General features: G+C 35.7%; 42 protein-coding genes and 2 pseudogenes. 9 read left to right on the top strand and 35 right to left on the bottom strand.

The window, feature by feature from the left end; all coding sequences use genetic code 11:
• Positions 1-155: 155 nt before the first annotated feature.
• The 3 genes and pseudogenes from AC6CHR_RS23555 to AC6CHR_RS23545 all read right to left on the bottom strand — a co-directional run.
• Positions 156-929 (bottom strand): APH(3') family aminoglycoside O-phosphotransferase, encoded by a 774-nt coding sequence (locus AC6CHR_RS23555; protein WP_498251571.1) that lies wholly within the window; start codon positions 927-929, stop codon positions 156-158.
• 732 nt (positions 930-1,661) lie between these two features.
• Positions 1,662-4,604 (bottom strand): phosphatase PAP2 family protein, encoded by a 2,943-nt coding sequence (locus AC6CHR_RS23550; protein WP_498251570.1) that lies wholly within the window; start codon positions 4,602-4,604, stop codon positions 1,662-1,664.
• Between the two features lie 467 nt (positions 4,605-5,071).
• Positions 5,072-5,267 (bottom strand): annotated as a pseudogene (locus tag AC6CHR_RS23545) (SF0329 family protein); the annotation flags it as partial.
• Between the two features lie 82 nt (positions 5,268-5,349).
• Here AC6CHR_RS23545 and AC6CHR_RS23540 point away from each other — a divergent pair.
• The gene (locus AC6CHR_RS23540; protein WP_498251569.1) at positions 5,350-7,098 is read left to right on the top strand and encodes a methyl-accepting chemotaxis protein; all 1,749 of its coding nucleotides are present in this window, start codon (positions 5,350-5,352) and stop codon (positions 7,096-7,098) included.
• Positions 7,099-7,664: 566 nt separating this feature from the next.
• Here AC6CHR_RS23540 and tkt read toward each other — a convergent pair.
• The 7 genes from tkt to AC6CHR_RS23505 form a co-directional block, all read right to left on the bottom strand.
• Positions 7,665-9,671, bottom strand: coding sequence for a transketolase (gene tkt / locus AC6CHR_RS23535; protein ID WP_498251574.1), 2,007 nt, complete (start codon positions 9,669-9,671; stop codon positions 7,665-7,667).
• A 10-nt stretch (positions 9,672-9,681) separates the two neighbouring features.
• Positions 9,682-10,392 (bottom strand): D-allulose 6-phosphate 3-epimerase, encoded by a 711-nt coding sequence (alsE, locus tag AC6CHR_RS23530; RefSeq protein ID WP_498251567.1) that lies wholly within the window; start codon positions 10,390-10,392, stop codon positions 9,682-9,684.
• Positions 10,393-10,530: 138 nt separating this feature from the next.
• Positions 10,531-11,622 carry a PTS fructose transporter subunit IIC gene (locus AC6CHR_RS23525; protein WP_498251566.1) on the bottom strand — a complete coding sequence of 364 codons (1,092 nt, stop codon included), beginning with the start codon at positions 11,620-11,622 and terminating at the stop codon, positions 10,531-10,533.
• Positions 11,623-11,651: 29 nt separating this feature from the next.
• A complete protein-coding gene (locus AC6CHR_RS23520) occupies positions 11,652-12,104 on the bottom strand; it encodes a PTS sugar transporter subunit IIA (RefSeq protein WP_498251565.1) in 453 nt (150 codons plus the stop codon).
• A gap of 29 nt (positions 12,105-12,133) precedes the next feature.
• The gene (locus AC6CHR_RS23515) at positions 12,134-12,451 is read right to left on the bottom strand and encodes a PTS fructose transporter subunit IIB (RefSeq protein WP_498251564.1); all 318 of its coding nucleotides are present in this window, start codon (positions 12,449-12,451) and stop codon (positions 12,134-12,136) included.
• Complete coding sequence (locus tag AC6CHR_RS23510; protein WP_498251563.1) at positions 12,448-12,900, bottom strand: PTS sugar transporter subunit IIA; 453 nt, start codon at positions 12,898-12,900, stop codon at positions 12,448-12,450. The genes AC6CHR_RS23515 and AC6CHR_RS23510 overlap by 4 nt, the downstream gene beginning before the upstream one ends.
• Positions 12,890-14,380, bottom strand: coding sequence for a BglG family transcription antiterminator (locus tag AC6CHR_RS23505; RefSeq protein ID WP_498251562.1), 1,491 nt, complete (start codon positions 14,378-14,380; stop codon positions 12,890-12,892). The genes AC6CHR_RS23510 and AC6CHR_RS23505 overlap by 11 nt, the downstream gene beginning before the upstream one ends.
• A 144-nt stretch (positions 14,381-14,524) precedes the next feature.
• Here AC6CHR_RS23505 and AC6CHR_RS23500 point away from each other — a divergent pair, with 144 nt between their 5' ends.
• A complete protein-coding gene (locus AC6CHR_RS23500) occupies positions 14,525-14,734 on the top strand; it encodes a DUF1413 domain-containing protein (protein ID WP_498251573.1) in 210 nt (69 codons plus the stop codon).
• A 732-nt stretch (positions 14,735-15,466) separates the two neighbouring features.
• Here the strand turns inward: AC6CHR_RS23500 and AC6CHR_RS23495 are convergent.
• Positions 15,467-16,036 (bottom strand): SF0329 family protein, encoded by a 570-nt coding sequence (locus AC6CHR_RS23495; protein WP_498251561.1) that lies wholly within the window; start codon positions 16,034-16,036, stop codon positions 15,467-15,469.
• A 94-nt stretch (positions 16,037-16,130) separates the two neighbouring features.
• Here AC6CHR_RS23495 and AC6CHR_RS23490 point away from each other — a divergent pair.
• Positions 16,131-16,319: pseudogene (locus tag AC6CHR_RS23490) on the top strand (tyrosine-type recombinase/integrase); the annotation flags it as partial.
• Positions 16,320-16,707: 388 nt separating this feature from the next.
• Here the strand turns inward: AC6CHR_RS23490 and AC6CHR_RS23485 are convergent.
• The 5 genes from AC6CHR_RS23485 to AC6CHR_RS23465 all read right to left on the bottom strand — a co-directional run bounded on the left by AC6CHR_RS23485 (position 16,708) and on the right by AC6CHR_RS23465 (position 23,135).
• Positions 16,708-16,956 (bottom strand): hypothetical protein, encoded by a 249-nt coding sequence (locus AC6CHR_RS23485; RefSeq protein ID WP_498251560.1) that lies wholly within the window; start codon positions 16,954-16,956, stop codon positions 16,708-16,710.
• Between the two features lies 1 nt (position 16,957).
• Complete coding sequence (locus AC6CHR_RS23480) at positions 16,958-17,971, bottom strand: TIR domain-containing protein (RefSeq protein WP_498251558.1); 1,014 nt, start codon at positions 17,969-17,971, stop codon at positions 16,958-16,960.
• A 194-nt stretch (positions 17,972-18,165) separates the two neighbouring features.
• Complete coding sequence (hsdR, locus tag AC6CHR_RS23475; RefSeq protein ID WP_498251557.1) at positions 18,166-20,487, bottom strand: EcoAI/FtnUII family type I restriction enzme subunit R; 2,322 nt, start codon at positions 20,485-20,487, stop codon at positions 18,166-18,168.
• Between the two features lie 12 nt (positions 20,488-20,499).
• Complete coding sequence (locus AC6CHR_RS23470) at positions 20,500-21,684, bottom strand: restriction endonuclease subunit S (RefSeq protein ID WP_498251556.1); 1,185 nt, start codon at positions 21,682-21,684, stop codon at positions 20,500-20,502.
• A complete protein-coding gene (locus AC6CHR_RS23465) occupies positions 21,681-23,135 on the bottom strand; it encodes a class I SAM-dependent DNA methyltransferase (protein WP_498251555.1) in 1,455 nt (484 codons plus the stop codon). Before AC6CHR_RS23465 ends, AC6CHR_RS23470 begins: the two co-directional genes overlap by 4 nt.
• Positions 23,136-23,330: 195 nt before the next feature.
• Between AC6CHR_RS23465 and AC6CHR_RS23460 the strand changes: the two genes are divergently transcribed.
• The gene (locus tag AC6CHR_RS23460) at positions 23,331-24,374 is read left to right on the top strand and encodes an SRA domain-containing endonuclease (protein WP_498251554.1); all 1,044 of its coding nucleotides are present in this window, start codon (positions 23,331-23,333) and stop codon (positions 24,372-24,374) included.
• Here the strand turns inward: AC6CHR_RS23460 and AC6CHR_RS23455 are convergent.
• From AC6CHR_RS23455 to AC6CHR_RS23420, 8 genes are all read right to left on the bottom strand, one after another.
• Positions 24,371-24,607, bottom strand: coding sequence for a hypothetical protein (locus tag AC6CHR_RS23455; RefSeq protein ID WP_498251553.1), 237 nt, complete (start codon positions 24,605-24,607; stop codon positions 24,371-24,373). The genes AC6CHR_RS23460 and AC6CHR_RS23455 overlap by 4 nt on opposite strands.
• On the bottom strand, positions 24,594-24,881 hold the full coding sequence (locus AC6CHR_RS23450; RefSeq protein WP_498251552.1) for a hypothetical protein: 288 nt from the start codon (positions 24,879-24,881) through the stop codon (positions 24,594-24,596). Before AC6CHR_RS23450 ends, AC6CHR_RS23455 begins: the two co-directional genes overlap by 14 nt.
• The gene (locus AC6CHR_RS23445; protein ID WP_498251551.1) at positions 24,878-25,099 is read right to left on the bottom strand and encodes a hypothetical protein; all 222 of its coding nucleotides are present in this window, start codon (positions 25,097-25,099) and stop codon (positions 24,878-24,880) included. The genes AC6CHR_RS23450 and AC6CHR_RS23445 overlap by 4 nt, the downstream gene beginning before the upstream one ends.
• Positions 25,100-25,152: 53 nt before the next feature.
• On the bottom strand, positions 25,153-25,587 hold the full coding sequence (locus AC6CHR_RS23440; protein WP_498251550.1) for a hypothetical protein: 435 nt from the start codon (positions 25,585-25,587) through the stop codon (positions 25,153-25,155).
• Positions 25,587-27,362 (bottom strand): YfjI family protein, encoded by a 1,776-nt coding sequence (locus AC6CHR_RS23435; RefSeq protein WP_498251549.1) that lies wholly within the window; start codon positions 27,360-27,362, stop codon positions 25,587-25,589. The genes AC6CHR_RS23440 and AC6CHR_RS23435 overlap by 1 nt, the downstream gene beginning before the upstream one ends.
• Positions 27,352-28,203, bottom strand: a complete 852-nt coding sequence (locus AC6CHR_RS23430; protein ID WP_498251548.1) for a bifunctional DNA primase/polymerase — start codon at positions 28,201-28,203, stop codon at positions 27,352-27,354. Before AC6CHR_RS23430 ends, AC6CHR_RS23435 begins: the two co-directional genes overlap by 11 nt.
• Positions 28,204-28,271: 68 nt before the next feature.
• Positions 28,272-28,469, bottom strand: a complete 198-nt coding sequence (locus AC6CHR_RS23425; protein WP_498251547.1) for a helix-turn-helix domain-containing protein — start codon at positions 28,467-28,469, stop codon at positions 28,272-28,274.
• A gap of 41 nt (positions 28,470-28,510) precedes the next feature.
• Positions 28,511-28,702, bottom strand: coding sequence for a hypothetical protein (locus AC6CHR_RS23420; protein ID WP_498251546.1), 192 nt, complete (start codon positions 28,700-28,702; stop codon positions 28,511-28,513).
• A 131-nt stretch (positions 28,703-28,833) separates the two neighbouring features.
• Between AC6CHR_RS23420 and AC6CHR_RS23415 the strand changes: the two genes are divergently transcribed.
• Together AC6CHR_RS23415 and AC6CHR_RS23410 are read left to right on the top strand one after the other, a co-directional pair.
• Positions 28,834-29,811, top strand: a complete 978-nt coding sequence (locus tag AC6CHR_RS23415) for a hypothetical protein (RefSeq protein ID WP_498251545.1) — start codon at positions 28,834-28,836, stop codon at positions 29,809-29,811.
• Between the two features lie 21 nt (positions 29,812-29,832).
• The gene (locus AC6CHR_RS23410) at positions 29,833-31,044 is read left to right on the top strand and encodes a tyrosine-type recombinase/integrase (protein ID WP_498251544.1); all 1,212 of its coding nucleotides are present in this window, start codon (positions 29,833-29,835) and stop codon (positions 31,042-31,044) included.
• Positions 31,045-31,151: 107 nt separating this feature from the next.
• Here the strand turns inward: AC6CHR_RS23410 and groL are convergent, their stop codons facing one another.
• Positions 31,152-32,792, bottom strand: a complete 1,641-nt coding sequence (groL, locus tag AC6CHR_RS23405) for a chaperonin GroEL (protein WP_498251542.1) — start codon at positions 32,790-32,792, stop codon at positions 31,152-31,154.
• A 58-nt stretch (positions 32,793-32,850) separates the two neighbouring features.
• Positions 32,851-33,135 (bottom strand): co-chaperone GroES, encoded by a 285-nt coding sequence (groES, locus tag AC6CHR_RS23400; protein ID WP_498251541.1) that lies wholly within the window; start codon positions 33,133-33,135, stop codon positions 32,851-32,853.
• 299 nt (positions 33,136-33,434) lie between these two features.
• Here groES and AC6CHR_RS23395 point away from each other — a divergent pair, with 299 nt between their 5' ends.
• Complete coding sequence (locus AC6CHR_RS23395) at positions 33,435-34,163, top strand: CPBP family intramembrane glutamic endopeptidase (RefSeq protein ID WP_498251540.1); 729 nt, start codon at positions 33,435-33,437, stop codon at positions 34,161-34,163.
• A 2-nt stretch (positions 34,164-34,165) separates the two neighbouring features.
• A complete protein-coding gene (locus tag AC6CHR_RS23390; RefSeq protein ID WP_498251539.1) occupies positions 34,166-34,369 on the top strand; it encodes a YdiK family protein in 204 nt (67 codons plus the stop codon).
• 15 nt (positions 34,370-34,384) lie between these two features.
• Here AC6CHR_RS23390 and tatC read toward each other — a convergent pair whose 3' ends face one another.
• From tatC to moaC, 4 genes are all read right to left on the bottom strand, one after another.
• Positions 34,385-35,134 (bottom strand): twin-arginine translocase subunit TatC, encoded by a 750-nt coding sequence (tatC, locus tag AC6CHR_RS23385; RefSeq protein WP_498251538.1) that lies wholly within the window; start codon positions 35,132-35,134, stop codon positions 34,385-34,387.
• A gap of 17 nt (positions 35,135-35,151) precedes the next feature.
• A complete protein-coding gene (locus AC6CHR_RS23380; protein WP_498251536.1) occupies positions 35,152-35,346 on the bottom strand; it encodes a twin-arginine translocase TatA/TatE family subunit in 195 nt (64 codons plus the stop codon).
• A 17-nt stretch (positions 35,347-35,363) separates the two neighbouring features.
• Positions 35,364-36,014, bottom strand: coding sequence for a redox-sensing transcriptional repressor Rex (locus AC6CHR_RS23375; RefSeq protein WP_498251535.1), 651 nt, complete (start codon positions 36,012-36,014; stop codon positions 35,364-35,366).
• A 153-nt stretch (positions 36,015-36,167) separates the two neighbouring features.
• Complete coding sequence (gene moaC, locus AC6CHR_RS23370) at positions 36,168-36,656, bottom strand: cyclic pyranopterin monophosphate synthase MoaC (protein ID WP_498251534.1); 489 nt, start codon at positions 36,654-36,656, stop codon at positions 36,168-36,170.
• Positions 36,657-36,892: 236 nt separating this feature from the next.
• On the opposite strand from moaC, the gene AC6CHR_RS23365 reads away from it, so the two are divergent.
• The gene (locus tag AC6CHR_RS23365; RefSeq protein WP_498251533.1) at positions 36,893-38,833 is read left to right on the top strand and encodes an ABC-F family ATP-binding cassette domain-containing protein; all 1,941 of its coding nucleotides are present in this window, start codon (positions 36,893-36,895) and stop codon (positions 38,831-38,833) included.
• A 469-nt stretch (positions 38,834-39,302) separates the two neighbouring features.
• Here the strand turns inward: AC6CHR_RS23365 and tsaD are convergent, their stop codons facing one another.
• From tsaD to thiL, 5 genes are read right to left on the bottom strand one after another with little or no spacing between them, the layout of a single operon-like run.
• Positions 39,303-40,316 carry a tRNA (adenosine(37)-N6)-threonylcarbamoyltransferase complex transferase subunit TsaD gene (tsaD, locus tag AC6CHR_RS23360; protein WP_498251532.1) on the bottom strand — a complete coding sequence of 338 codons (1,014 nt, stop codon included), beginning with the start codon at positions 40,314-40,316 and terminating at the stop codon, positions 39,303-39,305.
• Positions 40,313-40,762: a ribosomal protein S18-alanine N-acetyltransferase gene (gene rimI / locus AC6CHR_RS23355; protein WP_498251531.1), complete on the bottom strand. Its 450-nt coding sequence runs from the start codon at positions 40,760-40,762 to the stop codon at positions 40,313-40,315. Before rimI ends, tsaD begins: the two co-directional genes overlap by 4 nt.
• Positions 40,763-40,775: 13 nt before the next feature.
• Positions 40,776-41,465, bottom strand: coding sequence for a tRNA (adenosine(37)-N6)-threonylcarbamoyltransferase complex dimerization subunit type 1 TsaB (gene tsaB, locus AC6CHR_RS23350; RefSeq protein WP_498251530.1), 690 nt, complete (start codon positions 41,463-41,465; stop codon positions 40,776-40,778).
• Positions 41,446-41,937: a tRNA (adenosine(37)-N6)-threonylcarbamoyltransferase complex ATPase subunit type 1 TsaE gene (tsaE, locus tag AC6CHR_RS23345; RefSeq protein ID WP_498251528.1), complete on the bottom strand. Its 492-nt coding sequence runs from the start codon at positions 41,935-41,937 to the stop codon at positions 41,446-41,448. Before tsaE ends, tsaB begins: the two co-directional genes overlap by 20 nt.
• Positions 41,934-42,914, bottom strand: coding sequence for a thiamine-phosphate kinase (thiL, locus tag AC6CHR_RS23340; RefSeq protein WP_498251526.1), 981 nt, complete (start codon positions 42,912-42,914; stop codon positions 41,934-41,936). The genes tsaE and thiL overlap by 4 nt, the downstream gene beginning before the upstream one ends.
• Between the last annotated feature and the right edge of the window lie 747 nt (positions 42,915-43,661).

The raw sequence follows: 43,661 nt of genomic DNA, 5'->3' as shown, positions 1-43,661 counted from the left end.
AACCACAGATCCCATTTTCAATACTGATAACAGGCTTAGTTAATTAGCTGGAGTTAGTATCGTTCCATGGACATAGTTTAGTTAACCCTCTATGAGTGGTTAGGCAAATAGTTTAACACCATCTGCTTAAATGGTACCTCAATCATTTAAATAAATTAAAAAAACTCATCCATAAGTTGATAGTAAAAGATTTTTGATTCGACAAATTCTTTAACGCCATACTCTTTAAGAAAAAAAGGAATATATTCCTTTCCAAAATTATAGTAAATACTTCTAATTACTAAAGCTAAATCTTGATATCTGTCGGAAACTCCTGCTCTCCCCCAATCAATAAAACCACTTACTTTCCCTCCATCAATAATAATATTGGGTAAGCAATAGTCACCATGAGTAAAGACCAGATCTTCATTTATTGGTTTTTTTGAAATGAGTTCATCAAAGAGTTCCCTTGATTTAAAACCTTTTCTTACTTCATCAAAATTTTCTTCATCAACATGACCATTTTTAACCCTTATTCTTGCCTCTTCAATTTTAATATCCAAATTTTGATTAAAAGGGCAACTTTCGATACTTAAACTATGTATTGTTTTTAGCCCTAATGCTAATTGCTCAATTAATAAAGATAAATTTGCTTTATTTGATTTATCGGATGCATTAATACCTTTTATTTCTGTAATTAATAGGTATTCATTTACTTCATCCGTGTCATGATAAAGTACCTCTGGTACAGATAGCTTCCCCTGTAACCACTCTAATTTTTCTTTCTCTTGATACAGATTTTCAATAGAATTATTTGGTTGTATTTTAAGATATTGATTATTAGTAGAACCTTTCAACAAGAAAGTCATAGCATCTGACTGACCGATTGTAATTTGTTCCCATGTATATCCCTTAGTAAATCTTGCTAAGCTTTGTGGAACTTCATTCATTCATTCATTGTCACCACTTTCAAAGACTTACTCTTTATATAATTAATTATTTCTACAGTAATTTTACAATCCCTTCTTCAACTGATCTATCATTAAAATTAGTCATATTCCAAGATCTCTCCCTTTACTTGAACAACGTTTCTAAAAAAGAAAGTTCGTACCATTTAATTAACATAATCAGATGTTATCGGCATAAAAAAAGAATCTTCAATCGAAGATCCTTTTAGGTGCTTATTAGTAAAAATAACAACTTGTTGTGTCTCAACCTGTAATACAAAACGACAATAGCCCACTCACAGATACTCAATTCCAATATTTTACAAATTACTATCTGTAACATCTTTGACGGGGTGTTACTGTTTTTCACTGGATTGCTTTAGCAAAATGTTAGCAAATTCAAGCAGATAGAATGATGTAGTGGTGTTTACCTTATATTACAAAACGATATGGTTCTCCGTAACGCTCTAAAGATAGCTAAATAGTCTTTTTATCACTACAGCCAATGAATATACTATTTAGCACGGGTTAAAGGTTAAGTTAAAGGATGAACCGGCAAAAAAGACTGTTGTTCCGCATAAGGAAAAGTATCGTCAAACAAAAAAAAAATAGATTGATCTGTGATTTCGTATGATAATTATTAACATGGATACAAAACAAAGAAAGAAACCAAATCATTTGAGATTTGGTTTTCTAATCCGTTTGATATTTTCATATATTTATCTACCTAAACAATTATGCTTTTCTTTTTCTCATGAAGAGGAAGAACATGCCACTTAAGAAGAGTAAAAACCCTGCTAATAAGTACTGATAGATCGTAGTGGCAGTTTCCGGTAGTTTTTGTCCGTCGTCCGTTACAGGCTGTTGCTCTATTTCTTCCTGTTCAAAAACGGTATAGGTGCTGAAGTGATCGGTTTGTGCTGTCACGTTTCCATCTTGCCACTCTCCGCCGATTGCTTCCCATTCTTCGAGTTCTGGATTCAAATAGAATAGTTGCACCTGATTTTTATCATTTACTCTGTTGCTATCAACAGAAAAAGTCAGTGTCACTTTTTCATCGAAGGTATTTAATTCTTTTTCGCCTTGTTTGATTTCAAAATCATAGACCACACTCAATGCTTGATCTATATCAGCTAAACGCTCTAACTGAATTGATGCAGCCTCGGATGCATTAGTGAAATTGGAGGCAGCTAGTTGCAAGCTGACATTTTTCAACTGAATGATGATCGTTATACGATGCTCCTTCAGCCATTTTATTTGGTCAGAAGTAAATGCTAGGTTAACAGAATCATTATGATCACGTAAATCTATTCTTAATTCACCATGATCAGCTAGCTGATGGAGCGAATCTGTTTCGATCGTTGCCTCGCCATTGGTAACGTCAGGTGTTAAGGTAACACTGGTTTGTTTCTTTGGAGCTTTTGAATCCTCGGGATCTTCTGGATCGACAGGGTCTTTTGAATCTTCAGGATCTGGTGAAACTGGATCAGAAGTATCGATTGCTTCGATATTTGCAACGACACTATTATTGTTATAAGTGACAGTTACCTCGTAATTATCTGCAGTTATATTATCGAATTTACCTTTCACCTTGTCAGCAGTCATTAAAGTAATATTCGCAGCCTTGTCTATTTCATAATGAGAAAGATCCAAATTCAGATCCCCACCATCAAGGTATAATAGACCATCTACATTTAGTTGAGGTTTGTCATTATCCACTGCAATATCTAGGCTTCCAGCTTCCATTGTTAAGTTACCGTTTAAATTCAGAGGTTCATCTACATTAACTAAAACTGTACCATTTTCTACAAAAAGATCGCCTTCACCAAAAGCAGTCGCAGAAGTAGCTTCTAATGTGCCTCCTTGCAGCAATGTGCCTCCTGAATAACTATTACTTCCTGTCAATGTAAGTGTACCTGTCCCCTGCTTGGTAAGCATACCACTGCCAGTTATATCATTTCTCCACCAATCATGGGCATTAAATCTTCCTTTTGAAGCATCCATATTTACTGTTACATTGCTTAAAAACGCACCATATCCATCAGATGCTGTTACCAAATCAAGTCTCCCCCAACCATTTGATTCGTCTATTACAGGGTAGCCTGATTCAATTTCTGTGGTATACAATACTTCTCTACGTTGTTTATCAGTAAAATAAGGTTGACGAGTTTCCAATAAAACTTCAGCCCCTTTTGGTACTACAGGGTCTAAACCTTTTATGCCAGTTTGAGGTAATCCGTATGTAAGTTTTTCCCGATAGAATGCTTTATTTACTTCATGATCTTCCCATTTTTGTTCATCGTATGCACTTTCAAACGTATAATCCTCTGTTACCATATGTGCATATTCGTACAAGCTCATTTCTTTTGATGCAGCTAATTTACCGAATACTTCTCCAGCATTTTTATAAGCCTTATCCAATACCTCTTGGTTTTCTGTAAGGTTGTATGCGTAGGCAGTCATTGCAGTTGATTGTATTCTTGCTCCTATAACATCAAGTGGCGAGTGCATGCCAGTCACTATTCTATTTTCTCCCATTTGTGCTGCTCTAGTTAAAAATTCAGAAAATCTTTCGGGTGTTGCGTATGCAAATCCGAATGTTGACAAATAAGCTGCACTTGTATGCCCGCTTGGAAAAGCTCCGTCTTTACCTCTCCCGTCTTCCGCTTTTCTTTTTACATATTCTAATGCAGGAATTACTTCCACATTCGTTTCATATTGTTGGTAATGTCTTTCTCCCGTTTCTTTTTTACCACCTGAAGGTAATTCTTCTACTGTACTTTCACCACTGCCGATTGTTTCCCAAAGAGGTAAACCGTTCTTATCAACAACTTCTTTCACTTCTCCATTTGAATTCATTCTGTACGGTCTTGGAGAAGAGAAAAAATACTTAGAAGGGTTTGAAGAAGAAGGATTCCTAAATCTAATTAATTGAACTAAATCCATCGCATCTGAAAGTTCAGATCCATTCCATTGTCCCATTCCTTGACTTTGGTCTTCAACAGTCGTTTCTTCCAATACTTTATTCATGTCCTCTGTTGATCTGACAACACTTGTGATCGGGTTAACGATATCGACGTAGGCATTAGCTAAAGGCCCATAAGCTTCCATCATACTATATATCTTATCTCTTTGATCATCATAATAGGCCGCTAACGCCTCTTCATCCGTTCTGTTTTTAATAACGTCTTCTACATACTTAATATTAGCTGTCCAAGTCTCTGAATCTCTGATTTCTTCGTTAGCATATGTTTTCTTATCCGCTACTAACTTTGTCTCATCATTTTTATATCCATCAAAATAAACGGTAGGTCCGTCACCATAATTAGCAACCTCACCATTTGCACCTGGTTTAGTTAACGCTGTTCCGTCTCTCCAATCTGGTTGATTCATAGACCATACTTGATCAAAACCATCTAAAATACTTATAAAAGGATTAGTCGTAGCTATATTCTTTAAGTGTGAATCATTAGCATTTCCGCCATTATCCACTGCTGGTAAAGGTTGCTCAACTTCAAGAGGATTTGTATTTATTTCTCCAGTAGTCCCTTGTGGCTTTGAAGGTTTTGAATGCTCCTGACCAGAATATTGACTAGCGGCCAGAACAGGAAGCTCAAAAGAAGCCATAGTTAGAACTGCAAGTAGTAGTATTATCGATATTTTTTTCATGAATTTCATACCTTTTTTATTTCTCCTTTTCTGTTGCATATTTTCAACACACAAATTCCACTTTAAGGGATGTTTGTTAAATGAATGAGGGGAAATTGTTAAAATTTCGTAAATTTCACGTAGAGGGGAAGAGACTTATTAAAAAAATTAGCAGGTTTAGTATTAGTAGAGAAAATGCTATTGGCCTGCACCAGGTTTTGTTGCAATTGTGATAAGGTACCGTGGATATATCCCTCTTCTTACTGATCAAAGTTATATTTTTCCTCAAATCTGGATAATTCACGTTCTTTATGAAGAGAATCCTTATAGGCTTCATAGATCATAGCTATTCTGTTATTACCGGACTACGATTTTTGTTATTCTGAAAATGAAAAAACTACTATAGTTTAGGTTGACCAGCTCATGGATAAAACTAAAATCTACACGACGATACATTTTTCGTAATAAGTGATGTTCAGGTGATGAGTTATTTATTATCATAACGTACTAAGCCGTAGTTCATAAAAATACTGCACAATTGGGTGCTTTAACTTCATCTTCTCAAAATTCGTTTTTTCCAAACCATCTGTCCACCAGAGCTAGAATATTCAAAAGGATATCATTGCTCTCTATGCTTTCCTCTATAGAACTGAATAGGAACTTATTAGCTACAACGATAAAATTCGATTTACTTTCTACTGGAAAATTATTATGAATACATTAATATTCGTCGAATATTGTCGATAATATATATATTCAGACTGGGGGAAAACAAATGAAGAAGATGAAATTTCAATTGAAGGGCATATCCGGTAAGTTAATGCTTCTGATCACAATGATTATAATTGTTACTGTGGTAATTATTGGTTCAACAAGTTATATTTTCGCTAAAGATAATCTCATCGAATCAGGTAAAAGAGAATTACTTAGTATTGTACAAGGGGCTTATTCTTCAATAGAATTAATAAATCAAAGAGTTGAAAGTGGTGAATTGACACTAGAAGAAGGTTTACAACAAGCGAGAATTATCCTTAACGGACCAGTGGATCAAAATGGGAAGTACGATTATCAACAATCCCGTTTTACTTACAAAGATAATGGATATATCTTAGCTTATGACGCAGATTTAGTGTTGCAAATTCATCCTTCTAAATTAGGTGGGGCTCCATCTGATGAACAAAATCGAAACAATCGAGAACAGATAATAGCAGGAGGAAAGTCCAATAATGTTAAAGATAGATATGTCATTTATTCTGACAAACAGCCGGACGGGTCTTTTAAAGATAAATTAGCTTATACGCAATACTTCGAGCCTTGGGATTTAACGATAGGAATTACTGTTTTTCAAGAGGAATTCTATGAAGAATTGAATAACTTACAATATATTATTTTTTCAGCAACAGTTGCACTTATTCTGATTAGCTCACTTGTCTTTTACATAGCTACTCGACGTAAAATAAATATATTAAAAGAAGTAGCTAACGCATCAAAGGAAATTGCTGATGGCCATATACAAGTAACTAATCTACCCGAATCAAGTGATGAAGTTGGCCAATTGGCTGTCGCATTTAATAAAATGTCGCGACAATTACGAGACCTGATTGAAAATGTAAAGAATACTAGTGAACATCTATTGGATTCGGCGAATAATTTATCTGCCATTTCCGAAGAAACCTCTGCTAGTAGTGAAGAGGTTGGAGTAGCAGTATCTGAAATTGCTACAGGTACGCAAGCACAGGCCAATGATTTGGAAGAGATCAACCAAAGAGTCGAACTATTAACTAGCTCTATAGAAACCTTGGAAGATCATAGCAAGATTATGGCTAACTTTACGATGCAGACAGAAGTCATATCAAATGAGGGAATTGCGATTGTTCATCAATTACAGCGATCAAATGCTGATTCTATAGCGTCTTCCCAAGAAGTTAGTAATGAAATTAAAAATTTAAACACTAAAACAAAACAAATTACAAAAGTGATGGAAACAATTGAATCGATCGCTGAAGAAACGAATTTATTAGCTCTAAATGCTAGTATCGAAGCAGCAAGAGCAGGTGAATATGGTAAAGGTTTCTCTGTTGTTGCCAATGAAATAAGAAAATTAGCCGAACAATCAAAAAATGCCACACACCAAGTACACGGAGTGGTGTCCACTATTATTTCAGAAACTACTAAAACCGTCGAAACGGTAGAGGGAACGATGAAGACAGCTGAAAGGCTTAATAATGATGTAGCTTTAACACAAAGCAAATTCAATCAGATGTCTATTTCCGTTAAGCAAATAGCAGAAGCGTTACTAGCTGTTAATAAGGAAATGGAAACCATGACAACATATAATAAGCTGATGAGTGAAGGAGTCGAAAGTGCGTCCAGCGTATCTGAACAGACAGCTGCTTCTGTACAAGAAATTACTTCTTCCATCGAAGAGCAAGTTAAAGCAATTGCTAATGTTGCGAATTCAGCAGAACAATTAACAGAATTGAATACTGAATTAGATAATCTTTTGAAAAGATACACCTTATAAATATTTTAGAAACGAGGCTCTGGGACATAAGTATTAAGCTAATGATAAACCCGAATTATTAGGTGATATTTCAATTAATCTTTCGCCTAATAGTTCGGGTCTTTATTTGCTGTCTTCAATAGATTTTTTGCTTTTGCATACTATTTTTAAGGACTAGTGGAATGGAGCGGAAGACACTCGACTCCTACGGGAAGTAGAGGAAAGGCTGAGACCCCGCAGGCGAAGCCGAGGAGGCTCAGCTTCCTCCCCGTGGAAAGCGAGTGTCTGCAGCGCAATGGAACGAACTTGTTTTTCCAGCTTAACTGATTAATAGAAAACAGTATTATATATTGGATATTTTAGTATAATTTAGATTTATTCGTCTTTATGGATGATTTCTTTAATTATGTCCCAGCCTCGTTTTTATTTGTTATTATATCCTCTCTTTTTAAAAGGACATTCCGACGTTTCGTTTAATAAGAGAAACTCAATGAGTTGTTCAAATATACTTATTGTCTTTTCATAAAGGAAAGTCAATGGAAACCAAACAAGATGTCTTGTGAAAGTAATTTCGCTAGAACCTTAAATTACTTAACGATTTTTTTAAATGTCTCTACAATATTTTCTACTGTAAATCCATATTCTTGCAGTAATTTGTTTGCTGGAGCAGATGCGCCAAAGTGATCAATGGTAATCATTTTTCCAGTACGTCCGACATATTCTCTCCAGCCAAATGTAGAGCCTAATTCAATCGCAACACGTGCTGTTACATGACTAGGAATCACGCTTTCCTTATATTCTACTGTTTGTTGTTCGAAAAGATCCCAGCTTGGCATACTGACTACAGAAACATATATGCCTTCATTTTCCAGCACTTGCTGTGCTTCAAGAGCAAGTGTTACTTCTGAACCCGTCGCAAGTAAAAGACCCGCGACTTCTCCTTTTGCTTGTGATACGACATAAGCACCCTTCTTTACACCTTCATACACTTGTTCTTGATCAGCCTTAAGAGTTGGAAGATCTTGACGAGTTAATACTAAAGCAGTAGGGTGATCTTTACTTTCAAGTGCTAAACGCCATGCCGCAGCTGTTTCCTTCGCCTCTGCTGGTCTAACGACGGAAACACCAGGCATTGCACGTAATGCCGCTAAGTGCTCGATTGGCTGGTGAGTTGGTCCATCTTCCCCAACAGCAATACTGTCATGTGTAAATACATAAGTGACCGGTAACTTCATTAGCGAGGCCAGACGAATCGCTGGGCGTAAGTAATCAGAGAAAACAAAGAAGGTTGATCCAAATACTTTCACACCACCGTGAAGAGCCATCCCGTTTAATGCTGCCCCCATCGCAAATTCACGAACACCAAACCAAATATTACGTGCTGCATAACCATCTAACGCAAAGTTCTTTTCCGATGAAATCAATGTTTTGTTAGACCCTGCCAGGTCAGCAGAACCGCCGATCATTTGAGGAATCGCATTTGCTGCTGCATTTAATACTTTTCCTGAAGATGCTCTCGTTGCTATTTTTGAACCTGATTCAAAAACAGGAAGTGCTTCTTGCCAATTTACAGGAAGTTCACCTTTTACAGCACACTCAAATTGCGCTGCAAGTTCAGGATAGTCTGCTTTGTATTCTTCAAATAGTTCATTCCAAGCTTGTTCTGTGGCTTTTCCCTTTTCTACGATACTAGCAAAATGCTTCTCTACTTCTACCGGTACAGAGAATGGTTCTTCCGCTTCCCATTGATAGGCTGCCTTTGTTAGTTTAACTTCCTCTTCTCCAAGAGGTGCACCATGACTCGCTGCAGAACCTGACTTATTAGGAGAACCGAAGCCAATTGTTGTTTTAACTTCAATTAAAGTAGGGTGTTCTGTATCTGCCTTTGCTTCTTGGATCGCTCTTTGTATAGTTTCAACATCATTGCCGTCTTCTACACGCAGGACTTGCCATCCGTATGCTTTGAATCGATCTGCTACACTTTCAGAGAAAGATAGATTTAGGTCCCCATCTAGTGAAATGTCATTTGAATCATATAATACAACTAAACGACCTAACTTTAAGTGACCTGCTAGTGAAGCTGCCTCAGCAGATACGCCTTCCATTAAATCACCATCACCACAAAGGCTGTATGTATAATGGTTTATCACCTTGAAATTTTCTTTGTTGTAAGTCTCAGCAAGGTGACGTTCTGCCATAGCCATACCAACAGCCATCCCAATACCTTGACCAAGTGGTCCTGTTGTTGCATCTACACCTGCTGTATGTCCGAATTCAGGATGTCCAGGTGTTTTACTTCCCCATTGACGGAAATTTTTTAAATCATCAATCGTTAAGCCATATCCGAATAAATGAAGCATACTATATAAAAGGGCTGAACCGTGACCAGCCGACAAGATAAATCGGTCACGGTTAATCCATTCTGAATTTGCAGGATTTACTTTCATTTCCTTCGCCCACAATATATAAGCAATTGGTGCAGCCCCCATCGTAATTCCTGGGTGACCAGAGTTTGCTTTTTCTATTGCGTCAATGGATAATGTTCTAATCGTATTGATAGCTAATTGGTCAATAGTTTGATTCGTTTGTAACATTATCAATCTATTACGCTCCTTTATTATTTTCTTTAAAGACTACCTTCCCAGTAATGTCCTCATAATCTTTACACATGATTTCCCATGATTTTTCGATATCTTCATCTAATCCAAATAAACCGCTACGACCTATGATATAAATATCAGGACCGGCTGCATCAATTCTTTTAAATGTTTTCCGACTAGATGATCCATCCATTTCAATAACATATTGATATCCTTTTTCGTCTCGTAATTCTCTTAATGCTACAATTTTATCAAGGGTGCTTTCGATAAAACGTTGCCCAGCGAACCCTGGATCAACTGTCATAATTGTAATTTTATCTACTAATTCAATATAAGGGAAAATTGTTTCAATAGGCGTTTCTGGATTTAATACTACCCCTGCTTTTAATCCAGCATCATGTATTTGATCAATTAATCGAAAAGCCAAACCATCAAGTACTTCTGCATGCATGCAAATCCATTCGCACTTTATATCAACTAATTGTTGGACCCAGAAACTTGGATTCGTTACCATAAGATGGACGGACATAGGTAAATCACTTATTTTTCGTACTTCTTCGATAAACCATGGGGATAATGTAATATTGGGAACATAATGCCCATCCATAATATCAATATGATAAGAATCTACATGATTGTTTAAAAAAGTGATTTGTTCTTTAAACTTATCTAAGTCCATTGTCATCAATGATGGTGAAAATTCTACTTTTTTCATACTCTGTTTACCCTCCACAAAACTGCTATTTTCTTTAGAAATAATGGTAGGGTTTAGCGTCACCACACCCATTAGCCCTAAAGTATTGCTACGTTTACATTAACTACCTCTTAACATTTAATTGTACTTACATTTTTCTTAAATAATTTGAATATCATCTATATCAATATCATCTTCTTCAATTTCTACTTGCTCGTCTTCCTTCACATTTTTCTTAATCAGAGCCAAGGCTATACCTGTTACAAGAACATTCACTAATATGGCTACAGCTCCTGTCCATGGTTGCGACATCGTTGGTAACATAAATACGCCACCAAATGGTACAGTTGCATCTGCTCCTAACACCAAAGATACTGCTCCACCAGCCGCTCCACCAATTGCTACTGCCGTTACACAACGAACAATATCATTCATAACAATAGGAATGACACCTTCAACAATATTAACAACACCCATTGGAACTGCCGATTTCAAAGTCTCAACTTCTGTTCGTGTATAGATATTTTTCCCAAAGATTTTTGCTATAAAGTAAGCTAATCCAAATCCAATTGGTGTTGCTGTATTTACTAATTGTAAGGCTGTAATAGGTCCATTAACTCCTTCAGCCTGCATTGTCAATACAAAGGCAAAGACAGTCTTGTTAATGGGACCGCCGAAATCAACTCCACTCAATAAACCTATAATTCCACCAAATACTAACAATGAAGAAGACCCTAAACCGTTTAATGCATTTGTTAATAACGATGTAAGAGCAGAGATCGGGATACCAATAATGTAAACCATGATTAACCCACCAATAATAGAGGTGAAAAATGGAATAATTAAAGTTGGCATTAATCCTTTAGCCCATCTAGGAACTTTAAAATGTTTTAAAACAGCTACAGCAAGATAACCCGATAAATAACCTCCTAAAATCCCACCAATAAATCCTGCACCAATTGCATTAGCAGTTAAACCTATAATAAAACCTGGAGCAATCCCCGGTTTTCCTGCAATTGAATAAGAAATCCCGGTAGCAATAACGACAGGTAGTAAACCTAAACCTGCCCCACCCATAGTTGCTAAAGCATCCCAAATGGAAAACTCACCTTGTACTAATGTACCTTGACTAGTACCTCCAAAAGCCATACCAATTGCGATTAAAAAACCCGCTCCACAAACAATTGGAATCAAATATGAAATTGCCGTCAATAAATGACCTTTAAGATTTAGTTTTTTTATTCCACTCATTTTTACCCCTCCTCTTACTACAAGTCTTTTTAATTACATAAAGCATCTTTCACATCTTCAGCATCTTTCGACTGTAGCATTTTCTCAACGACTTCATCGTTCCCTAATTTCCTTGCAAATAGTGATAATAATTTTAGATGTTGTTGTGCTCCATCATTGTCCTTTCCAACAGCAAAAAGAATGATTCCTTTTACACCTTTCCCGTCGAGTGTCTCCCAAGGGATTTCTTCCTGCGTAATCCCAATCGCTACTCCTATTTTTTTTACAGAATGACTATTACCATGAGGAATCGCAATGTAATTTCCGATTCCAGTTTGTCCCACTGCTTCCCTAGCATAAATATCTTTTAAAAACTCATTAATATCTGTAATGTATTCATTTTGTAGCAACACCTCTGCTAATTCTTGGATGGCTTCTTCCTTACTTTTAACATTTATGTTGGTTTTGATTGAATTTATATCGACAATATCTTTTACTTCCATCATTTTCCCCTCCTATTCAATGACTTTCATTATTTCTTTTGACTAACAACCTCTGCCGCTTTTTCAATTAATTTATTTGGTGATTTAACAGCTATTTCTGTCGTAACTTGGATGATTCTCTTCCCTTCAAAACGTTCTCTTCCTGCGATTTTAACATCTGCAGCTAGGATAACGATGTCTGCTTCGGCTATCTGTTTTTGAGTCAATTCATTCTCTGTTCCAATCGTTCCTTGTGTTTCAATATGAATTTCATGGCCTGCTTTCTTTCCGGCGTTCTCTAATTTCTCCTGTGCGATATATGTGTGTGCGATCCCAACTGTGCATGCTGCAACTCCTACAATTTTCATGAATATTCCTCCTGTTTTTTTGAAATTTCTTTAATGAAATTTTCTTTTTCATGACTATTCAATAATCGGTTTATATACTCTTCATCTGCTAAAGCTCGGGTGAATAAGGATATTCCCTTCTTTATTTCAACGCTTTCATTTTCCTTTAATAAAATAACAATCAATAAACAGATATCCTTTGTCTGGAAATCCCATGATCGGATTGGATTTGTTAAACGGATAAATAGTATTTGACTCTTCTTTATTTGATTGCTTTCGATATGCGGCAACATCACATGTTCAGCGATTAATGTGCTGCCTACTTTTTCTCTTTCATTTAATTGATTGATGACTTCCTCTTTTTGCGAAAGATTATCCTGACATACGATTTCAGAAATAAAAGAGTGTACTTCTTCTTTTGTATTTAACTCACAATTAAAATAAACTTGATAGATTGAATTAATCTCCATGATAAATTTCCTCTATCTTTCCCTGAAGTCTCTTCTGGTCATCAATTGTAAACATCGCACTCACTAATAAATAAGGAATAAGTACTTCTTCCTTAATATGAACAGTACTCAGGATCAATTCAGCATCTGAGTATTTCTCTTTTAACAATTGGGTATTTCGTGATGCTACTACATCAACAATTTCTAACTCAGGAAATTTCTTTGAAACTTTTGCTTTTAAAAGTTCTGAAGTTCCAATTCCTGTCGTACACATAATTAGTGTTTTTATTGGGCGTTGATGTTTGCCCGTTTCAAGAGCTTTTGCAAAATAGAGGGTGATAAACCCATTCTCATCATCATTTATGGCTGGTAAGTTAACTTTTTCACTTACCAATTCGGATACGTTTGTTACGCCCAAAAATACTTCTTCATACGTTACCTTAATCTGACTTAACAAGCTGTTTTTAATTCGAATTTTATGATGCAATCGATTAAGCATCGGTTTAATATGGTTGGCTAAATCAGTAAAAATAGACTGACTGTCTATATCAATTCCTAAGCTAGTACTCATTCCTTCAATATATGCTTTAGTCACTTGGATAACTTCTGTTGAAAAAGCGGAAGTTTTAGCAAGAGATCCCTGCATTCTTGATGACACTAAATACTGATATAGAAAATAAATCTCACTATCTGGCAAAGAACTGTTCAAATATTTTTCAATATTATTGACAATTACTCTTGCAACCGGATACAAAATATCTCTTTTCATATTTTCCATTTCTTCATTAGAAATCTTATCAGTAAACAGTCTAGTAGGAACTTTTCTTGAGCGACTTAGTAGTATATATAAATGCGAGAAAATATTTACATTATATGGATAGGGAATCGTTATATCTAAATCTTCTTCGATCTTTCTTAATTGATCGGATATTAGCAAAACATCGTATTGATTAAAATTAAGTTCTTGATTCTTTTTTAAATCATCAATATCAATCGTATTAAAGATTTCAATAATATCTTTAATGGCCTTCCGAATATTAACTTCTTCCCCTATTATGACTAGTGTTCTGTTTTTTCGCTCTAGAACTAAATTGTACTTTTTAAGCTCTTCGCTCATTATTTGTTCGTCATTAAAAGTAACGGAGTCTCCTACATTATAATGACTAAATAAGTGGTAAACATTTATAGGTTTAGGCGAAGACAACAATAATTCTTCCATAATTCGTTTACGTCTCTCGTTAGGAGAAAATTGTATTTCTTTGTATTTATAATTGCTTTTTTTATAGTTAATAAATTTTTCGTAATCTAGTTTATACCCTCTCCCTCTTTCAGATATAATTAAAGGGCCGCCTTCGTACTCGTTGTTAATTTTATTTATTAAACGATATACTGTTTTTTGAGAAACATTTAGTACTTCTAGCAGATCCTTTGAAGTAACATAACCCTGATTTTTCGAAAGAAACAGTAACAGATCTTGTTCATGGTTACTTTTTGAACTCATCGCCTTGCCTCCCTGATATAATTTTAACCTATAATATGATAAACGTTTCGCTGGAAAATGGCCGTTGCAACGGTCACTTTTTTTAGCCATTCTATAAGGTTTAAGGTTTTCGCCTCTATTTAAACGTTAGTAGGGCCAACGGAAATTGTCCTTGTCTCCCTTCCAAATGGCCATCAATTTAAAACCCGAGAACGTTACTCAAAACAAAAATGGGCTAATTTCAGTAAACGTTCTCGCTTATCTCTTGGACTTAAATTTTTCACTGAAGTAGCAAATATCCAATCTCCTTTATCTAAAAAATACGTATTTTCTCACAAAGATTCCGACAACGCTGCTGTTTATAAACGTCTATAATATCAACAAAACCATCGAAATAAACAAATCAAAAGGAGGATAGTTGAAATGTCATTATAGGATAAACTGGAGCAAGCTATACAAAAGAGTACTATACTTTCTATTTTTACAACACTGGATTACTCATTATAAGATTAAGAATGATTAAAACAACTTAGACTACCAGTATAGTTACATTGAAAGCTTTCTTTCATCGTCTACCGTAAACGGTTCTTCAACAAAATGGGATAAGAGACTAAAAACAATTAGGAACAATTCCTGTAAGCTACAAAATTTATAAATCCACAAAACCACCGTTTTATAGACAAATTAAATAGCCTGCTCAAAATATCGTTTGAGCAGGCTTAGTTTGTTGTAATGTGTCTATTTAGTTGTTATCGGGCAAATTATACAAAACGTATAATTAAAGACATGAAGAAGGATATTTTGCTCCAGTAACTTAATATCAGGTTAACTTGTTACTGTACTATTTTCTCTTTAATGCAAATGCTTTAAAACGTTGCTCATTAACAAATTCATTATAAGGGTTTCATATACATTTTTTCTTATACTTGTAAACGTTCTATTGCCTCATCAAGAATAGTAATTTGTATCCGTTGTAGCTTGTGCCTTATCAAGTTATTCAATTGCTTCTCGACATTGCCTGCTTTACATGCTCATGAATAAAACTAAAATCTACACGGCGGTACATTTTTCGTAATAAATGATGTTCAGGTCAAGAGTTATTTATTATCATAACGTACTAAGCCGTAGTTCATAAAAATACTGCACAATTGGATGCTTTAACTTCATCTTCTCTGTCATGTTTAAAATTCGTTTTTTCCCAACCCGTCTGTCCACCAGAGCTAGAATATTCAAAAGGATATCATTGCTCTCTATGCTTTCCTCTATAGAAGTGGATAGGAACTTATTAGCTACAACGATAAAATTCGATTTACTTAATGATGATTGCGCTGACAAAAGTTCCTTTGCATATTCTGATAATTTTCTACCTCTTGCAATTACTTGTAGACGATCCTCCGGAACTATCCCTTTGGTTTCTTTTCTTACAGTTTCAATTTCTTCATTGTTGATTGGAATTTGGATATCTGAATCATTCTTAATTTCCAACTCCGTCTGATACCATCTGATTAAGGTAGTTATATCACTCATATTGAGTACATTCTTTTTATCTACCGCAATATAACAAAGTCCTGATTTATCAGGTAAATAACGGTAGCTGGTTGCAAGGTATTCGACCCTTCCATATAATGCAGGACAAAGAAAACTCTCCAGATTTTGCTTCAATTTACTCCAGGCCATGTCATTCTCCTTAATTTTTATATTATAAATATTTATTGAGGCAGTCGTTCTATTATCCATAATACAATAACCCACACATCGATCATACTAAATCCCACACTCTTTAAGACATACACATACATCGCTTTTTTTTGCAGAGGCTGGTGTCCCACTGGAATAAATCATGGACAGACTTGGCCTTTCAGATGATCAAATAACGAAAAATATTTATCTCCACGTAACGAAAGAAATGAAAAAAGAAGCTTCCCAAAAGTTCGCTGAACTCATGAGAAGCCTCGATTAAAATCCTCTATGTTAGAAAAATGTTAGCATTTCACTCTCACCTTACTACAAAAACCAGTCATATCAGGGGTTGGAACGGCTTATTACATCATGCCGCCCATAAGTCCACTGTTTTGTAACATGTTTAATGTGAGTTAACGTAAGTTAATTAACCCGCGTCATTAAAGGCTTTCTTATGGACAATAATGTAACATCTTTAACGTAAATTAATGGATTAATACAGGGTTATGTTACCCTTTTGTTACTCCACTTTTAAATAATTGATACATTTAAATATATAACCTTTACCTCTATCATTATCAAAAAAGGAGCATCTGTGCTACTTATTAATAAATTAAATCAAAAACCGTCTAGTTATTTAGCTAGACGGTTTAATTACTTATCTTCAACTATTTTGCAAATGTTGGTTTTTGGTTTTTCACTGATCCACTAGCAACTTTTTTATACTCTGAATCAATTACTACAGCCGGACCGATAGCGACTTTTATATATTCAGAATTGCTACCATCTACTGTAGGACCGACAAACACATTATCTCTGTTGGGTACCTTCGATGAAGTAGGATGATATTTAAGCCTTGTTCGGACATTTGCAGATTTAAAACTAGAACCAGTCCATCTAATACCATTTCTACTCATTTCATATCCCTCCAACAAATTGATTTATAGTGCCCAGCAATTCCTGGTTAACTTCAACAATTTCTTTCAAGTCTTCTTGTTCCATAATAGGCCTACCCATTATATGCACTGATACAACATGGTGTTTTCCTAAAGGGTAACATAATACATATTCCATAGCAACATGTTTACGTTGGAAAAACTGCCACTGACCAGTAAAATGGGCCTCTACCACAGAGATTTTACTTTCCTGTCCTGAGGAATAACCTTCAAACTTATAGAAGTTTCCTTTACCTACATTACCACTTACCTGACCGATTCCTTCATCCCCTTCTTTTTTCCAAATGGCTGAACCAGTTATACGAAATCCATCAGGAGCTAAAAAGGAATTTCTAACAGCTTCACTTAAGGCTTCATATTTTTCAGTTTGGTCAACCGTAGTATTTTTATTGTATTCATAAAAGAACGAAAGGATGCTCTGTTTTATGTCAAGTTGAAACTCAACGTCTCTTATGTCATCTGAAGGACTTCTAAAAGGACCTTCTTTTTCTATTGCTTTAGATATTTCACCACAGGCAAGATCCACAGCGCCTTGATAATTCCCACGTACTGCCTGTTGGTACCTTAAGATTGTTAGACCCTGTAAATCAGAAAGTATGTGAAAATCTTTTATCGTTTGATTTTCGATTAAGTCATCCCTCTCCTGGACTTCCTCAGGAACAATTGCAAATACACGCTTTCTTCGGAGTTTGCCCCAAAACAGACCCATTTCGAAAATAGTGTTATCTCTTGTGATGAAAATATATTTACCACGATGTAATGCAACATCATCTGCTGCGAAAACAAAAACTCCAAAGTCACTTAGGTCCAACTTTTCTTCTAATGCATCCATCGTGTATTCATTGGCATTAAATGCAGTATACCAAGGAGTGACTTGGGCAACTCGGTATAGACTTTGGTAGACAGCACGAGAATAATCTATTGCTTCTCTTGAAGATCCTATAAATAATTCAGGTTTAAAACTTTCAGTAGACATGTATTTTCCCCTTCAAATAAATACTTTTACTAAATTATAACAAATATTTTCAATTATTTGGACATTTGTCTATTATTCAATAATAATTTGTTGTCACTAAGGATCTTTGACACACTAAAAAACCCGCCATTTTTGGCGAGCTTTTATTTTTGTTTAGATGTTTCTATTCTCCATTTTAGAATAGAATAGGAACATTAAGATGCCTCTTGTTGATACAAGGCTTTTTGAAAAGACGTAAACGTTTCTTGGATCCTACTTACGTCACCAAGGACTTCCAACGCATCTGAAATCGAATGATATTTCAATTCAAGTAATCGTGGTAATTTTTCTTGATCAAGCTCTTCAAAACCAGTCTCTACGTACTTGGATAGCACAAATTTAAGAAATTCTTTTTCTTTATCATCTAAATCCTTAAAAATATTGGACTTGGCTTTTTCTACTCGATCTTCTCTTGAAATCGGCTTAATAGCATACGAAACAAATTCAAGTACATCAATCAAATCGCTATTGTCTGCATTTATTAAACTTTGCAATGCAGATAACTCATCTTTTCCATACCCTGCATCGGCGAGTTTCTCTAATAATGCTTTTCGAGTTTTAGGATTTGACCATATTTCACGTAATTCTTCTTCATTTTTAAAAAAGTCAGGAAGGGTTCCATATAAATTTTCTAAAAATTCTTCAGCCGAAATAGGCTTTCCATCCGCACTCCAAAAACTAGTAGCAACCGTATGTTGGATTTCTCGGTCTTTTCCATCTCTTAGTTTTATCTTTATTTTTTTCTTAGGTTCCCCTGGGTCTTCTGGATCACCCGGATCTCCTGGATCACCAGGGTCTCCTGGATTATCTGGACCTCTTGGGCCCCTTGGCTCTTTCTGCTCTGGTTCTACTGGATCACCATCCCATTCTGGATCATTGAAATTTAGATAAGCATCAACAAAGTCATAAATTGTAAAGAATTCCTTACCTTCATACAGTCTTGTTCCCCTACCAATAATCTGTTTAAATTCAATCATTTGTTTGACGGGCCGCATAAGCACTATATTACGAACATTACGGGCATCAACCCCAGTAGATAGCTTTTTAGAGGTTGTGAGAACTGTTGGAATTGTTTTCTCATTATCTTGAAAGTCACGTAAATAAAGCTCCCCTAGAGCTGAGTCATCCGCAGTTACACGAACACAATATAAAGGATCTTTACTGTTACTATATTGATTAATAAGGTCCCGAATAAGTGCTGCATGAGGTTGGGTAGCACAAAATACAATTGTTTTTTCCCTTTGATTAATTTCTGAAAGGAAAATTTTTACTCGTTTAGCTTCGCGTTCTTTTATTTCAATAATTCTATTGAAATCATTTTCAGTATATAGTTTTCCTTCTTCTATTTCTCCCTCAAGTACATTATCATCTGATGTATACATATAATCATCTATAGTGGTTTTAATTCTTTTCACCTTAAAAGGAGTTAGAAATCCATCATTTATGCCTTCTTTTAGAGAGTAAACATATACTGGTTCACCAAAGTATTTATACGTGTCTGCATTATGAGTTCTCTTAGGAGTTGCAGTTAATCCCAATTGAACAGCAGGATGGAAGTATTCTAAAATATCCCGCCAACTACTCTCATCATTAGCTCCGCCACGATGACACTCATCAATAATAATAAGATCAAAGTAATCGGGAGGGTAATCACCAAAATAAGGTTTATTATCCTTACCACTCATAAAAGTCTGAAAGATTGTAAAGAAAATGTTTCCGTTTGTAGGAACTCTTCCCTTTTTCCCAATTTCTTTAGGGTTTATTCGCACCAGAGCATCCTCTGGAAAAGCAGAAAAAGCATTAAACGCTTGGTCGGCTAAAATATTTCTATCAGCTAAAAACAAGATGCGTGGCCTACGTGCCCCGTCACGTTTAATATTCCAACGTGTCTGAAAAAGCTTCCATGCAATTTGAAATGCAATAAAGGTTTTTCCTGTACCAGTAGCTAGAGTAAGTAGAATTCTTGGTTCTTCTTTTGCGATGGCTGAGACTGTCTTATTAATAGCAATTTCTTGATAATATCTAGGGCTTTTTGTTCCTCCTACATCTTCAAAGGGAACACTATTGAACTTATCTCTCCATTCGTTTTGATCAGAAAAGATTCTATTCCATAACTCGATAGGAGTAGGAAAAGAAGTCACTAACCCTTCATTTCCGCTTTTCATACACATCTCATAAATCTGTTTACCATTAGTTGAATATGTATAATCTAACTTTAGCTTTAAGGCGTAATCTTTAGCTTGAGCTACTCCTTCTCCTACTTCTAGTTCATCACTCTTCGCCTCTATAACCGCTAATTTAAGTCCATTATAAACAAGGATATAATCAGCAATTACTGGCTTTGCACGACCACCGGCTTGAATTTTCCCAGCAGTAATATGAAACTCTCGTAATACTTTTGAACCTTCAACTACTCCCCAGCCACTCTCTCTTAACTTCGGGTCAATTAGTTCCGCTCTTGTTTCAGCCTCATTCATATTTAAACCTCCTTAGAGTTCACCATTAAATGCTTTCTGTGTAATTGATTTCTTCAATTTATCTAAGTTAGTCAGTTTTTGTTGATATATTTCTTCTAGTCTTTTTGTTTCTGCTGAAAGTGTTTCTAATCTATCTATAATACTCTTCTGTTCTTGAAGAGGAGGAAGATTTACCTGCAATTTTTTCGAATCGGGAACTCGCATGTGCTGAACGGTCGAACCCGAAGCCAATGATTGTATCTGCTGTTGCAAATCATTAGATCGAAATGCATATAACAGATATTTATTATCCAATATTGAACTATTTACTCTATAGGAAACCAGACGCTGGCCCAAGAATACATGGTCATCTGTTTGAATCATACCAACTTGCCCTAATGGAGCCTCACGTGTCAAAATAACATCCCCCCGCTTTGGAATCTGACGACGAGTCCAGAGTTTAAAAGTATCTTCAGTTACAAATTTCACAGAATCTATATTCACTTGACCATTTTTTACGTTTGTAGTCCTAATCATTTTGAAAGGAGTCGGTCCTTCTACTGATGGAGCAGTCTTATTAATACAATCTATAATAGATTCACATACTTCCTCAATATTAACCCTTCTCCAATCCTCACCTTGATTCGTAAAAGCACCTTCCAAATGCGCCTCGAAAAGCTCGCGAGAGTTCAGAATATTTTTTTCCGTATTATCTATTACTTTATAAATTGATCCTATAACATCACTCAAAATCGCAACAATACGCCGTTGTTCATCTAGAGGAGGAACAACAATAGGGTATGATTCTAGTGCCTTTTTATTAACTCCAGTTTGCCCAGCAGCTCTTTGCGAGAGGTTAATAATATAATCTTGTATCTTAGAATACTTAAGAAATAAATACAAATACTCCTTAAAGATTACATTCTCATCTGGAATAGCCTTCATTAGAGCTACATTATAAGCACCTTTTAAGCCTCTTAATATTTGGAATACCGGTGGCCCGTATCGCCCTATCATAATATCATTTACATCACAAAATCTTTTTGCTTTGCTTTTCGGGATATAAACAATATTATCATCTGATTTATAGTCCCTAATTTGAATAAGCCTAATATAATCTTTATGTTTAACTTTTGAAAAAAGTGCTTTAGGTGGTTGTGATCCTCCCTGAAATTCACATACTTCTCCCAGCATCTTTACTTCCCAATTTTTTTTCATACTAGACCACTAATCCCACTTAGAATTTTTGCACTTTCACTATCAAGCTCCTTTATCTCATTGAGTATTTGCAGGGGCTCACGGTACGATATTTGATTTTCTTTATTAGGATTTTTCACTTGAAGACTATAGGTTGTAGTATCTACGTCAGTCACATTCAAACTCCAAGAATTCCCAGAATCAACTTTATTTTTTTGAAATTTAATAAACTCAGCCAAGTCACTTTCGGTCAATGGGTTAGTCTTACCTAGGTTTCGGTCGAGATTTAGTTCATAAAACCATATATTTTTTGTTGCTTTTCCTTTTTCAAAAAAGAGAACAACAGTTTTCACACCAGCTCCAGTAAAAGTCCCTCTAGGTAAATCCAACACTGTATGCAGATCGCAACTTTCTAATAACATTTTACGTAAGGCTATGGATGCATTATCTGAATTAGAAAGGAAAGTATTTTTAATAACTATACCAGCTCGTCCACCTGCTTTAAGACTTTTTATAAAATGTTGTAGGAATAAGAATGCTGTTTCTCCGGTCTTTATTGAAAAGTTTTGTTGAATTTCGGTTCGTTCTTTGCCCCCGAATGGAGGATTAGCAAGTATGATGTCAAATCGGTCCTTCTCCTGAATATCGGCTATATTCTCAGTTAAAGTATTTGTATGAATAATATTAGGTGCCTCAATCCCGTGTAAAATCATATTCATAATTCCAATAATATAAGCTAGCGACTTCTTTTCCTTCCCATAAAAAGTATTTTTTTGTAAGGTTTCCATTTCTGAAGTGCTTAAATTCTTACTCTCTTTTAAATATTCAAAAGCTTCAACTAAAAACCCCGCAGATCCTGCAGCTCCATCGTAAATTTTATCCCCTATCTTTGGATCTACAACCTTGACAATAGATTTAATAAGAGGACGAGGAGTATAATATTCACCCCCATTACGACCAGCATTACCCATGTTTTTAATCTTATCTTCATATAAGTGTGACATCTCATGTTTCTCTGCCTGTGAACGAAATCTTAATTCATCTACATAATTAATAACTTCTCTAAGATTGTATCCACTTTGGATTTTATTGTTAAGTTCAGAAAATATCTCACCTATTTTATACTCAATTGTATCTGCATTTGTAGCATCTAATTTAAATTTCTGGAGATAAGGGAATAACTCATCATTTACAAAGTCTCTAAGGTCGTCACCTGTCAATGCTTTATGATGATCTAATTTACCATTCTCATCTTTAGGACTTGCCCAGACTTCCCATTTATATTTCGGAATAATGATGTCCTTGTATGGCTTCCCTGATAACTCAGCCATTGTTTTTCTGTCTTTCTCAAGATCATCTAGGTATTTAAGAAAGAGGATCCAAGAAGTTTGCTCTATGTAATCTAATTCGCTCCCACAACCCGCATCTTTCCAAAGTACATCGTCTATATTTTTAAAAGTAAGTTCAAACACTATTTTTCATCCTCCAGCCTTTTGTTCCATTTCTATTAAAAATTATTTAACTATCTTAATAGCTCGTCCATTTCCACTAAGTAATTATACAACACTTGTAAGTAGTTCCTCAACTCAACATGAGACGGAATGTGAGAATTTATTGACACGGAACGTGAGACTGAATATAATCATATTTAGAAGGAGGTTACTTTTATGGAAGAAAAAACATATCTAACAACTGCGGAGCTTATTGAAGAGCTAAAGCTTTCCAGAGCAACAATTTATAGGATGGTTCGTGAGGGAATGCCTTATATTCAATTTGGAAGAGACAAACAATTCAAAATAGACGAGGTGAAGGCGTGGGTAGAAACTCGGCAGCGTGGGATAGGTAATTTAAAACCAGGGACAGTAATGGATAATGATACTTTAGCAATGACTTTCAAATGTTCAACACAAGGAGGAATGAGAAGGTCCAATACCACTCACACTCTTGTGGTGGTTTCAGACCACTCTAATCTAAAAAATGTTTACGAAGATAAATGGGTAAATGATATTCTGTATTACACAGGCATGGGCTTAACTGGAGATCAGGTTTTAGAAGGGAATCAGAACAAGACACTCCATGATTCAAACGAAAATGGGATTAAAGTTTATTTATTTGAAGTGTATACGCCTGGAGAATATACATTTATTGGACAAGTCGCCTTAGCGGAAGAACCATTTCAATCCGATGAGGAAGATCAGGAGGGGAACTTAAGAAAGGTATGGAAGTTCCCGCTAAAAATAGTTGGAGCATCCTATACAGTCCCTGAAGAGGTATTAGCAAAAACATATAATAATAAGGAAAAGCAGGCAAATAAACTTGACCGTGATGAATTAAAAAGGCGTGCTAAATTAGCGTCTAATAGCACTAGAGATCTTAAAAAACGAGCAGAAAAAGCTAATACCGAAAAACAAAATAGCATCCGAACAATAACAGCGACCGCATTTGACCGCAATCCTTATATATCTGAGTATGTAAAGAGGTTAGCTAATGGGATATGCCAGTTATGCGAAAAAGAAGCTCCTTTTAAAGATAAGAACGGTAAGCCATTTCTTGAAACCCATCACGTAGACTGGTTAGCTAATGGTGGGGCAGATACTATTGAAAATTGTGTTGCTCTTTGTCCTAACTGCCACAGAAAAATGCACTATCTTAACCTTAAGGAAGATGTGATTAAATTAATTGAAATCGGCAAACAAAATGCAAACTCTTAAAAGCCCTCCTTAGAGAAGGGCCTTTTTTCTTTTTGGTATTTTTCCACTTCACGGTCACTTTGTCTATTGTTACGTGAAAAATATTTACCTCTTCTTAGTCCAATTTTAAAAATATTTAAATCTTGTAATAATAATTGGCTGGCAAATTTTTTATTTAAATTCATCAACCACTCCAACTCATCAATTGTTAGAAATACAGTTGCCTTTTCAATTTTCACTTTAATATATTTCATGTTTATTCTCCACCTTATGTTCCTCAATAAGCCTGTTTTTACATTCCATATATACTATGGCCTCTTGTTTAAATGGATCTTCCCACTGCTCCCAATTATTCACTGAAAGCCCGGCCTTGCATTGTAATCTAAAAAGCATTCTAATACAATTTCTGTATTCTTCACTATTTCTTACTAACCAGCTATATACATATTTCAATTCTTCCTCTACTATATTGGTAGCTGCAGAAGGAAGTGCTCTCTCTGATTTAATAATCCTTTGGCGTATCCTCATTTGTTTTCAATCCCTAGATGTTTTTCTATATCTCTCATCCGCTCCTCTAATTCACCTGCCTCCATTGCCTTAATTATACTGTTAGATAAAGTAGCAATTACCCTAGCTCTATCAATGCTAGCTGTCTCAAGTTGCATAAGCTCATTAATTACCCTAGATAGCAGGCGCCTAACATCTTGTGGTCGTTTTAATCGAATATTACCTTTAGGCATACTCATTTTTTCTCACACCCTATAAATGTTGTTATAAGAGTAAATTAGGCTATATTTTATTAAACAAAATATGAATGTTTTGAAGTAGTTTTAGTCTTCCTTTCTATTTGTTTTAAATACTTATTAACCTTTGCTAAAACATAACCAAACGTGACACCACTACTTATTATTTTAGTACTACTTTTATCTGACTTATAAGGTGTATATGTTTCCCTCCAGGCCTCCCATCTCCCACCAATGCATTCAATAAACACAAAGCTAAATTTATTAATTGTAACTGTATAAACCTCTCCTGGAATACCTATTGTTAGCCCATTCTGTTTAGCTTGCACATCCCTACGTAAAATTTCTAATATTTCTGGCTTAAACTCTCTAATGTTATCTTTAAGAGCATCCGGTAAATACTCTCCTTGACTAATAAAAATCTTGTCCGCATCTGTACTTAAATCAAAGCCCGCGAGCTCTACTAATTTGATAATTGATAGGGCATCCATTATATTATTAAGTCCTTACCATGCTTTACTTTCTTTGAATCTTTTCCTACATTACCTACATTGACCTTAATAGCTTTTTTATCATGGTTAGGTAACGTTCCCCTGTCATTGCTACTTTTTTCTACTAATCCTACATTTTCTTCCGTGTTCAACTTATTTTTGTAGGAGCTGTAGTCTATTGTTTGTTGGGGCTCGCTACTTTCAATTTCGTTTTCCCGCTGCGTTTCTACATCATTGTAGGTCGTGTAGCCATATTTACTAGGATATAAGAAATATGGATTTACCTCGTAAACAACCTTTCTTCCAATGTATTTCTTATAAACAAATCCCCGATCTTCTAATTCATTAAATAAAGCTTTCAATCGATCAGCTTTGAATCGTTTACTCGTTAATACTTGAATATCTCTATACGCTACTTCCATTTTGTTTTGGCGCTTAATTACTTCAAGTAAATACTTTGGATCTTTAGCGTCTTCATCACATCCCATGCATCCATAAGCCGCTTTAGCATGTTCTATAAAATAGCTCGTAAGCTGTCTAGCTTTGGTAAACGTAATTTCGTTTATTTTATTTGGTATACATCCATTGACAAAGGATTGCGCATTTTCGGCTATATGTAGGAGTCCAGTAATACGAATAATCTGTCCCGCTAACTTGCTGCCCCACTCTTTCATTTCAGCCAATGTGCCGCCTTCAAGGAACATTTTTTCTATCTCTCCCCTTAAAGCTATCTCCTCTTTTTTAGCATTGTCACTTAGCATTAGCGGTATGTTTTCCTTATCCTTTATCTCCATCAATTTCTTGATTGTCTCAATATATTGATTCTTCACTTCTGGCTCAATAGGCTTCGGTGTAATTTTCCGGTAGCCTACTAAGGATTGCGGAAAAGAATATAAAATCCTGGGCATTAATCCTCTTTCCTGGAATATTCTTGGGACATCTCGTACTACATCAGGTTGGATAAAGAGTCCGATAGTTAGAGCAGGTTCGTTCAATACCTTTGCAGCTCTCCCTATTCGATCAACAGCACAATAGTCACCACTGAACCCTTTTAAAAATATTTCAATGTTCGCTTTACCGTCTGAGGCATAGCGACCTGCCATGATACTGAAAGTTCCGCCCCCTTCTGCTGATAGAAGAGCCATTTTTTCTTTGTTCTCTGCCATTAAGTCGGCAAGTTTTTCAGGTGTCACATCCTCACATATATAACGCGGCAAGCATATTATCTCTTCTTGTTCGATTTCATTACTCAACGCCATAATTTCGTCCAGAGTCGTTGCATCTCCACTTCTTGAATAATCCTTTTCAAGTTGTTCCACTCGCTTTTGCTTGGCTTTCATCCTTACTTTCTGCTGGGATACCTCCATTGCTAAATGTTCCCTTTCCTCTTTTTCGAAAGTAGTGATAGGTTCCACTAAAGCTTTAAAGACGGAACTTTTCCTATTCCCGGGAGGAAGTGCTAGGATAGAATATGTGTTTAAAGATTCCTTCCATTCTGCTGTTAATAGAACATGAAATTTCTTAGCAAGTGAAGTCGATAATATAGAAATAGCAGCTATCGCTGGAGCATCTATGGGGGTTTGGGTAGATTCCGCGACACCTTCTACATACTTTCTTAACCAGTCGGGAAACACATCTACAGGAAATGGAGGAAGAGAATGTTCCTCATAAAGAATGGGGGCACACCATTCAACACTTTTCACCCCCTTGCGCTCCAGTTTATTTGCCTCTTTGGCTTTCTCGTACCCTGCCAATAAATCTGGATTAATTCCCAATTACACCACCTCCTTTCAACCGTTTTAACTCTCTTCTTAATATGCTGTTAAAGATGGACTCTATCGCTTCAATAGATTCAGGTGGATTATTTCTCTGATTCCAAATAAGCATTAATTCATATGCCACTGGGGCTGCAATACCGTGTCGAAGTAAATAGCCTGCAAGGGATGCAGCGTTAACGTTTCTCTCACCTTCCCCTACCCCTTTCAGAATCTTCACCCAATGAGAATCAGATCTCTTTTTCAAGTCCCCCTCTCCAGGTTCCACTAACATCTGAAGTAACCAAGGCGGTATAGATCTTAAAGGTACTTCAAGCGGGCGACTTGATAATTCCCATTCATATTTTTTCCTACTCATATGAATAGACGGAGGAACAACTATATAGCCACCATCTCCTCTAATATCGATTCCCGGTAATATGTTGGTCCGATTTTTAATGTAACAAGTAGACTTGAATAGTATATGGCGGCCACCTCCTCCTGTAATTGCTTCTATTGTCTCAGGTAAGAAATTATTTTCTTCTATTAATTTTGTTATTGACTCTTCTCCACCATGACGTGGATCAATATCTAGTGCTATAAAACCACTCATCTCACCTGTTGCTACTCCAATATTAGCCTCAGGCCATTTCTCCCACCATTCAAATATCAATTTTAGGTTGACTGTTGCTACCTTTAATCCTCTACTAACTCTAGGATGCTTTCCAACGCTTGTACATTTTGGATTTTGACAAGAACAACCTTTATCCAATGGTGTATGAATTGGGAATACAGCCCACTTAAGTTTGCTAGCATAAGCTATAGCAGCTCTTCCATTTTGTGATAATGTGGAAATATTCACTTCATTGAAATCTCCTTTCTGTTTATGAGAATATTTGTTATCGATAACGCTGTTTCGAACTTTTTCTTTTAGTTATTTTTTTTATGTTCAATCCACCGCAAAAAATCTTTTTTATCTACGCGTTTTGATAAACCAATTTGAAAATTACGTATCCCTCCCACCTCTTCACTCATCTGTAAAAGTTCATATACACGACGTCGAGAAATACCCAAATAACCAGCAATATGTTGCGCTGTTAAAATATCGGGGAGATTATGCTCAACCATTTCTCACCCTCCTTTGAGCTAAAATTTTTTCTTATTAGAATTTAACTATTCTCTTGCGCAGACTTTAGCTTTGCAATTACTTCTAAAATCTCTTTCTTTTTCTCTGAAGATAGTTTACTTCGTAAAAGGCGGTAGAAGGAGTTCTCATGTATGCCCAACTTCTCAGCAACCACCCAGTTAGGAATAGACCCTTTGGCTCTTCTGATATCTTCATTTCTTTGATAATAATTCATCATTTTGCCTCCTTAGTTGTTATAGGTTAGAGTTGGTGTTATAATCTTTACATTACATTTTGTTACGATATAACAATATATATACTTAAGTTATCGTAACAAGAAGTAACTATTTCATGGAGGTAAATTATATGGATTACTTTTATCCACTAACAGAAACAAACACAATGATAGACGTAGATCATGTTGAGTTAGTTGATGTTCAGAACTTAGAAAAGGAAAAAATTGAAATTGGGGGTTTTTCTGAAGAATACTTAATTGAAAGTATCAGTAGTTGGCGAATAGCAATAAAAATACTTGCAGGGCATGAACTATCAATAGCTCTAAAGTTAGACGTATCAAAACCAGATCCTCATCAAATTATTTTTAATAATGAAGGGCTGATGAATGAATTCGCTGGCTTAAAAACAATTAAAGACATTGAATCCTTTTCAAAAAAATATGGTCTATTAGGGATAAAGCATCCCGACAAGAATCATTTAGAGAGCCCCTACCCAGCAGCTCAATACACTATACAGGTGTCTTATATCTTTAATGATTATGGATTTAGTGTTTTTGAACCAATTGAGCTATGGTTTTGGCATATTAATGATGTGCAAAGAATTTTAAAATTATATGATGTGATCAGAAATGAAAGTCCTGAGGAGCGAATTAAAGAGATAATTAGGATTGGAAATCGCAATAAAAACAACCCATACACATCTCATTTTGAAGAATTCGAGTTCAATGATGATTGGTATGTTTACTGGTCTACAGGAGAAAAAATTCTTTATTTGCCAGAAACAATGGAAAAACAGTCATTATTGGAAATCGGGCAATATACATTATCTAAAGTCTTAGAATCACGTCTAAAAGGAGGAATACAAATAGGTGTTAGCGATATAGTTCGTAACCCTTTGACTAAGAGTTTTAAAGTTGTAGAGAACAGGTATACTGACTACTTGTTAGCCGCAATTTATTACGATTTATGGCAAACCATTAATGATGACAGAAATATCTATAGATGTGCGAATAGGAGCTGCGGATTGCCTTTCGTAAAATCAAGACGCAAAAAATATTGTTCCGATGCATGTAAGCAAGAAGCTTATAGAAATCGAAAAAAAAGATGAAGAAGGAAATGATAAAAAACAATGACTTATTATTATAAACCTCGTTGTAAGTGCAACGGTAAAAAATGTAGTTGTGGTGCTAGTTGGGCTTTCATCGAAGATATAGGGAAAGATCCTAAAACAGGAAAAAGAAAACAAAAAAAGAAGGGTGGGTTTCGCACCAAAAAAGAAGCCGAGGCTGCAGCTGCCATTCTTAAAAATGAAATTAACCAAGGAATATATGTAGAAGAAACTAACTTAACATTCGAAGATTTTGCTTACGAATGGCTTTCCATATATGAAGCAAAAGGAGACGTAAAAGAGAGTACAATTCGTATTCGTAAACACGAAATAAAACGCCTTCTAGATTATTTTGCTAAATTAAAATTAAAATGTATAACACGACGTCAATACCAAGAAGCTTTAAATGACTTAAAGAAAAGAGGCTATGCACAAAATACAATAGAAGGTGCTAATAGAACCGGTAGGATGATTTTCAAAAAAGCAGTTGAACTAGGATTATTAAAGACAGACCCATCTGAATTCACCTATGTTCCTAAAAACCAGAAAACAGTTGAAGAAATAGAAGAAAAAAGGGACCTCCCTAAGTATCTAGAGAAAGAAGAGCTTAAACACTTCCTAAACGTAGCAAAAAAAATGGGACTAGATCAGGACTATACTATCTTCTTATTACTAGCTTATACTGGAATACGGACGGGGGAGCTATGTGCTTTAAAATGGAGGGATATTAATATAAAAGAACAAAATATAAGTATTTCTAAAACATATTACAACCCAACTAATAACAGAAAAAAGTATAAGCTACTAACACCTAAAACTAACACTTCAGTACGTATTATTGATATAGATGAAACCGTGATCAATGAGTTATTAAAACATAAAGCCTTTCAAAACAAAGCGATCATGAGATATAGAGACGTTTACCATAATGAAGACTTTGTATTTGCTGGTGTCGATGACGAATTACCTGGTTACCCCTATTACATTAAAAAAATAGAAAATCGTATGAGAAGGTTATTAAAGCTTGCTGGTTTAAACACTGAACTTACTCCACACTCATTACGCCATACTCATACGTCTCTATTAGCTGAAGCTAGAGTAAGTCTACCTCAGATTATGGAGCGTTTAGGACATAAGGACGAAGACACTACGAAGAATGTTTATTTACATGTAACAAAAGAAATGAAAAAAGAGGCTTCCCAAAAGTTCAAAGAACTAATGGAAAACCTCTAATTCAGATCCTTATTCGAGAAAATGTTACCCTTTCGTTACCCATAGGTAATTTCCAGGGTATCTAAGGAGTTAAAATCCCCATTATTAAAGGGATTCCGGGGACATGATTACATCATGCCGCCCATTCCGCCCATACCACCCATGCCGCCCATATCAGGCATACCGCCACCGCCGCCTTCTTCAGGCTTGTCAGCGATAACTGCTTCAGTAGTTAGGAACATAGCCGCTACAGATGCTGCATTTTGAAGTGCAGAACGTGTAACTTTAGTTGGGTCTACGATACCTTCTTCAATCATGTTTACCCATTTGCCGTTTGCAGCATTGAAGCCGACGCCGATTGCTTCATTTTTCAAGCGTTCAACGATAACAGATCCTTCAAGACCAGCGTTGTGTGCAATTTGACGAACTGGCTCTTCTAATGCACGTAGAATGATGTTGATACCTGTTTGAGTATCGCCTTCTTCTTCAAGTGCTGCTACTTTGTTATATACGTTTACTAGAGCAGTACCACCACCAGAAACGATTCCTTCTTCTACTGCTGCACGAGTAGAGTTTAGAGCATCCTCGATACGTAGTTTACGCTCTTTTAATTCTGTTTCAGTTGCAGCTCCAACTTTAATAACAGCTACACCGCCAGCTAATTTAGCAAGACGTTCTTGTAATTTTTCCTTGTCAAATTCAGAAGTTGTTTCTTCTACTTGAGCACGGATTTGGTTTACACGACCTGCAATTTGGCTAGCATCTCCAGCACCTTCAACGATTGTTGTATTTTCTTTTGTTACAACAATTTTAGAAGCGCGGCCTAATTGATCAATATTTGCAGATTTAAGATCTAATCCTAATTCTTCAGTGATTACTTCTCCACCAGTTAGGATCGCAATGTCTTCAAGCATTGCTTTACGACGGTCTCCAAAGCCTGGTGCTTTAACAGCTACTGCATTGAATGTTCCGCGAAGTTTGTTCACTACTAGTGTAGCTAATGCTTCACCTTCAACGTCTTCTGCAATTAATAATAGAGGTTTACCTTGTTGAACAACTTGCTCTAATACTGGTAAGATCTCTTGGATGTTTGTGATCTTTTTATCTGTGATTAAAACATATGGATTTTCAAGAACTGCTTCCATTTTGTCTGAATCAGTTACCATGTATGGTGATGCATATCCACGGTCAAATTGCATACCTTCTACAACTTCTAGTTCAGTAGAGAAGCCTTTAGATTCTTCAATTGTGATAACGCCATCGTTTCCAACGCGTTCCATAGCTTCAGCAATTAACTGACCTACTTCTTTATCATCAGCAGAGATCGCTGCAACTTGTGCGATAGACTCTTTGCCTTCGATTGGTTTTGAAATCGCTTGTAGTTCTTTTAATGCAACATTAACAGCTTTTTCGATCCCTTTACGTACGACCATTGGGTTTGCACCAGCTGTTACGTTCTTTAGGCCTTCACGAATCATTGCTTGAGCTAAAACTGTTGCAGTTGTTGTACCGTCACCAGCAACATCGTTTGTTTTGCTTGCTACTTCAGCAACAAGCTTAGCACCCATATTTTCGAATGCATCTTCTAATTCAATTTCCTTTGCAATTGTCACACCATCATTTGTGATTAAAGGAGAACCGAATTTCTTTTCTAAAACCACATTACGTCCTTTAGGTCCTAATGTTACTTTTACTGCATCTGCTAAAGCGTCAACACCACGTAGCATTGATCGACGAGCTTCTTCGCTAAATTTAATATCTTTTGCCATTTTTACAAAACCTCCTCAAAGTTTTTAACAGTGTTCTATGATATGTGTGCTGTATCGATTATCCAATAACAGCTAAAATGTCGTTTTCACGTAAAATTAAGTATTCAGTACCTTCATATTTCACTTCAGTACCAGCATATTTTGAGAAGATGATACGATCGCCTTCAGCTACTTCAAGTGCTACTTTTTCTCCACTTTCTAAGATACGACCAGTACCAACAGCTACTACTTTACCTTCTTGTGGTTTTTCCTTCGCACTATCAGGAAGAACAATCCCACTAGCAGTTTTTTCTTCTGATTCAACTAATTCGATAATAACGCGATCACCTAATGGTTTAATCAAGTGAAACAACCTCCTCAAATTCTTTAAATTGATTTATTTTCCTTTTTATTAGCACTCGGTGTATACGAGTGCTAACACTCTTATTATATTATATAAGATCTCTTCCAATTTCAAGTCTGAAGTTGAATTTTTTTGAAACTTATCTTCTAGATTATCTCTAAAGCTCCGATTAAATAAACATTAGCTGTCTATTTCTTAATCTTTATCATACATATGATGGGAGGTAGATATGATACAATAGGGTTTGTTAAATTTAATTTCCATTTTCACAAGATAGAAGGTAACTGAAGGAGGCTAGTATGAAAAAGCATTATTGGTTTATTTTATTAACTTATTTGCTAATGCAACTATCAAGTCCGGTTGGGAACATCATCTTAACTTACTTTGATATTGGAAACACCCCAATTGATAGATTTGCTTATTGGACCATTTTTAGCTTTGCTCTTGCGTTTATCATTATTCTCCTTTTATTAAGAAAAGAACGTCGAGATGAAAGAGAAATGGGTGGTGAACCATCTTCCATTGGCGTTTCAGTAGGTTGGGCAATAGGTGGGTTCTTTTTAGCTATATTTGCACAAGGTTTAGCAGCAAATATTGAAATTTATTTATTTGATGTTGAAGCAGGTTCAGAAAATACGCAAATGATTGTCGAAATTATTGAGGCGTCACCATTCGTTATCCTTGTTACCTCAATTATTGGACCAATTCTAGAAGAGATTATTTTTCGGAAGATCATATTTGGTGCTATCTATAAAAAAACAAACTTTCTTATTGCGGGTTTGATAAGTTCCTTGCTATTTTCTATCGTACATGGCGAACCAGAGCACCTATTATTATATGCTGCAATGGGATTTACCTTTGCCTTTCTCTATGTGAAAACAAAGCGAATCATCGTTCCTATTTTTGCTCATGTCGCTATGAATACAATGGTTATTCTCGTTCAAAGCGTTTATAGAGACGATATTGAAAGAATGATGGAATTACTTGAAAAAACCCAGCAAGTGCAAGTTATTTTTGGAGGCTTATAAACATGAAGATGAACCCTATTTCCATGGGTATTTTTTACTTAGTAATGGGGGTCCTTTTTACATACTTAGCTATTAATAGTGCTAAAGAAGATGCATTTTCATTCCCAACGATTTTATTAATGCTGATTGCAACCTTTGATATAGGTGTAGGAATCAGAATGTTTATCTTCGCAAGTAAACTCAAAAAAAAGGATCAAAAAAAATGAGACTGTTCACCAGTCTCATTTTTTTGCATTTTCTTCCTCAAAACGTACCTTCTGTGACTTTCTATAGGCCACTCTTGATACCCAGATACTTATTTCATATAAAATAAACAATGGTAGCGAGACCATTAAATGTGAAGTGACTTCTGGTGGTGTAATAAATGCTGCAATGACTAGCAACACGAAGTAAGCATATTTTCTTACCTTACTTAAAAACATTGGCGTGACAATACCCAGCCTAGTTAGAAACATGATAACTACTGGTAATTGAAACAAAAGACCGAACGGAACAGTTAGTTGAAGTAGAAATGTAAAGTATTGATTAATTCCTATCACTTGGTTGATCTCGAGGTCGTTTGAGATTCTTTCCATAAAGTCTACGACAAACGGAAATAATAGAAAATAGGCAAAAGAGACGCCTAGTAGAAATAAGCCAATGGAAATTGGAATATAACTTAATGTCACCTTTCTTTCTTTTTCATATAGACCAGGACTAACAAAGGACCATAGTTGATACAAAATGATCGGTGACGTAATAATGAATGCAATTATGAATGCAAATTGCATGTATACCATTAAAGGATCAGTTAGATTAAACGCATTGAGCGTTAAATTCTTGGCTTCATCAGTATGCTGTAAGTAAACGATAATCGGCCTTGAAAGCAAAAAGCCTCCAATAACAGCTATGAAAAAGAAAACGACAATAAGAATAAGTCGTTTTCTTAGCTCTGTAATATGTTCAATGACCGACATTTCTTCAAATTTCATATCGGGTTCATCCTATCTTACTTGACTTCTTCCTTCTTCTCTACCTTTTTCACATCATCATCGTCATCATCTGCTAAACCTTTTGTTGCATGCTTAAATTCACGTAATGTATTACCTGCTGCTTTTCCTAGCTCAGGCAATTTTTTAGGTCCAAATATTAGTAATGCTACAAAAACGATTAATAAAAGGCTACCGATTCCCACGTTTGGCATCAAGATCCACCTCCTTTTTAAGATGATTTATCTTCGTTTGGATAATGTTTTAAAAAATAAACTAATGACTGAAGCTCAACAGCCAAATCAATATGATGAATTCTAATATCATCTGGAACATTTAATCTTGCTGGAGTAAAATTAAGGATTCCTTTAATACCCTTTACAATTAGTCTATCTGTAATAGACTGAGCAACAGTAGCAGGTACGGTAAGAATCGCAACCGTTACATCCTCAGGTAGATTTTCCTCGAGCGTATCTAGATTTAGAACTGGCACTCCACCAATTTCTGTCCCTATTTTCTCTTGATCGACATCATAAGCTAGGGAAATAACCGTATTATTATTCTTTGTGAAATTATAATGTAAAAAGGCTGTCCCCAGATTTCCCACCCCGATCAAGCAAACTCTAGTGGTTTCATCTTGATCTAATGTTTTCCTAAAGAAGGATAACAAATAATTCACATTATAACCATACCCCTTTTTTCCTAGGGCGCCAAAATATGAAAAATCTCTACGAATAGTGGCCGAATCTACCTTTACGGCATCACTTAGCTCAGCAGAAGAAACTCGTTGCTTGCCAGATGAATGTAAATTCTTTAAAAATCGATAGTACAACGGCAACCGCTTAGCAGTAGCCTGTGGTATTTTAGATTGTTCGATATTCACTTCTTATACCTCACATTCTTACAAAACTGGCAACGATGTATACTGACGCCACCTTTTAAAATGAAAGAAAAAATTAGTTTATCTGCTGCATTCATCACAAGGAAATATTTAGGGAACGCGTCTTGTAAGTAACAGATAACTTATTAACTACGATCATATGTCTTTTCTCAAAAAATTTCCACTTTTGCCACCAGTTTTCTCTACTAAATAGGTTGGACCTATGATCATTCCTTTATCCACTGCTTTACACATATCATAAACGGTGAGCGCTGAAATGCTAGCAGCAGTTAACGCTTCCATCTCAACACCTGTACTACCCTTCGTTTTGACAGTTGCTGCAATCTTTAGGATGTACGTACTATTGTTAAGATCCCACTCGAATGTAATATCTACACCCTTAATTGGAATTGGATGGCACATAGGGATAACATTCGATGTTTGCTTTGCAGCCATAATTCCAGCTACTTGCGCAACTGAAAGCACATCACCTTTTCCAATTTGATGATTCTTTATTTTATGATAAACTTCTTCGGTTAATTGAATACTAGTTCTAGCTGTTGCTGTTCTAACTGTAACTTCTTTAGCAGAAATGTCTACCATTTTTGCTCTGCCTTGTTCATTAAAGTGGGTAAATTCAGTCATATATACAAATCTCCCTTATACCTAGACTATACACTATTTTTTAAAATCTGTCTGTTTAGTTATTGTGACAATTATATGGCTATAGCTTATTACTATGAAGTCCCCAACTACACAAACTTAGACTTCAAAAGGGCAGGTTTTGAAATCATTGCTAGTAATATTCCCCTCCACATGTATCTTTGTTGCCGATAAGTCTCTATTAAGCTACACTTAGATCATTAGTAGGGGTGAATACAATGATCTTATTACAGATAAATCAGCTCAGTAAATATTTTGGTGCAGATCCTATCTTAGCGAATATTAAGCTAGAAGTACAAACAAGAGACAAGATTGCCATTGTCGGACGCAACGGAGCAGGTAAGTCTACTCTTTTAAAAATAATTGCTGGTTCAATATCCTTCGATTCTGGTGACATTATTAAACCAAAGGATGTCTCCATTGGTTATTTAGCCCAAGATACAGGACTTGAATCTAACTTAACAATATGGGAAGAAATGAACTTAGTTTTTAAAGAGCTTCAATTAATGGAACAAGAGATGAGACATCTTGAGCAAAGGATGTCCACAGTAGATCCTGTTTCAGAAGCTCAAAAATTTGAACAACTATTAAAAGAATACGATGGCTTACAAGTAAAATTCAAAGAAAACGGTGGCTATCAATACGAAGCAGAAATTCGATCTGTTCTCCATGGCTTAAATTTTAGCAAATTTGATCCTAATACAAAAATATCCTCATTAAGCGGTGGGCAAAAAACCCGATTAGCTTTAGGGAAGCTCTTATTAACTAGTCCTGATCTATTGATATTAGATGAACCAACGAACCATTTAGATATCGAAACATTAACCTGGCTTGAACAATACCTTCAAAACTATCCTGGTGCGATCTTAATTGTCTCACATGACCGCTATTTTTTAGATAAAATTGTATCACAGGTTTATGAAATTAGCCGTCATACTAGTACAAAATTCATCGGCAATTACAGTAGTTATCTAAAGCATAAAGCAGAAAACTATGTAAAAGAATTAAAAACCTATGAAAGACAACAGGATGAAGTAGCAAAATTAAAAGATTTCGTTCAGAAAAACTTAGCACGTGCATCAACAACAAAGCTTGCTCAAAGCAGAAGGAAAAAACTAGAAAAGATGGATTTAGTCGATAGACCACTAGGCTCTGAAAAGTCAGCAAACTTTCAATTTGATATTGCTAGACAAAGTGGTAATGATGTACTAAAGGCATCAGACATTTCTGTTTCATATGATTCTGCTAATCCTGTGATATCAAATATCTCATTTTCGATATCACGTGGCGAAAGTATTGCTCTCGTTGGTCCGAATGGTATCGGCAAATCGACTTTATTAAAATCAATTGTTCAGAAACTTGATTCTTTATCAGGATCCTTTAACCTAGGCTCCCATGTTCAAATTGGTTACTATGACCAGCAGCAAGCAGACCTTACATCTAATAAACGTGTTTTAGATGAACTCTGGGATGATTATCCACAAAAGACTGAAAGAGAAATTCGAACCGTTTTAGGAAATTTCTTATTTTCTGGTGACGATGTCTTAAAACCAGTATCCTCTTTAAGTGGTGGAGAAAAGGCGCGACTGGCATTATCTAAATTAATGCTCCAAAATGCTAACTTTCTGATCCTAGACGAACCAACCAACCATCTAGATTTAGATAGTAAGGAAATTTTAGAAAATGCACTAATTGATTATCCTGGAACAATCCTTTTCGTGTCTCACGATAGATATTTTATTAATAGAATTGCAACTAAGATTTTTGAACTTTCTAGTCAGAACCTTAAGGAATATCTCGGAGATTATGACTATTTTATCTTAAAAAAAGAGGAACAATTAGAGTTAGAACGCTTAGAAGTAAGTGTGGATAATATAAACACTTCTAAGACTGAAGCCATCAACCATGAAGGAAAAAAAACATACCAACAAGAAAAGGAAATAAAGAAATTAGAACGACAAAAACAAAGAAGGATAGAGGAAATTGAGACTGAAATAAGTCATTTGGAGGATCAACTCGAAAAGAATGAAGCCCAGCTCTGTGATCCTGTTATCTATCAAAACCATGAAGAAGTACAACGGATCAATACCGAAAACGAAACGATACAAACAAAGCTCGAAAGTTTAATGAACGAATGGGAACAGTTACACGAACAGTGATTTTATCACTGTTTTTTTCTTTTTATTAACCAATCGGTTGATAGCAGATCACTAGTTCCAACCAATGAAAACAATAACCTTCCATATTTCGACATCATTATATGGATCATTAAATCAGCCAATTCTTAATCTTTTATCCACAGTGAAAAACCTTTATTTTCAACATATCAACAGACTTATGCACATTATCCACATTTTTTGTTAAATTAACCATAGTTATACACAGGCTATTTTATCTTGCTATGACAGGATTCTCATCTTTTTTACACAGTTCAACAAAAGTCGTGTATATTATGTGGATAACTTTGTTTATAACTATTTCTTGAAAGTGTATGACTAAAATACATCCTATTCTCTGCAATTTTTTGAGACATTCAGCTAATATGTGAAAAAAGCTTTTTTGCGAAAAAAAACCTTCGAATAATCGAAGGCATAAATCAGTTATGCTGTATTTTAAAACAATTATTAATTATAACTCTAATCCAGGATTAGCATTTAATGCTAAATCACTTCTAATGCCTTTTCCATACAAAACACTACCGGCAGCTGCAATCATTGCCGCATTATCTGTACAAAGTGCCAAAGGAGGGATATGCAGCTGAAATCCTTCCCTAGAAGAAAATTCTTTTTCTAAAGCTGTTCGTAATCCTTTATTAGCAGCTACACCGCCTGCTAGTAATAGTTGTTTCACATTATATTTTTCCACAGCACGTACAGTTTTTGTAACTAGTACATCAATAACGCTAGCTTGAAAACTTGCAGCCACATCTTTCGGGTCTAGCTCAATCCCCTTTTGTTTAGCATTATGAAGGGTATTAATGACCGCAGATTTCAGACCACTAAAGCTAAAATCAAAGGAACCCTCACTAAGCCAAGCTCTTGGTAAATCAATTGTCGGTGCACCTGCTTGTGCTAACCGATCGATATGAGGACCACCTGGATATGGAAGACCTAATGTTCTAGCTACTTTGTCATATGCTTCTCCTGCTGCATCATCTAATGTTTCTCCAATTACCTCGAAGCTCGCGTGTTCTTTCATATAGACGAGTTCTGTATGACCACCTGATACAACTAGAGCTAATAATGGAAATTCAAACTCACTAATTAATCGATTAGCATATATATGTCCAGCAATATGATGAACACCTATAATGGGCAACCCTTGAGAAAAGGCTAATGCCTTTGCAGCATTAATTCCTGTCAAAAGTGCTCCAACAAGTCCTGGCCCTTCCGTCACAGCAATTGCGGATAGATCTTCAAAGGAGAGATTTGCTTGGGTCATTGCTTCCTCAAACACAATCGTTAGTTGCTCAACATGATGCCTCGAAGCAATCTCTGGCACAACACCCCCAAAGCGCTTATGGCTCTCAATTTGTGATGCCACAATATTCGAGACAATCTCTGTACCATTTTTAATGATGGCTGCTGCTGTTTCATCACAGCTTGTTTCAATACCTAATATATACTGATCTTTTTGACTCATAAATTCACCCACATTATTAAAGCATCTTCTTGATTATCTGTATAATATCTTTTTCTAATTCCACCTGGTGCAAACCCAACCTTTTTATATAATGATTGTGCGATATGATTAGTTACTCGAACTTCTAATGAAAGTCGTTTTGCACTCATCTCTTTACTTAACTGTATTGAAAATTTCAGGAGTGATTCTCCAATTTTCATCCCCCGAAAATCGGGGTGAACCGCAATATTTGTAATCTGTGCATCATCGATAATCACCCATAAACCGCAATAACCAACAAGTCTGTCCTCAAACTCCACGACTAGATACTTTGCAAATAAATTTTGTTCAAGCTCGTAGTATAAGGATTCCTTCGTCCACGGAGTAGTAAATGATAGTAATTCGATTTGATAAACCTCTTCTACATCCTTCTTTTCCATGCTTCTTATCATAAGTCTATTATCCAAATAGTCCACCATCTTACTTTTGCTGTTCCAGCCACTTAGCTTCTGCTTCAGCCAGTCGAATATAATTTGGTACAAGTGTATGTACATCTTCTGCTTCTCTAGTCAATCCTATTAATCCTAACTCACTTGGTCTAGGGTTATTCACGGCAACTTGTCCTATTTCTCCCATATCAGCTAAAATGTTTTTGATTGATTCTTGATGAATGGCCAGATCATTTCCAAGAAATAATATTCGTTCATTTCTCGTTTTAAGGATACTTAGCCAATCAACGAATAACAGGTTCTGATCCTCTTTTATCGTTACTAGACTATCTTGATTATACTGATATAACCCTGTATATACTTGACCTCTTCTAGCGTCAAACAATGGTGAGATAAGGCCATTAAAAAAGCGGCCATTTGCTGCTAATACCTCAAGACTTGATACAGCTACTATCGGAATTTGCAGAGACCAAGCCAACGTTTTTGCAATTGAAACACCAATTCGTACACCTGTATAAGAGCCAGGTCCAGTAGCTACAATTATTTTATCAAGCTGCTTTGGAGTTAAATCACAATCACTTAACAATTGCTCGATAGCAGGCATAGCTCGAACAGAATGGTTTTTTTTCAAATTTGTAATAAACTCACCAATAACTTTCTCTTCACTAACAAGTGCTATTCCTAGCACATTGTTAGACGTATCAATCGCTAATCCTATCATGATTGCTTAACTCCTTACATATATCAACATAATATGAACCAAACGGTATGAATGAAATTTTCCTTGCTGATTCACTAACATAGCTGATTTCAATTGCTAATCTCTCACTTGGTAATTGCTCTTTTATTAGATGCGCCCATTCAACCACGGTAATCCCATCACCTTGAAAATACTCATCAAATCCTAAGTCTTCTTCAGAATCAGCTACGCGATACACATCCATATGGTATAGAGGTAGCCTACCACCATTGTACTCTTTAATAATCGTAAAGGTCGGGCTATTCACATTACGTCTAATTCCTAATCCAGCAGCTAGACCCTTTGTAAATGTTGTTTTTCCTGCTCCTAAATCACCCTCAAGGGTAACAACATCACCCTTACCTAAAATTTCAGATAATCTCCTCGCCAAATTCAATGTTTCATCCGTGCTATTCGTAATAAATTCATACACTATCTTCACCTTACTTATCATTTAAAGTGGTTATATCCTGACTTTTCGAGAACCATTGTTTTTTGTTCTTTGCTAGTCAATCGTACTCCATTATGTTCCCGAGTCACAATACCAATTCTTGTTACTTTCATATTTTCCTTTTCAAATGCCTGACTTAATTCTTGCCAAGATTCAAGTGATGTCGTTCCAACTAACTCGAAATCTTCACCACCGTATAGCATCCATCTATTTGTATCATACTTTTTTCTCAACTTGCTAAGTGATTCACTAATGGGCAGTTCCTCGTTAATAATCGTTATCCCTATTTGACTAGCTTCAGCAATCTCATGGAGCTCACTAGCTAAACCATCGCTAATATCATTTAAAGAAGCCCTATTAACCTTAGCAATAAGTCGACCTGCTTTGATTCGTGGAATTGGTCTCTTATGTCGCCCTACTAAATATTCACGGTCTAAATTAGTATCAACCGTTACTTGATTTAACAAAAGGGCTAACCCCGCTGACGAATCACCTAAGAACCCTGTCACAAAAACAATATCTCCATCTTTAGCTTCACTTCTTAGCAAGTGTACATGCCGTTCTACTTCTCCAATAACAGTAACAGTTATAGTAAGTTTATCAGAAGTAGAGACTGTATCCCCACCGATTAAATCGATTTTATGTGTTTCAGCTAATTCAGCCATGCCTTTAAAAACACCTAATAGATCTTGCTCTTCCCAGGAAGAAGGAATTGCTATTGATACAAGATAATAGAGAGGAACGGCACCCATTGCAGCAATATCACTAATATTCACAGCCAAAGCCTTATAGCCGACTTCCTCTGGATTAGATAAATGCTTTAAAAAATGTACACCCTCCACCATAGTATCAACACATACTACCTGACTTTTATTCATCGAAGGATCATAAACAGCTGCATCATCACCAATGCCAACCTTTATGTTTCTTTGAAAAGTATGACTAGGCTTTAATTTTGTTATAAAATCAAATTCATCCATAACATTCTCCACAATTTTATTTTAATAAGAAAAGCATAAGAGTCTTGAACAGACCCGACAAGCATAAGACGCTGATGAAATGAAGGGGTCCTTTCCTTCAATTCATCAGTGGCTTATGACTCGAGGGGCTAGGCTCTGGAGCTAGACAATAGAAAAGCATAAGAGCCTTGAACAGACCCGACAAGCATAAGACTCTGATGAAATGAAGGGGTTCTTTCCTTCAATTCATCAGTGGCTTATGACTCGAGGGGCTAGGCTCTGGAGCTAGACAATAGAAAAGCATAAGAGCCTTGAACAGACCTGACAAGCATAAGCCGCTGTTGAAATAAGGGGGTGGGCTCTGGACATCTTGTAAAAACAAAGCATATAAATAAATTCTAATACTATGAAAAAACCTTAGGATTGTCTCCTAAGGAATAATCTTTTCTATCTAGTTTAGCGTATAGTTCTAGTTTATCCAAGTTTTACTCATTCTATCGTATCACATATCGTTAAAGGTGAGCAGATAGAATTTTTAGGTTATGTAATCTTTTACCTTTTTCGCAATGATGCAACATAGCTTATTATTACCGGATAATGCCTATCTTCATACGTTTCCCGTCTATATATACATAATCTTTGTTTCTTGTAGTTAAAGTATTCGATAAAATCCAAAAGTCGATTTTCGAACAATATTTTCAGATAAGAGCCTTATTAAAAAAGTGCATAAAAAAAACGAAACATCTATGCTTCGTAATGAATTAAATA

The organism is Metabacillus sp. GQ13, from assembly GCF_059758525.1.
The sequence above is the reverse complement of the archived record's forward strand: the minus strand, read 5'-3'. Positions and strand labels throughout refer to the sequence as shown.

What these genes read in the sequence shown, in the direction of transcription:
- AC6CHR_RS23555 (WP_498251571.1), bottom strand. Translation starts at nt 929, where the DNA reads ATGAATGAAGTTCCACAAAGCTTAGCAAGATTTACTAAGGGATATACA.
- AC6CHR_RS23550 (WP_498251570.1), bottom strand. Translation starts at nt 4,604, where the DNA reads ATGAAATTCATGAAAAAAATATCGATAATACTACTACTTGCAGTTCTA.
- AC6CHR_RS23540 (WP_498251569.1), top strand. Translation starts at nt 5,350, where the DNA reads ATGAAGAAGATGAAATTTCAATTGAAGGGCATATCCGGTAAGTTAATG.
- tkt (WP_498251574.1), bottom strand. Translation starts at nt 9,671, where the DNA reads ATGTTACAAACGAATCAAACTATTGACCAATTAGCTATCAATACGATT.
- alsE (WP_498251567.1), bottom strand. Translation starts at nt 10,392, where the DNA reads ATGAAAAAAGTAGAATTTTCACCATCATTGATGACAATGGACTTAGAT.
- AC6CHR_RS23525 (WP_498251566.1), bottom strand. Translation starts at nt 11,622, where the DNA reads ATGAGTGGAATAAAAAAACTAAATCTTAAAGGTCATTTATTGACGGCA.
- AC6CHR_RS23520 (WP_498251565.1), bottom strand. Translation starts at nt 12,104, where the DNA reads ATGGAAGTAAAAGATATTGTCGATATAAATTCAATCAAAACCAACATA.
- AC6CHR_RS23515 (WP_498251564.1), bottom strand. Translation starts at nt 12,451, where the DNA reads ATGAAAATTGTAGGAGTTGCAGCATGCACAGTTGGGATCGCACACACA.
- AC6CHR_RS23510 (WP_498251563.1), bottom strand. Translation starts at nt 12,900, where the DNA reads ATGGAGATTAATTCAATCTATCAAGTTTATTTTAATTGTGAGTTAAAT.
- AC6CHR_RS23505 (WP_498251562.1), bottom strand. Translation starts at nt 14,380, where the DNA reads ATGAGTTCAAAAAGTAACCATGAACAAGATCTGTTACTGTTTCTTTCG.
- AC6CHR_RS23495 (WP_498251561.1), bottom strand. Translation starts at nt 16,036, where the DNA reads ATGGCCTGGAGTAAATTGAAGCAAAATCTGGAGAGTTTTCTTTGTCCT.
- AC6CHR_RS23485 (WP_498251560.1), bottom strand. Translation starts at nt 16,956, where the DNA reads ATGAGTAGAAATGGTATTAGATGGACTGGTTCTAGTTTTAAATCTGCA.
- AC6CHR_RS23480 (WP_498251558.1), bottom strand. Translation starts at nt 17,971, where the DNA reads ATGTCTACTGAAAGTTTTAAACCTGAATTATTTATAGGATCTTCAAGA.
- hsdR (WP_498251557.1), bottom strand. Translation starts at nt 20,487, where the DNA reads ATGAATGAGGCTGAAACAAGAGCGGAACTAATTGACCCGAAGTTAAGA.
- AC6CHR_RS23470 (WP_498251556.1), bottom strand. Translation starts at nt 21,684, where the DNA reads ATGAAAAAAAATTGGGAAGTAAAGATGCTGGGAGAAGTATGTGAATTT.
- AC6CHR_RS23460 (WP_498251554.1), top strand. Translation starts at nt 23,331, where the DNA reads ATGGAAGAAAAAACATATCTAACAACTGCGGAGCTTATTGAAGAGCTA.
- AC6CHR_RS23455 (WP_498251553.1), bottom strand. Translation starts at nt 24,607, where the DNA reads ATGAAATATATTAAAGTGAAAATTGAAAAGGCAACTGTATTTCTAACA.
- AC6CHR_RS23450 (WP_498251552.1), bottom strand. Translation starts at nt 24,881, where the DNA reads ATGAGGATACGCCAAAGGATTATTAAATCAGAGAGAGCACTTCCTTCT.
- AC6CHR_RS23445 (WP_498251551.1), bottom strand. Translation starts at nt 25,099, where the DNA reads ATGAGTATGCCTAAAGGTAATATTCGATTAAAACGACCACAAGATGTT.
- AC6CHR_RS23440 (WP_498251550.1), bottom strand. Translation starts at nt 25,587, where the DNA reads ATGGATGCCCTATCAATTATCAAATTAGTAGAGCTCGCGGGCTTTGAT.
- AC6CHR_RS23425 (WP_498251547.1), bottom strand. Translation starts at nt 28,469, where the DNA reads ATGGTTGAGCATAATCTCCCCGATATTTTAACAGCGCAACATATTGCT.
- AC6CHR_RS23420 (WP_498251546.1), bottom strand. Translation starts at nt 28,702, where the DNA reads ATGAATTATTATCAAAGAAATGAAGATATCAGAAGAGCCAAAGGGTCT.
- AC6CHR_RS23415 (WP_498251545.1), top strand. Translation starts at nt 28,834, where the DNA reads ATGGATTACTTTTATCCACTAACAGAAACAAACACAATGATAGACGTA.
- AC6CHR_RS23410 (WP_498251544.1), top strand. Translation starts at nt 29,833, where the DNA reads ATGACTTATTATTATAAACCTCGTTGTAAGTGCAACGGTAAAAAATGT.
- groL (WP_498251542.1), bottom strand. Translation starts at nt 32,792, where the DNA reads ATGGCAAAAGATATTAAATTTAGCGAAGAAGCTCGTCGATCAATGCTA.
- AC6CHR_RS23395 (WP_498251540.1), top strand. Translation starts at nt 33,435, where the DNA reads ATGAAAAAGCATTATTGGTTTATTTTATTAACTTATTTGCTAATGCAA.
- AC6CHR_RS23390 (WP_498251539.1), top strand. Translation starts at nt 34,166, where the DNA reads ATGAAGATGAACCCTATTTCCATGGGTATTTTTTACTTAGTAATGGGG.
- tatC (WP_498251538.1), bottom strand. Translation starts at nt 35,134, where the DNA reads ATGAAATTTGAAGAAATGTCGGTCATTGAACATATTACAGAGCTAAGA.
- AC6CHR_RS23380 (WP_498251536.1), bottom strand. Translation starts at nt 35,346, where the DNA reads ATGCCAAACGTGGGAATCGGTAGCCTTTTATTAATCGTTTTTGTAGCA.
- moaC (WP_498251534.1), bottom strand. Translation starts at nt 36,656, where the DNA reads ATGACTGAATTTACCCACTTTAATGAACAAGGCAGAGCAAAAATGGTA.
- AC6CHR_RS23365 (WP_498251533.1), top strand. Translation starts at nt 36,893, where the DNA reads ATGATCTTATTACAGATAAATCAGCTCAGTAAATATTTTGGTGCAGAT.
- tsaD (WP_498251532.1), bottom strand. Translation starts at nt 40,316, where the DNA reads ATGAGTCAAAAAGATCAGTATATATTAGGTATTGAAACAAGCTGTGAT.
- tsaB (WP_498251530.1), bottom strand. Translation starts at nt 41,465, where the DNA reads ATGATAGGATTAGCGATTGATACGTCTAACAATGTGCTAGGAATAGCA.
- tsaE (WP_498251528.1), bottom strand. Translation starts at nt 41,937, where the DNA reads ATGATAAGTAAGGTGAAGATAGTGTATGAATTTATTACGAATAGCACG.
- thiL (WP_498251526.1), bottom strand. Translation starts at nt 42,914, where the DNA reads ATGGATGAATTTGATTTTATAACAAAATTAAAGCCTAGTCATACTTTT.